This window comes from Emticicia sp. CRIBPO (assembly GCF_009905725.1).
Classification (GTDB): domain Bacteria; phylum Bacteroidota; class Bacteroidia; order Cytophagales; family Spirosomataceae; genus Leadbetterella.
Genome location: NZ_JAAAKV010000010.1, coordinates 115343 through 173013, shown reverse-complemented (window position 1 = coordinate 173013; position 57671 = coordinate 115343). Strand labels below are relative to the sequence as shown.

General features: G+C 43.3%; 48 protein-coding genes (2 of these 48 running past the window's edge). 21 read left to right on the top strand and 27 right to left on the bottom strand.

Annotated elements, in window-relative coordinates:
* Positions 1-1095 carry the 5' portion of a PLP-dependent aminotransferase family protein gene (locus GVN16_RS20635; RefSeq protein WP_166565837.1) on the bottom strand. Its footprint begins 300 nt before the window's first position, so only the first 1095 of its 1395 coding nucleotides appear in the window; the start codon lies at positions 1093-1095; the stop codon falls past the left edge of the window.
* A gap of 246 nt (positions 1096-1341) precedes the next feature.
* Here GVN16_RS20635 and GVN16_RS20630 point away from each other — a divergent pair, with 246 nt between their 5' ends.
* From GVN16_RS20630 to GVN16_RS20600, 7 genes are all read left to right on the top strand, one after another.
* A complete protein-coding gene (locus GVN16_RS20630; protein ID WP_166565836.1) occupies positions 1342-1806 on the top strand; it encodes a cupin domain-containing protein in 465 nt (154 codons plus the stop codon).
* A gap of 44 nt (positions 1807-1850) precedes the next feature.
* The gene (locus GVN16_RS20625) at positions 1851-2150 is read left to right on the top strand and encodes a DUF6804 family protein (protein WP_166565835.1); all 300 of its coding nucleotides are present in this window, start codon (positions 1851-1853) and stop codon (positions 2148-2150) included.
* 116 nt (positions 2151-2266) lie between these two features.
* Positions 2267-3100, top strand: coding sequence for a S1 RNA-binding domain-containing protein (locus GVN16_RS20620; RefSeq protein WP_166565834.1), 834 nt, complete (start codon positions 2267-2269; stop codon positions 3098-3100).
* Positions 3101-3104: 4 nt separating this feature from the next.
* Entirely contained in the window at positions 3105-4202 is a 1098-nt protein-coding gene (locus GVN16_RS20615; RefSeq protein ID WP_166565833.1) for a Nif3-like dinuclear metal center hexameric protein, read from the top strand.
* A gap of 58 nt (positions 4203-4260) precedes the next feature.
* Positions 4261-5007, top strand: coding sequence for a zinc ribbon domain-containing protein (locus GVN16_RS20610; RefSeq protein WP_166565832.1), 747 nt, complete (start codon positions 4261-4263; stop codon positions 5005-5007).
* A gap of 195 nt (positions 5008-5202) precedes the next feature.
* On the top strand, positions 5203-6285 hold the full coding sequence (locus GVN16_RS20605; protein WP_166565831.1) for an aminotransferase class V-fold PLP-dependent enzyme: 1083 nt from the start codon (positions 5203-5205) through the stop codon (positions 6283-6285).
* Positions 6286-6376: 91 nt separating this feature from the next.
* Positions 6377-6625, top strand: a complete 249-nt coding sequence (locus tag GVN16_RS20600) for a type B 50S ribosomal protein L31 (RefSeq protein WP_166565830.1) — start codon at positions 6377-6379, stop codon at positions 6623-6625.
* A gap of 41 nt (positions 6626-6666) precedes the next feature.
* Here the strand turns inward: GVN16_RS20600 and GVN16_RS20595 are convergent, their stop codons facing one another.
* The 5 genes from GVN16_RS20595 to GVN16_RS20575 all read right to left on the bottom strand — a co-directional run bounded on the left by GVN16_RS20595 (position 6667) and on the right by GVN16_RS20575 (position 13167).
* Positions 6667-7548: a DMT family transporter gene (locus GVN16_RS20595; RefSeq protein WP_166565829.1), complete on the bottom strand. Its 882-nt coding sequence runs from the start codon at positions 7546-7548 to the stop codon at positions 6667-6669.
* 85 nt (positions 7549-7633) lie between these two features.
* A complete protein-coding gene (locus tag GVN16_RS20590; protein ID WP_166565828.1) occupies positions 7634-8374 on the bottom strand; it encodes a GNAT family N-acetyltransferase in 741 nt (246 codons plus the stop codon).
* A 313-nt stretch (positions 8375-8687) separates the two neighbouring features.
* Entirely contained in the window at positions 8688-9620 is a 933-nt protein-coding gene (gene rsgA, locus GVN16_RS20585) for a ribosome small subunit-dependent GTPase A (protein WP_166565827.1), read from the bottom strand.
* Positions 9621-10105: 485 nt separating this feature from the next.
* A complete protein-coding gene (locus tag GVN16_RS20580) occupies positions 10106-11185 on the bottom strand; it encodes an NAD-dependent epimerase/dehydratase family protein (RefSeq protein ID WP_166565826.1) in 1080 nt (359 codons plus the stop codon).
* Between the two features lie 38 nt (positions 11186-11223).
* On the bottom strand, positions 11224-13167 hold the full coding sequence (locus GVN16_RS20575; RefSeq protein ID WP_166565825.1) for a KUP/HAK/KT family potassium transporter: 1944 nt from the start codon (positions 13165-13167) through the stop codon (positions 11224-11226).
* 231 nt (positions 13168-13398) lie between these two features.
* Here GVN16_RS20575 and GVN16_RS20570 point away from each other — a divergent pair, with 231 nt between their 5' ends.
* Both GVN16_RS20570 and GVN16_RS20565 read left to right on the top strand, forming a co-directional pair.
* A complete protein-coding gene (locus GVN16_RS20570) occupies positions 13399-14181 on the top strand; it encodes an enoyl-CoA hydratase/isomerase family protein (RefSeq protein WP_166565824.1) in 783 nt (260 codons plus the stop codon).
* Between the two features lie 279 nt (positions 14182-14460).
* Positions 14461-15534, top strand: a complete 1074-nt coding sequence (locus GVN16_RS20565) for a DUF4056 domain-containing protein (RefSeq protein WP_166565823.1) — start codon at positions 14461-14463, stop codon at positions 15532-15534.
* On the opposite strand, the gene GVN16_RS20560 is transcribed toward GVN16_RS20565, so the two are convergent.
* From GVN16_RS20560 to GVN16_RS20540, 5 genes are all read right to left on the bottom strand, one after another.
* On the bottom strand, positions 15519-15842 hold the full coding sequence (locus GVN16_RS20560; RefSeq protein ID WP_166565822.1) for a hypothetical protein: 324 nt from the start codon (positions 15840-15842) through the stop codon (positions 15519-15521). The two genes, GVN16_RS20565 and GVN16_RS20560, sit on opposite strands and share 16 nt — an antisense overlap.
* Before the next feature lie 141 nt (positions 15843-15983).
* A complete protein-coding gene (locus tag GVN16_RS20555; protein WP_166565821.1) occupies positions 15984-17288 on the bottom strand; it encodes a dienelactone hydrolase in 1305 nt (434 codons plus the stop codon).
* A gap of 127 nt (positions 17289-17415) precedes the next feature.
* Positions 17416-19101, bottom strand: coding sequence for a RagB/SusD family nutrient uptake outer membrane protein (locus GVN16_RS20550; protein WP_166565820.1), 1686 nt, complete (start codon positions 19099-19101; stop codon positions 17416-17418).
* A gap of 13 nt (positions 19102-19114) precedes the next feature.
* Positions 19115-22075, bottom strand: a complete 2961-nt coding sequence (locus tag GVN16_RS20545) for a TonB-dependent receptor (RefSeq protein ID WP_166565884.1) — start codon at positions 22073-22075, stop codon at positions 19115-19117.
* Between the two features lie 887 nt (positions 22076-22962).
* Entirely contained in the window at positions 22963-24450 is a 1488-nt protein-coding gene (locus tag GVN16_RS20540; RefSeq protein ID WP_166565819.1) for a hypothetical protein, read from the bottom strand.
* 443 nt (positions 24451-24893) lie between these two features.
* Here GVN16_RS20540 and panD point away from each other — a divergent pair, with 443 nt between their 5' ends.
* The 3 genes from panD to GVN16_RS20525 all read left to right on the top strand — a co-directional run bounded on the left by panD (position 24894) and on the right by GVN16_RS20525 (position 27052).
* Positions 24894-25244, top strand: a complete 351-nt coding sequence (panD, locus tag GVN16_RS20535) for an aspartate 1-decarboxylase (RefSeq protein WP_166565883.1) — start codon at positions 24894-24896, stop codon at positions 25242-25244.
* Positions 25245-25267: 23 nt separating this feature from the next.
* Positions 25268-26269 (top strand): lysylphosphatidylglycerol synthase transmembrane domain-containing protein, encoded by a 1002-nt coding sequence (locus GVN16_RS20530; protein WP_166565818.1) that lies wholly within the window; start codon positions 25268-25270, stop codon positions 26267-26269.
* A 75-nt stretch (positions 26270-26344) separates the two neighbouring features.
* Positions 26345-27052, top strand: a complete 708-nt coding sequence (locus GVN16_RS20525; RefSeq protein WP_166565817.1) for a zinc metallopeptidase — start codon at positions 26345-26347, stop codon at positions 27050-27052.
* A 70-nt stretch (positions 27053-27122) separates the two neighbouring features.
* Here GVN16_RS20525 and GVN16_RS20520 read toward each other — a convergent pair whose 3' ends face one another.
* The 5 genes from GVN16_RS20520 to GVN16_RS20500 all read right to left on the bottom strand — a co-directional run bounded on the left by GVN16_RS20520 (position 27123) and on the right by GVN16_RS20500 (position 33568).
* Positions 27123-27986: an inositol oxygenase family protein gene (locus GVN16_RS20520; RefSeq protein ID WP_166565882.1), complete on the bottom strand. Its 864-nt coding sequence runs from the start codon at positions 27984-27986 to the stop codon at positions 27123-27125.
* Positions 27987-28228: 242 nt separating this feature from the next.
* Positions 28229-29851 carry a sodium/sugar symporter gene (locus GVN16_RS20515; RefSeq protein WP_166565816.1) on the bottom strand — a complete coding sequence of 541 codons (1623 nt, stop codon included), beginning with the start codon at positions 29849-29851 and terminating at the stop codon, positions 28229-28231.
* A gap of 210 nt (positions 29852-30061) precedes the next feature.
* Positions 30062-30658 (bottom strand): OmpH family outer membrane protein, encoded by a 597-nt coding sequence (locus tag GVN16_RS20510; protein ID WP_166565815.1) that lies wholly within the window; start codon positions 30656-30658, stop codon positions 30062-30064.
* Positions 30659-30733: 75 nt separating this feature from the next.
* Positions 30734-31093 (bottom strand): hypothetical protein, encoded by a 360-nt coding sequence (locus GVN16_RS20505; protein WP_166565814.1) that lies wholly within the window; start codon positions 31091-31093, stop codon positions 30734-30736.
* A gap of 21 nt (positions 31094-31114) precedes the next feature.
* On the bottom strand, positions 31115-33568 hold the full coding sequence (locus GVN16_RS20500; RefSeq protein ID WP_166565813.1) for a penicillin acylase family protein: 2454 nt from the start codon (positions 33566-33568) through the stop codon (positions 31115-31117).
* Positions 33569-33842: 274 nt separating this feature from the next.
* Between GVN16_RS20500 and GVN16_RS20495 the strand changes: the two genes are divergently transcribed.
* Positions 33843-34454 carry a methyltransferase gene (locus GVN16_RS20495; protein ID WP_166565812.1) on the top strand — a complete coding sequence of 204 codons (612 nt, stop codon included), beginning with the start codon at positions 33843-33845 and terminating at the stop codon, positions 34452-34454.
* Between the two features lie 11 nt (positions 34455-34465).
* Here GVN16_RS20495 and GVN16_RS20490 read toward each other — a convergent pair whose 3' ends face one another.
* Together GVN16_RS20490 and GVN16_RS20485 are read right to left on the bottom strand one after the other, a co-directional pair.
* The gene (locus GVN16_RS20490) at positions 34466-35155 is read right to left on the bottom strand and encodes a hypothetical protein (protein WP_166565811.1); all 690 of its coding nucleotides are present in this window, start codon (positions 35153-35155) and stop codon (positions 34466-34468) included.
* 110 nt (positions 35156-35265) lie between these two features.
* Complete coding sequence (locus tag GVN16_RS20485) at positions 35266-35958, bottom strand: hypothetical protein (protein WP_166565810.1); 693 nt, start codon at positions 35956-35958, stop codon at positions 35266-35268.
* A 79-nt stretch (positions 35959-36037) separates the two neighbouring features.
* Here GVN16_RS20485 and GVN16_RS20480 point away from each other — a divergent pair, with 79 nt between their 5' ends.
* The 3 genes from GVN16_RS20480 (at position 36038) to GVN16_RS20470 (ending at position 39301) form a co-directional block, all read left to right on the top strand.
* On the top strand, positions 36038-36667 hold the full coding sequence (locus GVN16_RS20480) for an LON peptidase substrate-binding domain-containing protein (protein WP_205748933.1): 630 nt from the start codon (positions 36038-36040) through the stop codon (positions 36665-36667).
* A 43-nt stretch (positions 36668-36710) separates the two neighbouring features.
* Positions 36711-37157, top strand: a complete 447-nt coding sequence (locus tag GVN16_RS20475) for a peptidylprolyl isomerase (RefSeq protein ID WP_166565809.1) — start codon at positions 36711-36713, stop codon at positions 37155-37157.
* A gap of 137 nt (positions 37158-37294) precedes the next feature.
* Complete coding sequence (locus GVN16_RS20470) at positions 37295-39301, top strand: cytochrome c biogenesis protein CcdA (RefSeq protein WP_166565808.1); 2007 nt, start codon at positions 37295-37297, stop codon at positions 39299-39301.
* A gap of 86 nt (positions 39302-39387) precedes the next feature.
* Here GVN16_RS20470 and GVN16_RS20465 read toward each other — a convergent pair whose 3' ends face one another.
* Positions 39388-41814, bottom strand: coding sequence for a glutaminase family protein (locus tag GVN16_RS20465; protein WP_166565807.1), 2427 nt, complete (start codon positions 41812-41814; stop codon positions 39388-39390).
* Positions 41815-42029: 215 nt separating this feature from the next.
* Between GVN16_RS20465 and GVN16_RS20460 the strand changes: the two genes are divergently transcribed.
* Positions 42030-42431: a hypothetical protein gene (locus tag GVN16_RS20460; protein ID WP_166565806.1), complete on the top strand. Its 402-nt coding sequence runs from the start codon at positions 42030-42032 to the stop codon at positions 42429-42431.
* A gap of 19 nt (positions 42432-42450) precedes the next feature.
* On the opposite strand, the gene GVN16_RS20455 is transcribed toward GVN16_RS20460, so the two are convergent.
* Positions 42451-43992 (bottom strand): YifB family Mg chelatase-like AAA ATPase, encoded by a 1542-nt coding sequence (locus tag GVN16_RS20455; protein ID WP_166565805.1) that lies wholly within the window; start codon positions 43990-43992, stop codon positions 42451-42453.
* 37 nt (positions 43993-44029) lie between these two features.
* Positions 44030-45508 carry a M20/M25/M40 family metallo-hydrolase gene (locus tag GVN16_RS20450; RefSeq protein WP_166565804.1) on the bottom strand — a complete coding sequence of 493 codons (1479 nt, stop codon included), beginning with the start codon at positions 45506-45508 and terminating at the stop codon, positions 44030-44032.
* Between the two features lie 215 nt (positions 45509-45723).
* Here GVN16_RS20450 and GVN16_RS20445 point away from each other — a divergent pair, with 215 nt between their 5' ends.
* The 3 genes from GVN16_RS20445 (at position 45724) to cysS (ending at position 51296) form a co-directional block, all read left to right on the top strand.
* Complete coding sequence (locus tag GVN16_RS20445) at positions 45724-47793, top strand: S9 family peptidase (RefSeq protein ID WP_166565880.1); 2070 nt, start codon at positions 45724-45726, stop codon at positions 47791-47793.
* Between the two features lie 149 nt (positions 47794-47942).
* Entirely contained in the window at positions 47943-49649 is a 1707-nt protein-coding gene (locus GVN16_RS20440) for a DUF6089 family protein (protein WP_166565803.1), read from the top strand.
* 159 nt (positions 49650-49808) lie between these two features.
* Positions 49809-51296, top strand: a complete 1488-nt coding sequence (gene cysS, locus GVN16_RS20435; RefSeq protein ID WP_166565802.1) for a cysteine--tRNA ligase — start codon at positions 49809-49811, stop codon at positions 51294-51296.
* On the opposite strand, the gene GVN16_RS20430 is transcribed toward cysS, so the two are convergent.
* A complete protein-coding gene (locus GVN16_RS20430; RefSeq protein ID WP_166565801.1) occupies positions 51297-52142 on the bottom strand; it encodes an N-acetylmuramoyl-L-alanine amidase in 846 nt (281 codons plus the stop codon).
* Between the two features lie 166 nt (positions 52143-52308).
* On the opposite strand from GVN16_RS20430, the gene GVN16_RS20425 reads away from it, so the two are divergent.
* Positions 52309-53325 (top strand): M28 family peptidase, encoded by a 1017-nt coding sequence (locus tag GVN16_RS20425; RefSeq protein ID WP_166565800.1) that lies wholly within the window; start codon positions 52309-52311, stop codon positions 53323-53325.
* A 357-nt stretch (positions 53326-53682) separates the two neighbouring features.
* Here the strand turns inward: GVN16_RS20425 and GVN16_RS20420 are convergent, their stop codons facing one another.
* The 5 genes from GVN16_RS20420 to pepT all read right to left on the bottom strand — a co-directional run.
* A complete protein-coding gene (locus GVN16_RS20420; protein WP_229244270.1) occupies positions 53683-54768 on the bottom strand; it encodes a Gfo/Idh/MocA family protein in 1086 nt (361 codons plus the stop codon).
* Between the two features lie 31 nt (positions 54769-54799).
* Positions 54800-55285, bottom strand: coding sequence for a phosphoglycerate mutase family protein (locus GVN16_RS20415; RefSeq protein WP_166565799.1), 486 nt, complete (start codon positions 55283-55285; stop codon positions 54800-54802).
* 58 nt (positions 55286-55343) lie between these two features.
* Entirely contained in the window at positions 55344-56282 is a 939-nt protein-coding gene (locus tag GVN16_RS20410) for a hydroxypyruvate isomerase family protein (protein ID WP_409013192.1), read from the bottom strand.
* A gap of 193 nt (positions 56283-56475) precedes the next feature.
* Entirely contained in the window at positions 56476-57144 is a 669-nt protein-coding gene (locus tag GVN16_RS20405; protein WP_166565797.1) for a YggS family pyridoxal phosphate-dependent enzyme, read from the bottom strand.
* A 26-nt stretch (positions 57145-57170) separates the two neighbouring features.
* Positions 57171-57671 carry the final stretch of a peptidase T gene (pepT, locus tag GVN16_RS20400; protein WP_166565796.1) on the bottom strand. Its footprint extends 768 nt past the window's final position, so only the last 501 of its 1269 coding nucleotides appear in the window; the start codon falls outside the window, past its right edge; it ends in the stop codon at positions 57171-57173.

Sequence of the window (57671 nt, the reverse complement as noted above, 5' to 3'; positions counted from 1 at the left end):
CATGTGCCGCCTTATTTCACCCGATTTGATCAGTTGCAGTATGGCCTGCTCCATAATGCTGTCTCCCTGCACATCGATGATCTTACGGAGAGAACCGGTTTTTTTAACAAACTCGGCGTCACTCACCAAAAAACCCATCCTCAGCACCGGGGCCACCATTTTACTCAGGGTCCCGATATAAATGTATTTATGGGCATTTTCAAAACTGGAGACCGGCAAGAAGGCTCTCTGATCAAACTGGAATTCGTTGTCATAATCATCTTCTATAATCGTAAAACCGAATTGATTGGATAATTCAATCAGTTTGATCCTGCGTGACGTAGACAAAGTCACAGTGGTCGGGAATTGGTGATGCGGAGTCAGATATACTGCCTTGATATTAGGGGTTTTGTAGAGCAGCTGTTCCAGCTCGTCCACGTCAATGCCCTCTTCATCAACACGCACAGGAACCAGTTCTGCACCGGCATGTGAAAATGCCCGCCAGGCAGGTTTGTAACCTGGATTTTCCACAAAAACCACGTCGCCCTCTTCAATAAGACACTGGGCCGAAAGGAACATGGCCATCTGGCTTCCCCGTGTAATGCAGATCTGGGAAGACGACACATTCATTCCCCTGTTAAAGTTCAGCATCTGAGCCGCCGCTTCTCTGAATTCCTCATCTCCAAGTCCGGAATTATACCCCAGCATCTGCCACCTGGCATTCCTGTTCAGCAGTTGCCGGTAGACACGTGAAAGTTCTTTCATAGGGGCCAGCCGGGCGTCGGGCAGGCCATCATCAAAATAGATGTGGGCCGTCGTGGGTTTCACCGGAAGAAGTTTGGCTTGTTCTGAAAGCCTGAATTTTTCTGAAACAAAAGTCCCTTTCCGCTCTCTTGAAATGAGCCAGCCCTCGGCGATTAAAATCTCCAGGGCTTCAATGACAGTATTCCTGTTTACTTTCAGATTTTCGGCCAGCCGCCTTCCTCCCGGCAGGGCGTCTCCGCTTCTCAGTTTCCCTGATTTGATTGCTTCAATTACCGCATCAGCAATCTGTAGATACACAGCTTTGTTAGCGGTTCTGCTGATTTCGATATTCAACCTCCATGGTCTAAGCATCTGGATTTTACGTTTTTAATTTTTCACTCCCCAGTGGATGGGACAAGGCCGTTGATTACCTTGAATACACAATCATACTAAAATAAAATTGCTTAAAAAAGTAAAAACAGGTAAAAAACAAGCTTCTTTTTTAAAGTAAAAAAAGCTGCCCTGGACCAGTAATTTATATCATTTCTGTACCATTCAAGCTAAGAAATAAACATTTAATTTTGTGGCGTTTTTCTTACAACTGCTATACTAATACCTATGAAACTTAACGAAACTCTGACACTGGAAGGAGACCCACATCAAGCCAATACACGTCCAAAATATAAGAAGCCCGAAAGGTTTATTCAGAAAGAAATCGGGAAAACAGCCTCCCCCGCTACTCCACCATTTACACCTGTTAACCTCCCGTCCAAAAACATCAGTATGACCCTGGTTGTATTAGAGCCGGGGCAGCTGACCGAACTCGTCAGGCATACTTATGAAGTTATTTTGTATATCCTTGAAGGAAAAGGATATACGGAGATTGAAGGGGAAGAAGTAGAGTGGCAAAGCGGTGATGCCCTGTATATTCCCAACTGGGCCTGGCATTGTCATCAAAACCTTGACATGAATCACACCGCAAAGTTCATAGCGTGCGATAACTACCTCCAGCTTCATCAGCTGGGCTTAGCCCTTAAAGAAGTGGAAGGAAAAAACACCATGCATTTTACAGGAATACCGTAGTTTTTTTGCAGTGTAAGCTGTAGAGTCATTACTTTTAAGCTGAAATGAAAACTAATATAACTACAACACTCAAGATTGCAGTGGCAATTTTATTGTTAATCTGTCTTTTCAACCTGCCTTATTTACAGGAAAAAATTCTGAACATTATCATATTTTCGGTATTCATTTTCCTGGTCTTTATGTGCTATGGGAACAAAAAAGAAATGCCGGTTTTCGTGCTGCTGGCGATTACCTTCCAACCTTTTTTCATACTGGATCTCGGACAGCAGACATGGAAGATGATCCGGATTATCGTATCTACTTACCTCATCCTGGATTTCTTCAAGGAAACGGAGTGTCAATGAGCACGCCTGCCGGTAGCGGGACAACTAAAAATTATTATTTCCGCCAGGGCCTCACCAATAAATTAGCCTGTAATCTTGGAAAATGACTAACTTTATGCCTTAATATCATTTTTAGCATGAAAGTAGGTCAATACAACACTCTGAAAATCCTCAGAGGCACCAGTGTCGGAATGTACCTGGGAGACGAAGAAGGAAACGATGTTTTACTTCCCCACAAGTATATTCCGGAAAATTCAGAAGTCGGACAGGACATTGAGGTTTTTATTTACCGCGATTCTGAAGACAGGGTGATTGCCACTACACTGAAGCCGCTGATCGAACTCAATAAGTTTGCCTGTCTGGAGGTTGTCGGAGTAAGCCAGTTCGGAGCTTTCGTGGACTGGGGCCTTGAAAAAGATCTTTTCATTCCTTTCAGAGAGCAAAATAAAAAACTGGAACATGGCGACTGGACAGTCGTTTATCTCTATCTTGACGAACAAACCGACCGCCTCGTCGGCTCATGCAAAGTTCATAAGTTTTTTAAAAACAATATCTCCGTCGGCCTCGAGCCGGGGGAAGAAGTCGACCTGCTGGTCTTCGAAAAAACGGACCTCGGCATGAACGTCATCATCAACCACCTTTACAAAGGTTTGATTTATGAGAATGAGATATTTCAACGGATAGCCTGGGGTGATACCCTGAAAGGATACATTAAGAACATCAGGGAAGACGGCAAAATAGACGTTACCCTTCAGAAACAAGGTTTTTTACAGGTCATTGAGCCCAATTCCCAAAAAATCCTCGACTACCTTAAAGCCAATGGCGGTATTTTGCCTTTATCTGATAAATCCGATTCCATCGAGATCATGGAGCTCCTGGAAATGAGCAAAAAGAATTTCAAAAAAGCAGCGGGTAACTTATACAAACAAAAGCTGATCGTCATTGAAGATCAGCAGATCAGATTATTGTAAAACAATGACCATAAGAGACTTAACCACTTACCTGGAGCAGATAGCCCCTCCTTCTTTCCAGGAGAGCTACGACAACTCCGGTCTTTTGACCGGTGATTCCTCAGCTTTGATTTCGGGAGTTCTGGTTTCACTGGACTGCACGGAAGAGGTAATAGAAGAAGCCATTCAAAAAAACTGCAACGTGGTGGTAGCCCACCACCCGGTTATTTTCAAAGGCCTGAAAAAGCTCACCGGTAAAAATTACGTCGAAAGAACCATTATCAAGGCCATCAAAAACGATATCGCCATCTATGGCATCCATACCAACCTTGACAATGTGGCCGGAGGTGTAAATTTCAGAATTGCCGAGGTGCTGGGTTTAAAAAATGTCCGCATACTGGCTCCAAAACCCAACACTCTGATGAAACTGACCGTTTTTGTCCCGGTCGAAGACTCAGGACAGCTGCTTGACGCCCTCTACCTGGCCGGAGCCGGGCAGATCGGCAACTACAGCCAGTGCAGTTTCAGGGTGGAAGGTAAAGGCACATTTACCCCGAACCAGGCGTCCAATCCGGTGATCGGCAAAAGAGGTGAGCCTGAGCAGGTAGATGAAAACCGGGTGGAAGTTATATTTCCCGCCTACCTCAAAAACCAGGTCCTTCAGGGCATGAGAAAAGGTCACAAGTACGAGGAAATTGCCTACTACCTTTCTGTGCTGGAGAATGAAAACCAGGAGGTGGGTTCAGGTGCTGTCGGAGAACTGGGCAGTCCGCTTGCCCATGAAGATTTCCTGGCTCTTCTGAAAGAAAAAATGAAGCTGAAAATCATCAGGCATACTGCATTTACAGGAGAAAAAATAAGCCGGGTTGCGGTCTGCGGAGGCGTGGGCAGCTTCCTTCTGCCCAATGCTATCGGAGCAGGTGCAGATGTTTTCGTAACCGCTGATTATAAGTATCATGAGTTTTTTGATGCCGAAAATAAAATCATGATTGCCGATATCGGACATTATGAAAGCGAACAATATACAAAAGATCTTTTGGTTGAAAAAATATCAAAAAAATTTACTAATTTTGCGACCTGTTTATCACAGACAGATACAAATCCGGTTAGATATTATTACTAAAAGGCCTTAGCTTGTTGATAAATAACAATTTAAGTCCTTTTTCAGATTACATAAGTATATGGAAATAACAATTGCAGACAAACTGGCAAGCCTTCTTGAGTTACAAGACATCGATTCAAAACTAGATGAATTGAGAAAGTTACGTGGCGATTTGCCCGAAGAAGTAAAAGATTTGGAAGATGAAGTGATCGGAATTGAAACCCGTATCTCTAAATTTCAAAAGGAAATAGAGACGGTTGAAGAGGAGATCAACAAGCACAAACTGAATAAAAAAGACTCAGAGAAACTGATCGTTAAGTATAAAGATCAGCAGATGAATGTCCGCAATAACCGCGAATATGATGCTATCTCTAAAGAACTTGAACTTCAGGAGCTTGAAATTCAGCTTTCTGAAAAAAGAATCCGTGAGGCTGAATACAGAATCAAAACCAAGCAACAGGAAATTGATGACACTGAAACATCTTTGAATTCAAGAAAAGCTGTTTTGGAGCAAAAACGCAAAGAGCTTGACAAACTGATCAACGAAAGCCACGAGGAAGAAGAAAAACTACTTAAGCAGAGTGAAAAACAAAGCAAAAAAGTAGAAGACAGACTTTTGAAAGCTTACACGCGTATCAGATCAGGTGCTAAAAACGGCCTTGCCGTTGTAGCGGTTGACAGAGGAGCTTGTGGTGGTTGTTTCAACGTGGTTCCGCCTCAACGTCAGGCTGATATCATGGACAAACAGAAAATCATCATCTGTGAACACTGCGGAAGGATCCTGGCTGATGCCGACATGATCCAGGTACACAGAAAACGTAAATAATCGTATCCGATCTTATAGAGAAGAGGCCTTAACGGGCCTCTTTTTTTGTTTATTAAATTAACAAAACCAGGGCTACCATTAACCCGCCTTCATTACGGCAGAATTTAATGGCTAAAATCTCCATAATATTTAAACTGTAACTCTTCAAAACCTGTTTATTTGCTTAATTTTGCATTTCAATTTCAAAATAAACGGATGGCACGTCAGAACATATTTTTCACTGCAGGTCCTGCAGAATTATATCCTAAATTCGAAACGTTTTTACAGGAAGCTGTTGATCTTCAATTGGGGTCAATCTCTCACAGAAGCGGCCAGTTTAAGAAAATTTACCAGCATACAGACGAGCAGCTGAGGGCCTTAATGAACATCCCGGCAGACCGGGCCATTATGTTTACGGGCTCGGCCTCGGAAATCTGGGAAAAAATTGTTCTGAGTTGTGTCGAGCACGAGTCATTCCACCTCGTCAACGGCTCTTTTTCTGAAAAGTTTTACAAATACGCCTTAAGTCTTAATAAGCACGCCCAGAAAATGGCGAAGCCGCTGGGAGAAGGATTCAGCTACCAGGAAACCGAAGTGCCTGAGTATGCCGAACTGGTTTGTATCACCCAAAACGAAACCAGCACCGGGGTGCAGATGAGAGAACCTGACATTCATAAATTGAAAAGAAGTCACGGATCTAAATTGTTTGCGGTTGATATGGTTTCCTCTGCTCCAAATCCTGAACTCGATTTCTCGCTGATTGACACAGCCTTTTTCTCCGTCCAGAAGGCCTTTGGACTGCCCGCCGGACTTGGTGTCTGGATCGCCAACGAAGCCTGTCTTGAAAAGGCCGTTTCGCTGAAAGAAAAAGGCATTTCCATAGGAGCTCATCATGATTTGCCCACCCTCTGGAAAGAAAGCAGGAATTATCAGAACCCGGCCACCCCGAATGTATTCGGCATCTACCTTCTCGGAAAAGTAGCCGAAGACATGAACAAAACAGGGATTGCCAGAATCAGGAAAGAAACCGAAGAAAAAGCTAAAAGGATCTATAAGTTTTTCGAGAAACAGGAAGGATACGCTGTTTCGGTAACCAACCCGGACCACCGCTCAAAAACCGTAGCCGTCATCAATACTGAAGGACCATCTTCTGAAATCATCGGAAAACTTAAAGAAAAAAACCTGATCATAGGCTCCGGATATGGCCCTAAAAAGGACACCCAGATCAGAATCTCAAATTTCCCGGCCAACACCCCGGAACAAATTGAAACCCTGATCAATACGATCGAAAATATTTAACTTAATTTGCAAATATTTTTGGCTTCTGAAAAATAATTTTTAACTTTGCAGCCCGATTGAAAAGATAAAGAGGAATTAATACGATAAAAAAATGAAACAAGACATTCATCCGAATTACAGACAAGTTGTATTCTGGGATTTAACTTCAGATTATAAATTTTTAAGCCGCTCTTGCGTTGAGACCAAAGAAAATATTGTTTGGGAAGATGGCAAAGAATATCCGGTGTGTAAAGTTGAGGTTAGCTCACAATCACATCCTTTCTATACAGGTAAAAATGTATTGTTAGATACTGCAGGACGTGTTGACAAGTTCAACAAACGTTACGGTGTAAGAAAATAATCTTTTCCCTGAAAAGACATGAAAGAATCCTTCTGATGACCTCAGGAGGATTTTTTATTGAGGAACGGATGCAAAACCAGTGACAGGATGATCAATCCGCCACCCAGATAAAACCCCACAGACATTTTTTCTTTTTCTCCGAAAATCAGCCAGGCCAGCAGGATACCGTAAATCGGCTCCATGTTGATACTCAGGTTCACCGTAAAGACAGACATCTTACGGAACAGATCGATCAGCTCAAGGTAAGGAAACACCGTACAGGCCACTCCCAGCACAAACAACCAGAAGACATCACTGCCCGAAGGAAGAAGATCGGGAACAGAAAGCTCAAAAAGCGGTATAAAAACCGGCAACAATAAAAGTATAGTCAGAAAAGCTCCGCCCAATTCATAGAAATTGATCACCCTGGAATCCATCTCACCGGCAATCCGCCCGTTTAATATAGAATAAAAAGAAGATAAAACCGCTGCCACAAGCCCTATCGCAATACCCGACAAGTAATGGAATTCAAATTTGAATACAAAATAGATGCCGACCACCACTAACAAGCCCAGGAAAACCTCAGAGATCTTCACCTTTTTCCGGTTAATCAGGGGATCAAGCCAGCTTGTAAAAAATGAGGTAGTAGAAAAAGTAACCAGGCTGATGGAGATCGTTGATAACCGGGCCGAGCCGAAGAAGCATAACCAGTGGATCGCCATAATTATGCCTATTCCCAATAAATAAAACAGCCTTTTTCTTTCAATGGCAAAACTGATCTTCCTCAGCTTCAGTATCAGTCCGAGGCCGATACTGGCTATCAGGGTCCGGTAAAAAACCACCCCGACGGACGAAACCTGGATCAACTGCCCCAGAATGGCGGTAAATCCGAAAATTAAAACGATAAAATGCAGCTTGAGATAGTCTTTGGCCAGAGAATTCATTCAGTTCTGATAAAAAAAGGTCCGTCTGGCGAAAGCCAGACGGACCTCAGATATGTAAATTAGTCGATACGACCTTTGATTACTTTTATGATTCCGTCAATTGAGCTTTGTTTTCCTTCTGACTCAGAAGGCCGGCTTTTTTTTTTCTGCTTTCCTCTCTCCCGAAAAGAATCCTTTGCTTCACACTCATCCAGTGCTCATAAAGCTTGGACTCCTTAAGAAAGTCCCAGATCAATGGCTTCTTGCCCTCATCGGCTCTCTCAGCCACCTCCGCAGGATCAAACTTCATTCCGGTACACAGACAGTGCGAACGGTTGGTCCTGGTCAGGATATCGTAGTTAACGCAGCTTGAACAGCCCTTCCAGAAGTCGTCCTCCTTAGGCAACTCTGAAAAAGGAACCGGGATATAGCCTAATTCCGAATTGATCTTCATGACGGCCATGCTGGTGGTCAGCCCGATAATCTTGGCATCAGGATATTTGGTCCTGGACAATTTAAAAGCTTTGGCTTTGATGGCTGTAGCAATACCGCTCTTCCTGTGGCTGGGGTGTACAATCAAACCTGAATTGGCCACGAATTTGCCGTGATCCCAGGTTTCGATATAACAGAACCCTACCCACTCTCCGGTATCTGTAGTAGCTATAACGGCTTTCCCCTCCTTCATCTTTTCCAAAAGATACAAAGGAGACCTTTTGGCGATACCTGTCCCCCGTGCCTTCGCACTGGATTCCATCTCTGCACAAATGGTTTCGGCCAAACCTGCATGTTCAATAGTTGCTACCTGAACAATATAGTTATCAATAACAGTCTTTTCTAATATATTCATCGTCGTTTGTGAGGGCTAACCTCTGGAAGGAGACGCTGTATCCGTGATTGTAAAATGGTAAATAAGAATAAAGAAGAGGAACAAAGATATTCGCCTTAAGGCAAACGTCTTTTTCATTGGGTCCTTGCGGACCTAAGTCGTCGAAATGGCGTTATGGCAAGATTTTGCTTTTTCATTGTTTTCAAAAAACGATACAAATATATCACTATTAACAATTAGCGAGCAAGTTTTTAATACTATTTTTTGTTAAGGAAATGTTACAGCTGAGCCTGTATACTACAAACAACTCATAATGAAGCCGTTACAATCCGTCTTACTTTCTGTTGTCTTCCCCTGAAAACATACTCAGATAACTAACATATCTGCTCTCTGCAATAGTTCCCTCCTCTACCCCGGCTTTTACAGCACATTTGGGTTCGTTGATATGCAGGCAGTTATGAAACTTGCATTCTCCGATCAGGTCCCGCATTTCAGGAAAGTAATGCCCCAGCTCTTCTTTCTCAATATCTACCAGCCCGAGCTCTTTAATACCCGGAGTATCGATAAGGTAAGTATCCTCAAAAATTTCAAACATCTCAGCAAAGGTAGTCGTGTGTACGCCCTTGTTGGCAAAAGTGGATATCTCTGAAGTACGCAGGTCAAGATCAGGTTCCAGCTGATTAACAAGACTGGATTTGCCGACACCCGAGTGTCCGGAAATCAAAGTCACCTTGTTCATGATTTTTTCTTTCAGCAGCTCTATCCCTACTCCTTCAGTAGCAGAAGTAGAGATACAGTCATACCCCAGGCCTTTATACAAGCTCTCAAGCTCTTCCTGGTAGGCTACAGCCTCTTCAGACAAAAGGTCAAGTTTATTAAATACAAGAAGAACGGGAATCCGGAACGCCTCAGCAGTAACCAGGAATCTGTCGATAAACCCCAGCGAGGTTCTTGGAAAAGTCAGTGTTACAATCAGTACAGCCTGATCAATGTTGGCTGCAATCAAATGTCCGTGTGAAGCTTTGTGAACCGACTGCCTGATGATATAATTCACCCTGGGTTTTATTTCGAAGATAATGCCGGTTTGTTCCTCCACATCCTCAATCTCAAAACACACCCTGTCTCCTACCGCAATAGGATTGGTTACTTTCAGTTCCTTGATCTTAAACTTGCCTTTCAAACGGCATTTGAAGAAGGTAGACTCCTCGTCCCTGACTTCATACCAACTTCCTGTAGATCTGAAAACTATGCCTTCTTTTTGGACCAAAATTTGTAATAATTTAATTTTTCTAAGTTCAACTTAATATTTTCTTAAAACAAAATTTAAACCATTTAATAAAATTCAAGTCTAATAAGTGGTCTAAAAATTGATTTTCGACAACAAAACGACTTATTTTGTCTTAAGCATTTAAAAAAAATACCGTTAAATAATATTTTAAGGTAATTTTAAGCTGTTGTTGTAACAAATTAATATAAAATGCTGTTAATACAACTAAGGAACAAAAATACATTTAAAAATTTACAATTATGAAAAAGGGAGTATTATTCGGATTGGCTGCTTTGGCAGTAGGCGTGGTTGTTTATAGCTTGGGAGGCAAGAAAACCAAACCTTCAGCTACGACATACCGTCCGTCATATAAATAATTTTGGGAAATTGTTGTAAACAAATATTACCAGACTTATTGGTCTATTCCGGGCCAGAAACACACTCGGCTTCCACCCCGGAACGTCAGACTAAAACCGCGTGCCTTTTCACTTCAGGATGGGCTCCAGGATTTCTTTGTTTTCTCTCAGCCATTCAGTGATTTCCCGTACGATCTGATCCATTCCGATCTCAGGCTTCCAGCCTGTCATCCGGGTTACCTTTGAGTTGTCAGTCACATACAATCTGATATCAGCGGGTCTGTTTTCTGTTACTTTCTGAATAGGGATGGTATTGCCTGTATGCCTGATGCATAATTCTGTCAGTTCCTGCAATGAAGCACTGACCTCTACCCCGCCACCGGCGTTGAAGATTTCACCGTTTATTTTATCAATGTTCTGTATCTGCCAGTCTACGAGCCTGTAGAGGTCTTTAACGTGCAGCATGTCGCGGGTTTGCTTGCCGCTGCCGCCATATCCGATATAAGAAAGCTGCTGATTAAAAAAGTGGCGGGCTACCCAAAGTACCATCACTCCCTGGTCTATCTTACCCATTTGCCAGGGACCGGTCAGTACACCACAACGGTTAATGACCGTTTTAAGGCCGTAAAACTCCTGGTACTCCTGGATGATGAGCTCGGAGGCCAGCTTGGTGGTTCCGTAAAGTGAACGGGCTCCGTTCAGCGGGAAATCTTCCGCAAGTCCTTTAGATGAAACTCCGGGTATCTTCTGGTCATCCGATAAGGCAAACCTGGTTTCCTCTTCCACAAAATCGAGGGTTTCGATGTTTTTGATCGGATAAATCCGGCTGGTGGAAAGGAAGATAAACTCCGCCTTGCATTTGACAGCATAATTGAGGCAATTAACAGTACCAAAAAGATTGGTATTCATCAGGTAGTCAGGCGAAGAGCCGTTGATTCCTGCCAGAACAGATGGTTCGGCAGAAGCCTCAATGATGGTATCAGCTACGGGCAAAGCATCAAAGTCTTCTTTATTTCTGATATCCCCGTGCACAAAATGAATTCCGGCCTTGGCCAGCCTGGGCAGGTTCAGCTCAGATCCTTTGCGTTTGAGGTTATCGAGACAATAAATCTCCCATGAAGGGTAATTTTGTTTAAGTTCTATGGCAAGAGCAGACCCGACAAATCCGGCACCGCCTGTAATGACAACTTTTTTTGAATTTTCAGACATTGATCTTCTTAAAAATTAAGTTTTTATGTGAATAAGATTTATTCCCAGGGTATTTGTTTCAATTCTATTTTCTCTACAGGCTTGATGACCAGCGGCACTTTCTCAACCTTTACGGCTGAACTGTCCAGACCGAACCACTTGTCTTCGGAAGTCGTAAACTCCTTGATAAAGAAATATGCCTTCATAATGACATTCTCCCAGAAAGGAAGATCGTTTTCGTAGGAAAGGAATTTCTCCAGCACAACAAACCGGAAGTCACCGATCACATTGTGTTTGTTCAGCGACTCATAACGGCTTCTGATGTCTACCTCTCCTTTTTTCACCATCTCTTCCAGCACATGCCTGAAATACAGGTGAATTTTCTGAGGCACCCTGAAACCAAGCCTGAAGGTTATTTTATAAACGTCGTCCTTTGCACAACTCTTTATTTTATATTCTAATGTGTATGGATCATCCACAGTATCGACGTGCACAAACCAGTAAACATCAGCCCTTTTCGGCCTTTTCTGGAAAATGGAATAAATGATTTTAGACTCTATCTCGGTGGCCCTTGAGGCATTACTCATGAATATGAGGTGCGTTGTATATTTCGGCACCGTAATGTCCTTGCTTAATTCTTTCAGTGATTCGGTATACTTGTCCAGCTTTTCGTATTCAGTGAGCCTGAGTTTGATATTGAAGGCTTTCAGCCATACATACATCACAAAACCCAGCATGCTGCATATCAGGACAGAGACCCAGCCACCATGCGGGAATTTATCCAGGTTGGCCACCAGGAATGATCCTTCAAGAGCAAAATAGACCAGTACGAATAAAAGGACAAGCCACAGATTACTCCGGTGTATATAAAGGAAGTAAGCCAGCAAAATAGTATCCATGAGCATGGTTACCGTAATGGCAAGACCATAGGCCGCTTCCATATTTTCAGAACGCCTGAAATATAGCACTACTGCGATACACCCGAGATAAAGAAGGCCGTTGATACTCGGAACATACAACTGGCCTTTTTCATTGGAAGGAAAATGTATTTTTACTTTGGGCCAGAAGTTTAAGCGTATGGCGGAAGAAATCAGGGTGAAAGACCCGCTGATCATCGCCTGGCTGGCAATGATGGTAGCCATGGTAGCGATGGCGATACCGGGCAATAAAAACCAGTCGGGCATCAGTTCATAAAACGGCTTAAGCTCTTTCAGGTATCCTCCCTCGAGGGTCATCAGCCAGGAAGCTTGTCCGAAATAATTCAGCAAAAGACAGGTTTTGACATAAATCCAGCTGATGCGGATATTTCCCCTGCCGCAGTGTCCAAGGTCCGAATAAAGGGCCTCTGCTCCTGTAGTACACAGAAAAACCGCCCCCAAAAGCCAGAATCCCTGCGGGTGCTCAAATAACAGCTGATACGCATAATACGGGTTAACCGCCTTTAATACTTCAGGATGAGATGTCAGGGCAAGTACCCCCAGAAAACCGAGCATACTGAACCAAACCGCCATAATTGGCCCGAAGGCTATACCTACCACATTGGTACCGAAAATCTGAACCAGGAACAGTCCGGTCAGGATGGCTATAACAATAGGTATGGTTTGTATCTCCGGATAAAGTATTTCCAAACCTTCAATGGCCGAAGAAACTGAAATGGGCGGGGCTATTATGCCGTCAGCGAGAAGGGCTGCTCCACCGATCATGGTCGGAATGGTGAGCCATTTGGCATGCCTTCTGACAAGGGCAAAAAGAGCCAGTGTACCTCCTTCTCCCTTATTGTCGGCACGAAGGATCATGATCACGTACTTGATAGTCGTCTGAAGCGTCAATGTCCAGAAAACGCAGGAAACAGCCCCGTAAACAATCTTTTCAGTGATTTTCTCTTCACCTACAATTGCTTTCATTACATAAAGGGGGGAGGTTCCGATATCACCGTAAATAATACCCATGGCCACGAGCAGGCCGGATACGGTAACCTTATCAAGATTATTTTTTGCGTTCATTTATAACATAGTACTGTTTAAAAAAGCTCACAAATATAGGTTGTTGGTTTAAATTGTATCCCAAAGAATTCAAAATGTTTTTAAAACCACAAAAATATTCTATCTTTCAGTATACATTTAGCAATGTATGTATACCCTATTTTTGATTTTTTATAGCCAAAACAGGCTTATAAACGCGGAAATACGGGTTTTATCAACCTAAAATTAACACTTCATTAAAAAAAACGGATAATGTTCGAAACCATATTATTCTCCAAAGAAAACCATATCGGCAGGATCATCATCAATCGCCCTGAGGTATTTAATGCCCTCAATGCCAAACTTTTAACTGAACTTACAGAAGCCATCAGGGATTGTCATGAAGATAAAGACGTCAGGGTTGTATTGCTGACTGGTGGCGGTGAAAAAGCGTTTTGCTCAGGAGCAGATCTTAAGGCAGGACTTTCGGGTGGTAATACTGAACTCGGGGCTACACTCCGGGCTACCTATAACCCTCTGATCCTGGCGATAAGAAATATTCCGAAACCTGTGATTTGCTGCCTTAACGGTATCGCAGCAGGAGCCGGGATGTCGCTTGCCCTGGCCTGCGACCTGATCATTGCCCGCGATGACACCTATATGACTGAACTTTTCGTGGGCATAGGCCTGATGCCGGATGCAGGCTCCATGTTTTTCCTTCCTCGTATTGTAGGAATGCAAAGGGCTTTTGAACTGTTCAGCTCCGGCCGGAAGATATATATGACAGAAGCTCTTTCATTGGGACTGGTGAGCAAAAGTGTTCCTGTAGAGAACCTGGCCGGGGAAGTTGAAAAATTACTCGCCTATTATACCCAGGCACCGACCCGCTCTATCGGATTAATGAAACAAATATTAAATAAAACATACGAAAGCAGTCTTGAAGAGGTCCTCGAAATGGAGGCCGAAGCCCAGACCGCCTGCGGTTTTACCCACGATTTCGCAGAGGGTGTTATGTCTTTTCTGCAAAAAAGACCCCCTGTATTTAAAGGAGAATAAGACTCCCGAGTATCTCAAAATATTACTTTTACCAGGAAGGTTTACCGGTTTCAGGCAAACCTTTTTTGGTAAACCCTTCTGCTGACGGTATTCATATATTTCTGAGGCTGCAAAAATAATCTTCTAAGAATCAAACGTTTCTGACTTTTTTTGGGTTTAATAAAATACCATTCATAAACGATCATGCGTTTATATTGTAAATTATGTATTAAGCTAATAAAAAGAAATTGAAATCATTTACCAGACTTTCGTTCTGACTCTACACCCCGGATTAACAAAATGAAATTAAAATCACTTTACACTCAAAAGCTGGGAATTTCCGGCTTGTTGATTACATTATGCTCGCTGTCAGCATTATCAAAATCTCCGGTTCTTGACCAGAAAAACCTCAACACCCCTCCTCCGAGAATCATCAGAACATGCTGTTCGTTCGGGGCCGATGTACGGGTGAGCGGACTTCCGTTTGTCAGGGTCACAGACATCACCAATCCTGAAAAAATGGGCGACCATAAATACCTGGGAAATAAGGAAGAAGAAAACGGCATCATTTATACCCGCAACGGAGGTTTTATAGACATGGGCCACCTGAGGGATATGGCTGACTGGACAGCCTATCTGTATAATTTCATTAAATCAGCTCCGTCAAAGCAGACAGCTTCTCTTAGATTGGGTTATGAAGGAGGTTCTAAAAATCTTCATCTCAATTTACCTGAAAACATCAGTGACGAGGACGTAATTACACTGGCGGGTAAAATTGCCTATGACTTATCGGTCTGGCATGAGATATCCACCTGGTTCGGAGCTTCATATATCCCGATGGTTCCGGAGCGTTACTCCAGTTTTTCGGTAGAGGATGCTTATTCCAACCTCCTTGGTGTTCAATTGGGCATGAAAGCACTGAAAAGCGACCTTCCTTATGAAGAGGCGATGACTCTGCTTGTATCCGAAACCCTTAAAAATCTGGGAGCGGTAACTACCGACCTGGAAACCTACGAGGCCATGAATGCGGTCAAAGAAATATGGTGGTCAGAAAAGGCCAAGTTACCCAGCAGAAACGTTTTGCTGAAGAGACAATTTGAGGTATATGACGTGGTCAGTCCGCTGGTGATCAACCAGGACACCACTCAACTGAATGCAGGAGATTTTAAATTGTATGTGCCAAAACTTACTGCCTCCGGATCTTCCATCAATGATTTTTATGAACTTGACATTAAAGTAAACATGAGGTTCCCGCTCAAAAAAATCAATATTGACCCGGAGAAACGCAAAATTACGCAGCATGATTTTCCTGCACTAATCAGATATGCTGAACAACGGAGCAAAATGACGGCCCGCAATCAGGCCTCTATGTGAGGCTTCTGATCTATTCCCAGGTCACTTAAAGCGGGGTTCATAATCACTTTGGAAATTTCCAGTCTGAATATCTTTACATTTTTCAGGCTAAACTCTGCCACATACTTCCCCCGGTCTTTAATGGATCGGTAAACTGCCGTATAGTTTATTTTGTGATCATCCCACCCTCTTAAAGCTAGTATTGAGAAGATACTCTCCAAAGCGATTTTGAGATTGGAAAAATAAGAAACAACCGGCAGACTTTGCTTTATGCCTACCAGGTTGTTGATATAATTTACCTCGATTTTATAAATAAATGATTGTTTCATCAAAAGCGTGATTTATTTTGAAAAATAATGCGATAATTTTTCAAGCATGAAACTTTCCGGGCACTTTGGTCGTTTTAACTTCAACTGCCTGATTTTACATCTTCAACGTTTTTCTCTCCCAAATCATTTTATTCTTTTATCTTATGGTTTTGCATGCAGCAGCTGTAGTCCTGTTGATGACCTTGGTTTAAATCCTGTCCACGTTTTTTCGTTTGAATCCCCCTTAAGATCAAGGAATTTAGCATAATCCTTTTTGCCCAGGTGTATTCCCATGAACGCGGTCACAAAATGCTGATTGATGTTGTTGATGCGTTTCTCATTCCACGCCGGTTCGGCATAGCGATAGTATTCATCAATAGACAAACCCGACTTCAACGACTCATGAGGCGGAGGGTTTGGAGCCACATTATGACGGGCGTTCGCATAAGTCAGCAGATACCTGTCCGAATTAACGGCTCCTTCATAAATGGCCTTAATTCCGTCTTTATATCCAGAGATATCATCCTGATCACCCGCTACAAAGAAAACGGGCACTTTCAGTCCTTTTAAACCTTCTGCATCCCAGACACCCCGCTGCATACCCCACGGAGCAAACGCCACCACCGCTTTGATCCGCGGATCATTGGAAGCGTTAAATTCAGGATTACCGGTCATCCTTGTTTCAATGGCCTTGCTGCCACCGGTCATTCCGCCGAAAAGCTTTGCCATCTGGGGACTATAACCGGCACCGGAAGCGTTCAAAACACCGAAACCTCCCATTGAATAGCCGATTAAACCTGTGTTACCTGCATCAACCAAACCCTTTAAAAAACTGTCAGAAGTGGGTTTACTCAGATCCGCTATCTGATTTAGCACAAATAATATATCCTTCGACCGGTTCAGAAGTGTACTGGTGAAACCACCTGCATCACCAAAAGTAGATTCGGTATGGTCTATGGCCACTACCACATAGCCCTTGGAGGCCAGGTTTTCAGTAAGGTAGGTCAATAATAATCTGGATCCCAGGTAGCCATGTGACACAATAATCAGAGGGAACGCTCCCTGTGTTTTAAGTGCCTGTGCATTTCTGGCAGCTCTGCCGTTAAACTTAAAAGGGATCAAAGGCCGCTTAGGGTCGTTGGATGCCCCCATTACCTGGTCGTAGGCAACGATTTCATCCTGTCCCTGAGCCAGCGTTGCGGGATACCAGACTTCAAGTTTGAGGTTTCTGTCATAAACCGGCTCTACTCCCGCTTTTGATTTCAGGATATCGATCTGGCCCTTGTTCACTACAGAAATGGTCTGAACACCCACCTTAAAATCGCCGCGGGCGGCTAACTCCGGAGCGTCCGGCAACGCATCGCCAAAGATGAATTCATGACTTTGGGAGCGGGCAAAGAAACCGGAAAAAGAAAAAAGAAAAAGCAAACAAATGAGGGCTCTTTTCGGAGAAATTAGTTTTTTCATTAAGGCTGGTATTGATTAGGTTGAATAATGCTTAAAAATAACAGATAAAGTAAGTCACAGATAGTTTATAAACAAAAAAAGCTATGGAGTGTAAATACTCTCCATAGCTTTTATCAGAACGTAAAACTTAATAACCAGGGTTTTGTTTCAGATAACCCGGAAGGTTGGAAGCTCCGTCGATAGCCGTTTGCGGAATCGGGAAGATTCTTTTCTGTTTATCTGAATTGGTTTTTTCAGTCCATGTTCCTTCATATTTTCCGAAACGGATCATGTCGCTGCGTCTTAACATTTCCCAGTAGAACTCAAATCCACGCTCTCTGAAAAGAATATCCAAAGACATGGCTTTAAGGGCCGGAGGAGGTGTAGTTGCTGTCCTTGAAGCTCTTACAATATTTACATCAGCCAAAGCAGCTGCTGCATCATTGCTTTTTCTCAATTTGGCTTCAGCACGCATCATATAAATATCAGCCAGACGGATAAATACGATATCCGCTTCACCGAAGTTTCTTCCGCTTACCGATTTCTTGCTGAATTCATATTTTTCAACCCTGTAGCCTGTGCTGTAATCACTTCCTGCTACAGTAAAGTCAATTTTCTCAGTGAAAACAACCGGGCTGGTTGGTCTGTTACGGGTATCATTGAATAATTTACCCACTTTCATTCTTCCGTCCGGGCATTTCAAAAATACACCGTTTTTACGGATCAGACCGTATTGCTGACCTCTGAGAATACCTCTGTTGATATTAAAGTTTTCAGCCGCGATACAGGTATCAGCCTGGTTGCTGTAGGTAGAAAGATTTTCTTTATAGAATCTCGGATCTGCCTTAGGGTCTAGCGGAGCATATTCCTGTACCCAGGTTTGGTAGAAATCTGAAGTGATACCAGGACCATCAGTTCCGTTGGCGTTAGGATAGGCCGGTAAAGGAAACTGGTCACCTGAAAGAGAGAAATAAGCCATACGGTTGTGGCCGTTCAGGTCAGCTCTCTGGTCCATCGCAAAAATCAATTCCTTGTTGCTGTGATTGGCGTCTCCGAAAATAGAGAAGTAATCAGCAGAAAGCTGGTATTGACCAGAAGAAATAATTTTATCACAGTATTCAATCACCTTATCCATTTCTTCAGCCTTAAAGGTGAAGTTGGCTGCATATATATCGCGGTAAACGGCTGCATTCAGATACAAACGGGCCAAAAGTCCCCATGCACCACCTTTGGTAATGCGGCCAGGACCTACAGTAGTTTCCAGGTTCGGTTCAGCAGCAAGCAATTCATTTTTAATATATTGAAAAGCTTCCTCTCCCCTGATGATCTTCGATACAGCTCCGATATCTTCTTTCACAAAAGCCACACCATAAAGATCAAGGGCCAGCATGTTATAATAAGCCCTCATCGCTCTCGCTTCAGCAAGATAGGTTTTGGTACTCGGGTCGTTCAACGTAGGAAGTGTATTGATCGCAGTAATCGACCTTGAAATACCCTGAAGAATCAGGTTCCAGGTGTTTCTGAGGTTAGGATCGGTACTCTGGTAAGTATGGGCATGCATAGCCAGGTAAATACCATTATCACCCCAGTCGGTACCCCCTCTGTATGGAAGGATGGCTTCGTCGGTTGAAATCTCCTGAAGAGCGAAATAATTGGTATGGGTAAACAGATCCGGCATCCTGGCATAAACCGGGGCGATGATTCCGTCAGCGGCCTGCTTGTCTGTCAGCTTGGTAGCCTGGGTCTCATCCAGGATCTGTTCCTGAAGGTCGGTGCAACTTTCGAAAGCGAAAGTCCCGAGAATTACGGAGAAAAATATGATGGTCTTTTTCATGTTTTCAGTAAAATTAAAATGTTAGATTTAATCCAAACACTACCGAGCGAGCCTTAGGATAGCTTAAATAATCGATACCATACGAAGATATCCCGTTGACTGTTCTGTCAGTATTCACTTCCGGATCATATCCGTTATATTTAGTCGCTACGAAAAGATTCTGACCTGTGGCAGACAATCTCAATGAAGAAACCCATTTGCTGATGCCTAATGCCTGGGTGTTGAATGTATACCCCAACGCCAGGTTGTTTAATCTCAGGTACGCTCCGTCTTTCAGATATCTTGAAGAAACCGGGGCCGCATTGTTTACAGATTCTGTCGGAGAAGCAATGGCTTCCGGAGTCGTGTTGATACCTTTCGACAGACGCAGCTTGTAGAAGTTAGAGTTGGCTGTGTTATCATAGATTTTGTTACCTCTTACACCATTAAAGTTAATGATCAGATCAAAACCTTTGAATCCTGCGTTTCCGAAGAAGTTATACTGCATGGTAGGTAAAGCACTGCCTACCGCTACCCTGTCTTTGTCGCCGATAATACCGTCACCATCCACATCTCTGTATTTACTGATTCCCTTGTCGTCAAATCCTGTAAAATCTTTCAGGAAGAATGTTCCGATTGGTTCGTTGTTGATGTACCCGTTGATGGTAGCAGAAGTCAGTCCTGAACCAGAAGCACTTCCCGAAGGAATCACTGAGTAAGGAGAGTTTTTAACGACATTGTTAATAAAAGTAACATTACCGCCAACACCATAGCTGAAGCCGCTGTTTGTTTTGCGTCTGTAACTCAATTCTATTTCAAGACCTTTGTTGGTAATGGTCATATCTTTCACGTTGGTCCAGAAAGTACCGGCAGGCTGTACAGGATCTGAAGGAATTACCTCAAGCAGGATATTGTTGGAAACCTTGTTGAAGTAATCTACCGAACCTGAAAGAGCTCCGTTCAGGAATCCGAAGTCAAGTCCGATGTTGGTCTGTGTTGAAACTTCCCACTGGATATCCGGATTGGCCAGTCTTGTATAAGTAGTACCTGCAGGATAAGCTCCTTCAATAAGCGGGTAACTTGTACTTCCCGACACTACAGAAGTAAATAAGGGCTGGGTAATTTTGGAAGGAATTTCCTGGTTACCGGTTTGTCCCCAACCTGCTCTCAGTTTCAACTCACTGATGCGTGATGAAGACTTAAGGAAGTCTTCTTCAGAGATTCTCCAACCTGCAGAGAACGAAGGGAATACCCCGTACTTGTTGTTGGCACCGAATTTAGACGATCCATCTGCACGAACTGTGGCAGTGAAAAGGTACTTGTCGTCAAACTGGTAGTTTACCCTTGAGAAGAACGACTGAAGTTCGTTTTTAACCGCATATCCGCCCGGTTTGTTGTTGGCAAGCGTAAGTTCCTGACCCAAGCCCGGGTTATAGATAGGCTCGATATCAGAAATCGGGAATTTGTTGATACTTGACCAACGCTCCTGGATGAATATTTTCTGATATGAATGACCTACCAATGCAGAAATATTGTTCTTACCGAACTGCTTTCCGTAAGTCAGGTAGTTTTCGATCAGGCTGTTATTGTTGGTTTTAATATAGGTATCCAATCTACCGTCCTGAAGAGGTACCGCATTGGCTAGCGACTGAACGTCTCTTACTGAATTAGCATTGTCAATACCGAAATTCAAACGATAAACCAGGTCTTTGGTGATTTTGAATGAAGGTGAAATATTACCCATTATTCTTCCGGTCTTTGTAACTTCTTTGTTCAGTTTTAAGCTGATCAGCGGGTTCACAAGGTTCGGATAAAAAGCAGGATTACCATCTTTATCATAAGCCGGGTAAGTCGGGTTGGTAGAAATAGCATTACCGATCATACCTTCAATCGGAGGTCTTACATTTGAAACAGAAGTCACAGTAAGGTTGGCATCTACATTAAGTCTGTCGTCCAGAAACTTCTGAGTTACATTAATACGTCCGGTATATCTGTCGATATTGTTATTTTTCAGGATACCTTCCTGCTTTTGCATACCAAACGAAGCATAATAAGTCAGTTTATCAGCACCGCCACCCAAAGTCAGGTTATGATTCTGAGTATAGGCTGTTCTCATTACTTCACTCTGCCAGTCTGTATTTCCTTTCAGATCTTCAAGTGTACCACCCAGCTTTGGCACTTCAGTACGGTATTCATCTGCAGTAAACACAGGCAAAGCCCTGGCGATCTTAGAGATACCAAAACTTGTAGAATAGTTTAAAGAAGAAGTACCCGCCTTGCCTTTTTTAGTAGTGATCAATACCACACCGTTCGCTCCGCGGGAACCATAAATGGCTGTAGCAGAAGCGTCTTTCAAAACGTCAATTGATTCAATATCCTGTGGGTTCAGGAAGTTAAGAGGGTTTCCTCCTCCACCTGTACCGGAGTTATCAAGAGCCAGACCATCTACCACAAAAAGCGGAGTACTTCCTGTACGCACACCTCCAGGACCCCTTATGGTGATCCCCTGGGCTCCGCCCGGTTCACCACTGGCAGAAGTCACGTTAACACCGGCTACTTTACCCTGAAGCAACTGCTCAGGTGAGTTAATGATACCTCTGTTAAACTCATCACTTTTCACAGATTTTACTGAACCGGTAAGATCGGTCTTTTTGGAAGTTCCGTATCCTACCACCACAATTTCACTGAGTGTTTTGGCATCTGATTTTAACTGCACATTAAGTGAAGTCTGACTGCCCACTAAAACCTCCTGAGGAGTATATCCAACGTAGCTGAATACCAATACTGCTTTTGCGTCAGGCACTACCAGGCTGAAACTACCGTTTGCGTCGGTTACGGTTCCTTTGGTTCCGCCTTTAATAAGAACACTTACACCGGGAATGGCATCTCCATTTTCTGAATCAGTCACTTTTCCGGAAACATTAACATCAGCGATTTTCGCCGGCTGGTTTGCTTTGGCATAACTTACACCCAGGAAAAGGGTGGCCAAAAACATTTGGATTACCGAGGTTTTCAAAAACCTTAGCAACCCTTTTTGTAGAGTTTTTTTCATTATTCGGTTATTTTTTCTGTTAGAAATTAACTTGCGAAGTCATAAAATCCTGTCAACAGTTATTGATGAATCTGATCACTTCTGTTTTTGAGGGCACTAGGTTAATTGATACTTGATTTTTGTCATAGATGATCCGGGTTTTAATTGATTATACATATTGGTTAATAATTGCAGGCAGGAAGAGGCTTCCATACTGATGGAGCCTTCACAGAAGATTTCATTTAGTAAATTCGTGTTCATCATCCGACTCTTTCTCAAATCATTTATTCAGTACTGTGTCTGTTTCAGGGATATCCTCTCTGAGTATCCTTGCATTGTGCTAAGACTTATTTCGAGTTTTTGTCGGTAAACGTTCGGTTAACATTGGCAAATATATTATTATAATTTATAAATAAAAAATATGACAATTCCTATACTTTACCTTTCAAATAAGCCCTTCTCATCAAATCACACTCCTTGACATGGATCAATTCCGTTTTCTGACCCCCGGATTAAAAAAAACGGGCTGATGTCATGGGTCTGATCAAAAACCATAAAAAGGCTCTCAGAACACATATTTTGGCACTTTTAACAGCTAAACACTTCTTTCCGGCCTCAAATAACAGTTCCTTAAGGCCTGCAAAAGTATGGGAAGAAACACCGGAATGTGTTAAGTAAACATTAAGGGCAGGTTAAGTTATCGTTGCAACAGCCCCGAAACCACCGGAATAAGTGGACAAAATTTAGCAAAAAAACGGAGAAAAAGTATCAGTGAAAACATCCCTAAAATAGCACTATGACAAGATAAAAGCGTTGCTGCGGAATTCAGCCGGGTATTACAGTAAACAAAATCAATATCTGTAAACATTAAAACTGTCACCTGCTTTTGTCTGCTGGTTTTCATTGAACTGCAGTTTCTCAAAGTGGTGTTTTTTACACAGCGAGTCCGGGATAGTCACCCAGGTCAGAATCAGCAAATCAGAAGAGGTCTTATTTTTCAGGACATCCATTTTGGGTTTATTGTTGAGTAAAAACTCCAGCCCGTCTTCATCCCACCTGTCGGCCACACCCTTTTTCCAGGTAACATAGTTTCCGAAATCATTCTGTGTCAGATGAAAAAGGTCTTTGTCAAGGTAGCCTGAAACCGCCTCTCCCAAATAATCGGGATAAGAAACCACGGGCGTTTCAGGATACTCATCCCTGATTTTTTCAGAAATTCTTTTAGCAGAACTGAATTCATTTCTGAAGTCGTTGACATAAGCCCCCATGCCGTACATAAAAATACTGACCAGGGGCAATAAGATTAAGAACCTCTGCGTCCCACTCAGTTCAAACTCTGAATGATAAATAATCAGGCTGATCAAAAGAATAATGCAAACACTCATGGTGTGCCTGTCGGCCACCGCGGGGTAATAAGAAATGAAAATAAAAATACTGATCAATCCGAGACTTGTGATAAAAAAAATCAGGGCCGGTTTGCTCTTGCGAAGGGTAACCGCAAAAGTCAGAAGATAGGCAAAAGTCAGTCCGGTAAATAACAGCACGGAAGATAAACTCAGCACCGCAAATCTTTCAAAACCGTAGGTTATTGAATATTTTGAAAAAACCGCCCTGTTAAAGTAAACAATGAGGGCCTTAATGCCGTTTCTTACCCTGTCTTCACTAAAAACAGACCAGTTCAGGACGGAATTATGAAAGAAAAAGGAATCTGAAGGAGGTTTTACGGTGATCACGAAAAAAATAAAACCTCCAAACCATACGGCCGAAGCCAGAAAATCACTCCTTTCCATTTTCCAAAACCTGAGGCCATATTTTCTGACAAACAGCATCAACATCAGTGAAGCAGAGATTAATGTCGCAAAAAGATTAAACTGGGTTAATACAGCCAGAACAAGGGCAAGTTTCCAAAACTCCTTTTTCTGAAGGATCATTGACAAGGCACAAAGCATGATCATCAGGCCTATGCTGTAGTTCCTGGAAAGCAAGAGATATTCAAAACCCAGAATTCCCCCAAAAATAATGAGGATATTATAAATGATATTAAAAGGAGAAAGTCTTAAGATCAGATAGCTGCAGACCATACCGACTGCCAGGTGAATAAATTGCATAACATGGAAAGATAACCCGGCTTTTGCAGCTAAAAACAAAATAAGATACCACCCGAGCGGATGCCCCTCATAAGCAATGTTATGCCATAAATCTCCTAAAGTCCGGCTATGGGAGGCTATTAGCCATGAATGAAACTCGTCTGTCCAAAGTTCATGATGGAAGATTCCGGTTACGCCCCAGATAAAATACAGCGTTAAAATCAGAATCTGAATGGTTCTCTCTCCGAACATGAATAGCGGTTAAATTGGGAATGCGAAAAAAGAACCCGGCATGAAGAGGCGTCTTAAGCCGGGTAAACTCTTTTGCAATTTGCACAATTATAACGATTTTATAATAGCTTTTTCAGGTAAAAGTTTCGAATACAGGTTATATCCTCAACTGAGAAAATTATCTTTCATTCTTTTCGATACAGAACATGGCATCCGGGACATAGTTATTGCTCTGTTTCGCCCACCGCCCCGAATCAGAGATCAGGCAACATCTGAGGATGAAACCCAAAGAACTTTCAACGATCATCGAGGTCCGGCACACGGCCGACCTGACGGCCCTGGCCGGTAAAACCCAACACTCATTTCAGCTTTTCGTTTGTCTGCATAATGGAACGGCCGACCCGATGATTGTGTTTTCAAAAATGAATCGTAATTTTGTGATTCAAAAACCAGAAGATACAAAAATGTTAATCAATATTTTCAAGTCTAAAATCCACAGGGTAAAAGTAACTCAGGCCGAACTTAATTATGTAGGCAGCATTACCATTGACGAAGACCTCCTTGAAGCCGCGGGTATAAGAGAAAACGAACGCGTCCAGATTGTAAACAACAATAACGGCGAGCGGATAGAAACTTATGCGATCAAAGGCAAAAGAGGCTCGGGAATCATCTGTCTGAATGGTGCCGCTGCCAGAAAAGCTCAGCCGGGCGACATCGTGATTATTATTTCTTATGCCTGGATGACCCCGGAAGAAGCCGCAACGCACAAACCGACCGTTGTGTTTCCAGACGAGAACAACAGGGTTGTCAAATAATACATTTACTTAAAGCACCAGCATTGAAAAATAATCTGAAATACATTCTGCCGATAGCCATTGGCTTGGCCTTGTTATACTGGGTTTTCAAAGACATTGACCTGGTGTCTCTGTGGCAAAACTTCAAAGATGCCAATTATATGTGGGTTGGACTGGCTGCTATTCTGGCTCTCTTAGCACACGTACTGAGGGCATATCGCTGGAAACTGATGCTGGAGCCTATGGGCTACCAACCCTCCACGTACAACACCACGCTGGCTGTCCTGATCGGATACCTGACCAACCTGGCTTTGCCCAGAGCCGGCGAGTTTGCCCGGTCGGCCAGCCTTCAGAAACTTGAAGATATTCCGTTTGAGAAATCTTTCGGGGCGGTAATTGCCGAAAGGGTGATTGACGTCATCGTCTTGTTTGTGCTGATAGGCCTGAACCTCCTTCTTGAATTTGACAGGCTCAAAGGCCTTTTTGTTGAGATATTCGGAGATAAACTGAAAAACACCTCTACTCTTCTCACGTTGGCGGCCGGTGGACTGATATTCCTCGGACTTGTCTTTTTCCTGCTTAAGAAGAACTGGAACAAACTGGAAAATATCCCGCTGGTTCAGAAGATCATTGAAATCGGAAAAGGTCTGTGGAATGGCTTCAGCAGTGTAAAAAACCTTAAAAACCCTGCTGTTTTTGTCATCGTAACCCTGCTCATCTGGGCCTTATATTACTGGACTACCTATTTCCTTTATATTTCACTGGATGCCGACGGCACCATGAGTTTCCTGGGTATCCTCACGATCCTGGTCATGGGAAGTATCGGCATGGCTGCACCCACCATGGGAGGGATCGGCAGTTATCATTTCCTGGTTGGCAAAATTGTGATGCTATATGGCCTTACCCAACAGGAAGGTATTACCCTCGCCACTTTTCTGCATACGATGCAGGGCATTCTGTTCGTTCTGATATTCGGAGTGATATCGCTTCTGCTTAGTTTTCTGGCAGGTAATAAAGCTGCCGGGAAGGTTTCCGAACCTAGTTAATCCCAACTTTGTTTTAATCAAAGAGAACAGGTATTTTTTCTTTTAAACACAAATTATTTAAAACACGATAGTACAATGAATGGAATTATTTTAATAAGTCTTGTTTTTATGGCTGCAGGCTGGCTCGTTTCAAGGAGATTGAAAAGCAAGTTTGCCGAATATTCGAAAATTGGTTTGTCTAATGGCTTAAGCGGAGCTGAAATAGCTCAGAAAATGCTTAACGACAACGGAATATATGATGTAAAGATTACACAGGTGGAAGGACAGCTGACTGACCACTATAACCCGCTTGACAAAACGGTTAACCTCAGTGGTGATGTATATCACGGCAGAAGTGCCGCCGCCGCCGCCGTTGCAGCCCATGAGTGCGGGCACGCTGTTCAGCATGCTACGGCCTATGCAGCCCTGAAAATGCGTTCTACGCTGGTTCCGGCTGTCAACATTGCCTCGAAAGTAATGGGTATGGCCAATATGTTCCTGTTTATGGGTGGGTTTTACCTTCTTACGCAGGGCAGTGCATTAGGTAACATGCTGTTGCTGGTGCTGATCGCCGCCAATGCTGCCATTGCCGCTTTTGCTACCATTACCTTACCTGTGGAGTTTGACGCCAGTAACCGTGCCCTGAAATGGATGGAAACCCGCAATGTGGTGAGCCAGAGAGAACACGCCATGGCTAAAGATGCCTTGAAATGGGCTGCCATGACTTATGTGGTGAGTGCACTAGGGGCCATTGCCAACCTTGCATATTATGTGATGATGTTTTTAGGAAGAAGAGACGACTGATCTCCGTAATACAAAACAAAATAGCCGTCCGGGAAACCCAGACGGCTATTTTTATATATTCACTTACTTCTTAGAACTTCAGATTAGCCGGAAGATATTTCGCTACCAATGCTTTATAATAAGGCTTCAAAGCTTCGGTATCAGGTGGTACCGGAAGTTTTGAATACAAATCATAAGGATTGAATTTCTTCACCCACTCAAACATTTCACGGTCATGATCGTCTAATAAGTGATCATAAGCATGCTCTCTGTGCTGAGCATAGAATGAGTGATAACGGATCATATAAAGAGCAGGTTCAGGAAGATAATCTTTAGTCATCTGATAAAGATACTCATCATGCCCCCACGACATATCCACATTTCTGAGACCGCAATTCGGCTCATAAATACCGTATTTGGTATTGTATCTCTCGTCTCTTGAGTCCGGGTTGGCTTCAAAATACTCAGGATAAACAATAGCATCGGAATGTTTGCAACCTACCGGGAAGGTGTCGCCCACGACAGCCCACTGAGGCTCACCGAACAGACACAACACTTTACCCATGTCATGCAAAAGGCCTGTTAACACAAACCAGTCAGGATGACCATCGGCACGGATAGCTTCTGAAGTTTGCAACAGGTGCTGCCATTGATCCAGGGAAGTATCAGGATCTGAGTCATCTACAAGCGTATTAAGAAACTCGAAAGCATCCCAGATGGGCATTTCAGTTCTGTCGAATTTCAAAAACTCAGCCTGTTTTTGTTTTACGAAATCATAGGTCTGAAACTTATGATTCAAACGGTAAAACTCACGGACAGTATCTCTTTCCGGATTATCATAATTACGATATTCTTCTTTGGCCCTTGTATGCGGCTCAGGATAACGGATGATCACATCCTCTTCCCAATCTTCAATACTGGCTAACGGGGCAATTTCTTTCGGCGTAAATTCCATGCTTTCCAAACGGTCTGTTTAAATGAAATAATTCCTGTTTTAACTTCAGCTTTGTCAAAAACGTATCAAATATAGATAAATTATTGAATAAATTAAATTTTATGAGCAAAAAAACATATGAAGCTTTTCAGCCGTCTGTTTTCAGCTATCAGCCTGATATTCTCCGGGTTATGATATTCCATACTTCAGGCATACAGCTGATATCAGCAAGTGCCTGTATTTGGTATTTTTCAGCGTCTTTTTTACCAGAAAACAGTATACAAGGCCGCCAGAACACCGCAGATGAGTATGGAAATCACAATGAACGAAGGAGGTACCCGGAACATCGATTTGTCAATTTCAAAACCTTTGTTCTCCTTCTTCCTTTTTCCTTCGATGAGTGATATGATGACCATCAAAACCACCAGGATACCAAATACCCACGCCGTACGGTTCAGGAACGGTATCGGGGCTATGCCGATCATGTCCGGAAGCGACTTGAAAATCAGGGACAACGGCAAGGCCAGGGCAGCTGCGGTAATGGCTGCATTGGAAGTGGTCTTTTTCCAGAACAAGCCCAGGAAAAATAAAGCGAAAGCTCCCGGGGTAATATAATTTGAATATTCCTGGATAAACTGATAGGCCTGTTCCAGGTGCCTGAGTTGCGGGGTGATCAACAATGCAATGGCAAAAGATACCCATACGGCCCATCTGCCCACCATCACAGTTTTCTTTTCACTGGCATTTTTATTCAGAATCTTCTGGTAAATATCCAGACTGAAGATCGTCGCGATACTGTTACACTTTCCGGCCAGTGAGGCTACAATGGCCGCTGTAAGGGCCGCAAAAGCAAGGCCTTTCAAGCCTAGGGGCAGAAGGTTCATCAGTGAAGGATAAGCATGATCAGGTTTAACAATGCCGTTGATATCGGTCATTTGCTGCTGCAGCTCCCCGTTCTGAAACAATACATAAGCGGCGATGCCCGGAACCACACAGATCAACGGGATCATCAGCTTAAGAAAAGCCGCGAAAAGAATACCATTACGGGCGGTTTTTAGATCTGCCCCCAAAGCCCTTTGAATAATATACTGATTACATCCCCAATAGTTGAGGTTGTTGATCCACATCCCGCCAATCAGGATAGACAAGCCCGGAAGTTCATAATAGTATTTATCCCCTTCCGAAAAGATCATATGGAAGTGGTCGTCGGCTTTGGTTTTAAGCAAAGATAATCCGTCAAAAATACCATCTCCGCCAAATTTGTCCGAAACCATATTCAGGGCCAGATAAGTGGTGGCCAAACCACCAAGAATCAATACCACCACCTGGATCACATCTGTATAGCCAATCACTTTCATCCCACCCAAAGTGATAAAAATAGCAAAAAGAGACAGGGCAAACATACAGTAAGTAAACGGCAGGCCTGTGATGGTCTCAACTGCCAGTGAGCCAAGGTACAGAATAGAGGTCAGGTTGATAAAGACATACAGCAACAACCAGAAAACAGCCATGATAGTCGCTACCGTATCGTTGTATCTTTTGGACAACAACTGGGGCATGGTGTATATCTTATTCTTCAGATAAATCGGGATGAAGAATACCGCTACAATAATAAGCGTAGCGGCCGACATCCACTCATACGAAGAAATGGCCAGTCCCATCGCAAATCCGGAGCCCGACATGCCGATAAAATGCTCTGCAGAAATATTGGAGGCGATCAGTGATGCCCCGATGGCCCACCAGGTCAGGGAACCTTCGGCCAGGAAAAAGTCTTTGGTGTTGGTTTCTTTGGGCTTGTTCCTTTTATATACCCAATATCCGTATCCGGAAACAGCAAGAAAATAGAGAAAAAAAACTAAATAATCAGTAGGTTGTAGTTGGTTCATCGGGCTAGGTTTAGATATGATCAGGTTGAATTCACAAATCTAAAAATAAGTAAGACAAATCATAAAAAAATACCAGAATAACTTTTTTATTATTGGAGAAGGAGAAAGGAAAAGGGAGAAAGGAAAACGAAGGAAGGCAGACTGAGAAAAGGAAAAACAAAAAAGCATGGCTGCGGTGCAGCCATGCTTTTTATAGAACTCTGGATACTATTATTTCTTGGCAGTAGTGTCTGCAGAAATACTTCCTTTGTTTTTGTTATATTCTTCGTTAAGTCCTTTCAATACATCCTGGGTGATATCGAGATCTTCTTTAGCGTAAAGTACGCCACCGCCTTTCGAATATCCGATAACCATGTCATACTTATCAGACTTGTTATATTTCTTAAGGTAATCCTGGATGTTAGTCAACAACTGATCTGTTTTCTTAGCTTGTTCCTGACCAAGGTTTCCGGCAGCGTTGTCACGATACAACATGATATCCTGCTCTTTTTTCTGAAGCTGAAGCTGGGTAGTCTGAGCCTGCTCCTGGGTCATTCCGCCGGCCTGGGCACGACGTTGAAACAAAGCTACTTCATTCTGGAATGACTGACCTTTGCGTTGTAATTCGTTTTCAAGAGCAAATCTTTTGTTTTCAAATTCTTTTACAACGTCTTTGTAGTATTCATAGTTATTAAGAAGAGTATCTGTATTCACATAAACAATTCTTCCTGAAGGCTGACTTGTTCCGGTTTTACCGCTGTCTGCGGCTTTGTTACAACTCAAGATAGCGACCGATAAGCCTAAAAATAAAATGCTGATTCTTTTCATTAATGATATTTTGTTATTTTTTCTCAATTCGAACGACAAATATAGGGATAATAATATTTTATAAAAAAATCCTTTTTACGCTTTAAAAAAATTCCTGACCTGAACACCCGCCATTCCGGCAAAACCTCCGCTAAGTGCTGAGACCAAGGTTACTATCGTGATGATGATCCCTATTTTAGGAATATTCTCCAATGAAGCGGCTCCTCCGGTAAATATTCCTGCGATTTTATCAGACATATTTACTTCAGAAACGGCGTTCAGGTACAAGGAATAGCCCACCCACAAAGTAACCGCTGCCAGGGCCGAAACCCCGAAAGCAGATTTTGCCGTTTTGGCTTTCCACCAGCACAAAGCAAAACACACCGGTGCCACCACCCACCACGGGCCAAAAAACGAGGCGATACCGCCAATGATAATGATCAGAATATACAACATAATTTTTCTCTTTTAAAAGTTTCAGTTTTGAGGTTTAAGCACCATCTGCTTTTTGATTTTGTCTGATTTCTCCTCTTTGTTCTTCAGGAACAACAGGGTATTCAGTTCGCCTTTGGCCCATTTGTCTATCATGTTGTCATAATATATACTGCCGGGATTACCTGATTGACCGCCCGGATACAAACCATAACCGCGTGGCCAGGATTTGTCCAGTTCAACAATCATCCTCCACGAAGGGCCCGTAGTGGCAGTAGTGGCATTGACAATGCTTTTGCCTCCGCCATTGTCAATATCCATCCGGCTGAAAGACTGAAAAGCAGGAACAAGGTGCTTGATATCCGTACTTTTCACTTTACTCCAGGCCCATTTCTTCGGATCGATGCTGCCATTATGTTTGGTAAGGGAATCGATGGCCGCTTTAAAACTATAACCGATGATCTCATCCATTGTTTCTATCTTGTCTTTAGTATCCTGGTTGTCAAACCACCTGGCGGCAGGTTCTTTTTTGATCATCTCAAAAGTCCTGTCATCTGAAGGGTACAGCATCTTATTGTCCGGAGAAAACTCATCATTCCATATCGCACGGTTCAGCTCCTCTCTCCATCTTTCAAAAATGGTCGCCCCCACTTCACCGGCGTCATTCTTCAGATTCCAGTTTTCAATTTCTGAGAATCCGGCGTATTTGGCAATCCGGGGGTCTTTTTTCAGCGAAGCAATCAACGCCGGTAAAATTCGTCTGGCAGCCAGGTTAAAATTGTCATTCTGAACACTTCTCAGGCTGTCTGCGGTGGCCTGGGTCATGGCCTCCAGCCTTTCGTTGATCCTCATCCCTCTTTCAGAAGGGGCGAATCTCCAGCCTAAGTAATAAGGATAGGTGGGATCAGTAGAAAACTGGTTGGCAGAACTGACAAATCCCCTCGGCGGGTTTTTAACCGTCGGATTCTGGTCTTTCGGAATCCATCCCTGCCAGTCCTGAGAAGGCAGCGTCCCGTCCAGGATATATTTACCCTGATTTTTCCATTTTAACGGGAACTTGCCGTTCGGGGTAATGGCTATATCGTTCTGGTTGCTGGAGAAGACAAAATTCTGAGCCGGAGCAGTATAATACGTAAGGGCTTTGCGGTAATCATCGTAGTTTTTAGCCTTATTCAGATAATAAAAAGTGAGCAGATCGGCTCCGTCGGTTTCGTTGGTGATCCACCGCATGGCATGACCTGCAGGGGCATTCTTATTAAAATCCGTTTCTTTATTTTCTGTATAAATGATCGGTCCGTGGTGCGTAAGGTAAAGCGTGTCTGAGATGACCTTGCCGCCTTTCAGTACGAAGGTCTCAATTCTTTGCTCTGTTTTTTTCCACTGGTTATCGTGCCAGTATTCTTTCATGGTTTTATCCTTGAATTTGATTTTATAAAAATCCAGGACATCGGAACCTACATTGGTTACACCCCAGGCCACGTCTTTATTAAAACCGATCACAATACCCGGAGAACCCGGCAAGGCTACACCATATACATTCATGTTTGGAGAACTCAACTGCATCTGATACCAAATAGAAGGTAAGCTCAGACCCAGGTGAGGGTCATTGGCCAGAATGGGCAGGCCTGTAGCAGACTTTGCACCTCCCACAGCCCAGTTGTTACTGCCTATTTCCGGTCTTGGCTCAGGAATATTCAGAGCTACCTGCCCGTTGTCAGGCAGGGCCATTATCTTTTCAGGAACAGCAGGTGTCTGCAGCGGCGTAAATTCCCATTTGGTTCCCACCGGTATAATCGGAGACTCGTCAACAGGATAATCCGGGAACAAATCTTTGACAGCATCCAGTCCGTATTTGGATACGACATTGGTTAAACGATAATCATTACTTCCGCCGCTGAGTGTGTTCCTCATGTTCATCAGCATCAGGATGGTTTTGTAAGGTGACCACGGTTCAGGCTTATAATTCAGAATTTTATATTCTACCGGCAGGTCTTTATAACTCAACTGGGCGATGTACGCGTTCACCCCTGCTGAATAAGCTTCCAGAATACTGCTGGAAAGCGGATCTTTTTTAAGGTTTTCAGCTATTTTCTTCGCAGAATTGGCCATGCCGCTTTTACGGTTATAGCGATCATACTCAAGAGCCCTTTCTCCTACGATTTCGGTTAGCCTTCCTGAAGAAACCATAGTATAAAACTCCATCTGCCACAGACGGTCGCGGGCAATAACATATCCCTGGGCAAAAAACAAGTCGTCGTCGTTCTGTGCAAAAATATGTGGTACCGCATTGTCATCATAGCGGACACTTACTTCGCCTTTCAAGCCTTTCAAAGGCATTTCAAGGTCTCCCCCGGTGTCTTTTTGTTCGGTATTTTGTAAAAAACCCTGGAACGGGCTGAAGAGTTTTCCTAAAGGAGGGACGGTGCCCCATGACTGATTTAATAAATAGAGTAAACCTGCTGCGAGTGCAAGTCCCCAAAAATGTTTCAAAAATTTCATTCCGGTTTTTTTAGTATGTTTGATCGTGCTCAAATTTATAAAATAAACCTAATTATTTATTATTTTCTGAATATTATATAAGGAGGAAAGGAAAAAGGAGGATTGAAAAAGGAAGAAGCCCGCCCGGACGAAGGACAGACTTCCGGACAGGGTATATCTCCGGGGTGAATTCTGGATTATCCATAGAAAATGACCGGAAAATAAAATTTTAGAACACCTTGGCCGGATTGTTCGTATTATTATAAACAAAATCACATTTAAATCCCTTAACCATATGACACCTGAACCATTACTAGACGACCAATACTGGTCAGAAAGATACGCCAACCAACAAACCGGCTGGGACATCGGGACGATCTCTAATCCCCTTAAAGTTTATTTCGACCAGCTGGAAGACAAAAACATGTCCATACTGATCCCCGGCTGTGGCAATGCCCACGAGGCTGCCTATCTGCTTGAGAACGGTTTTGTCAACATTACCCTTATCGATATTTCAAAAATACTGACTGAGCGACTCAATATCAAGTTTAAGCACTTCTGCGAAGCGGGCTGCTGCCGGATTATTCATGAGGACTTTTTTCAGCATGAGGGCAGCTATGATCTCATCATCGAACAGACCTTTTTCTGTGCCCTGGACCCGTCAATGAGGGAGGAGTACGTCAGAAAAATGTCCGGTTTGCTTAAGCCCGGAGGAAAACTGAGTGGCTTGTTGTTTAATCACCCTTTCCCTGAAGGGCCTCCTTTCGGCGGAGATAAAGAAGAATATCAGCAGTTGTTCAGGCCTTATTTTAACCTTAAAACTCTCGAAACCTGTCACAATTCCATTTATCAGCGATTCGGAGCGGAGTTTTTTATCAATTTTGAGAGAAAAGAGACCGGCTCCTGACCGGGTTTCATTCAGTAGAAAGCTCCTGTAACCGACAGTACAGCCAAGCCAATACCAGCCCCCAGCAAGACCAAAAATATCTTTAAATACGTCAGCCATTCCTTCCTTGTACCTGCCTTTGTGCGTTCAGACCGCTTTACAAAAGGCTTTTTCCTGAAAGCCCTGAATAAGAAATACAGCACCCCCGAAAAAGAAGCAATACCCAGGATGGCAAACAATATAAACCAGAAAGCACTGCCAAAAATGGAGGCGATGGTGAGATAGAAAAACCCGTAGGTGACAATAAACATCAGAAAAGCCAGCAAAACGGATATTATTCCTGGCTTGATTTTACTTTCTTCCTTAACCTCTTTTTTCCTGGTTACTTTCTGATGAACCTGATTTGCCTGGATAAGTGAATCCAGTTTTTTTGTACTCAGGGTAGTCTCAGAAGACCTGGCCCAGAGCGAAGCTTCAATTTCCGGATGCATATCCCGCCTCACCGGCATTCCTGCGGATACACCAAGCAGAATCATCAGAACTGCTTTCGAAAACTGCGGGTATTTTTTGAAATTTCTGAGCAAGTACAAAACCGTTACAAGGACCAGAAGAAAGAGGAACTTTACCTCTTCAAAAGTATAAGTAAACAAAGGCAAGGCAAATCCGGGCAAAAAAAACAAAAGATGCCGGAGGTTGAAAGGTGTGTTTTTAAAAAAATTCATGGCCGGATGTGGTAAGTGCTTTTGAAATAACAGGTTTAGCAGACCGAGGTTTTATCTCAGCCACAATCTGAAAACCAAGTATCCAAAGTTAAAACAAAATATCAACAAACCTAGTAAAAAAACAGTCCGCCTAAAGCTAAGAGTCCCACAATCAATATAAACAACAGGGTCATTTTTACGATTTTAAAGTAAATCTTGCTCTCCCTTTTATTATCGGCCTTTGTCCGTTCAAGGCGTTTCTTGAAAGGTTCTTTCCTGAAAATTCTGTGCAGAAAATATACGGCCCCGGCCAGGGCAAAAATCCCGAGAGCCAGGAAGAAGAAAAACATAACGACGCTGACCATCGTAGCCACAGCCGTCATATAGATTGACCCAAGCCCAACGAGAGACAATAAAAGGAAAAGAATAGAAGCTGTCACCTTAGGATTAATTTCCTTCTTACCCTCCATCGCTTTTCCTGTTTGCTGACGGGATTTTATCAACGAATCCACCTTCGCCTGCGTTAAGGTTGTTTCCGTCGATCTGGCCCACAAAGAGGGTCTTGGTTCTGCATCGTTAAAAGAAAAAGAAGTAAACAGCCCGAGCAAAATCATGATAAAAATCTTCGAAAACCTGGACCTTTCTTTAAAATCCCGCAAAACAAAAAACGCTGTCCCTGCGAAAAGAATGAACATGAATTTAACATCTTCAAAACTGAAACTAAAGTCTGTCATCAGTCCTGAAATCATTCCTGTGAAAAAGAGAAAACAAAGCCGGCTGGTGTTCAGGTGGACGCTGAACTTAAGGATATTTTTATAATTCATGTTTGACAGAGTTTGCGAAACGATTGATTTCAAAGTTAATAAAATTTCTTAACTTTGGATAAACTTGAATAGTCAGATTATGTTACTGCTTCCACTTTTTCCTCTGAATATCGTGGCCTTCCCTCATGAAGACCTGAATCTGAAAATTTTTGAGCCCCGGTACAAGCAACTGATCAATGAGTGCATTGAACAAAACTCCACTTTTGGAATCCCTTCTTATTTTAACAATAAGCTGCAGGGATACGGAACAGAAATGACGGTAACGCAGCTTGTCCGGACTTACCCAAACGGTGAAATGGACATCCGCACCAAGGGCCTCAGGATTTTCAGGATCATCGACTTTCATAATCCGGTGGAAGGGAAATTATACGCCGGCGGGGAAATCAGTTATGTCAACCACGAAGAAATCAGCGAGGAAATTTCTCATGAATTATTGAATCTTGTGGAGAAATTCTATCTCACCATCAACACCCCCGTGAATTATCTGAGCAGTACACATCAACCTTTCAGTTTCAGGATTGCCCACAAAATAGGCCTGTCGCTGGAAGAGGAATATAAGCTCCTGATAACCAAAACCGAACAGGAAAGACAGAAAATGCTCATCGTTCATCTGGAAAAAATCATTCCGATCATGCAGAACATTGAGAAAACGAAAGCCAGAATTGCCCTGAATGGTCATTTCAAAGAAACTGATTTCTTAAATTTCTGATATTTTTGACTAAATTTGCCGCAAATTAAAACAAAGAACAACTATGCGTAAAGCAGAAATGATAACAGACAAAGGCACGATGCTGATCGAATTCTATCACGAAGATGCTCCTTTGGCCGTTGAAAACTTTATCAAACTTTCAAAAGAAGGATTCTACGATGGCGTAACTTTCCACCGTGTGATCCCTAACTTCATGATTCAGGGTGGCGACCCGACCGGAACCGGTGCAGGTGGTCCGGGATATACCATTCCATGTGAACTGAACGGAGGTAACCAATACCACGACCGCGGCGTGTTGTCGATGGCTCACCGTGGCAGAAACACCGGAGGATCTCAGTTCTTCATCTGTCACAGCCGTGCCAATACCGCTCACCTTGACCGTAACCATACTTGTTTTGGTAAGGTCGTTGAGGGGGTGGATATCGTTGATGAAATCCGTCAGGGAGATAAAATTCAGAAGATCAACATCATCGAAAGCGAAGAAGCTTAATCTCAGCTTTTGAGGCTTTCAGATAATTTAACAAGAAAGCTATCCGGAATGGAATATTTTCGGATAGCTTTTTGTTTTGATAAAATACATCCTTTTTAAGCCTGATTACGTTAATAATTGTACAAAAACCAATTGATATGTTTAATAAACTGAGTTATATATTCGTCTTTTTGTTTTCCTTCCTGTTTTTTCAGACTTACGCCCAGATCGAAAAACCCGCCACATGGTCTTTCAAAGCTGCCAATGAAAATCCCAAAGTCGGTGAAACCATAGAACTTCAGTTTATTGCCACTATCGACAAAAAATGGTATCTGTACTCTTCAGACTTTGATCCGGACTTAGGCCCGATCGTTACTACCATGACTTTTACTCCAAATGATTCCTATCAGTTATTGGGTAAAATCAAGGCGGTGCATCCGAAAAAGAAATTTGATGAAATATGGCAGGGCGATGTCACTTATTTCAAAGAGAAAGGCTTATTCACACAAAAAGTAAAGATATTAAAAGAGAATGCCGTTATTTCCGGCAATATTGAGTTTCAGACCTGTACAGAAGCCGACGGAAAATGTATCAACGGCAAAGAAAAATTCAGTTTTAACATTCAGGCCAAAGCTGCAGAAGCTGGCCCGGTTAAAACAGATGAACCTGTTGTTTCTGAAGATACTTCCAAAGCTGTAACCGACGGCACAGCTGTCGCAGCAGACACCATCACCGCTGAAAAAGCAACGGATACTCAAATCTCAACTACTGAATCAGAAAAACCTGTGGAAGAAACTCAAAGTTTATGGCAGTTCCTGCTGCTTGCCTTCGGAGCGGGTATCGCTTCTATTTTCATGCCGTGCATTTACCCGATCATGCCGATGACCGTCAGTTTCTTTACTAAACAGTCGAATGGCAGGTCTAAAGCCGTTTTTTACGGATTATCCATCATGGCTATTTTTGGTGTGATGGGTTTGATTACCATGGCTTTCGGGGCTCCGTTCCTGAATTTCATCAGCACCCACTGGATACCGAATCTTATATTCTTTCTCATATTCATATTATTCGGAATTTCCCTGCTCGGGGCTTTTGAGATCGTATTGCCACACGAAGCTGTCAATAAAATAGACCGTATGTCAGACAAAGGTGGTCTGATCGGTATCTTCTTTATGGCTTTGACGCTCGTAGTAGTTTCTTTCAGTTGTACCGTTCCTTTTGTAGGCTCACTCTTGATCCTTGCCGCACAGGGTGAGGTCTGGAGACCACTATATGGTATGCTGGCATTCGGATTGCCGTTTGCGATCATCTTCACAGCTCTGGCCATGTTTCCTCAGTTCCTTAAAAACCTGCCGAAATCAGGTGGCTGGTTGAACGAATTGAAAGTAGTTTTCGGGTTCCTGGAATTTGCACTGGCCCTTAAATTCTTAAGCAACATTGACCTGGCCTATCACTGGAACCTGATCCACCGTAACATCTTCCTGGTCATCTGGATCCTGATAGCCTTTTTGGTGGGATTATATATTCTTGGATTTATCAGGCTTTCGAAAGACAGTAAAGTTGAGAAGTATGGCTGGCAGAGGATTTTCTTCTCGCTGATATTTTTCGGACTCTCATTTTATATGCTTACCGGGGTAACCGGTAAACCGCTGGCACTTCTATCGGGTATTTTGCCTCCGATCCCGACCACAGAAGTTTCTGCCGCTGCAGATGGACCTAAAAACGACAAAATGAGGCCTATACCTCACGGTTTATCAGGTTTCTCTGAATTTGAAGATGCCCTGGCTTATTCAAAAGAAGTAGGCAAACCGGTGTTGATCGATTTTACAGGTTATGCCTGTGCCAACTGCCGTAAAATGGAGGAGAATGTCTGGTCGAAACCTGAGGTATTACAAAGACTCAAAGAAGATTTTGTGATCGCATCTCTGTATGTAGACGATAAGAAAGAATTACCGAAAGAAAAACACTATAAATCGACCTACGATGATGAAATGAAAACCACCATCGGCGACAAGAACATGGATCTGGAAATCACAAAATTCAATAATAATGCTCAGCCCTATTATGTGATCGTAGACTCAGAAGGCAAGACAATCGTACCGCCGCTTGGGTATTCAAGCACTGAAGATTTTATCAAATTCCTGGATAAGGGAAAAGGCAAGAAGTAACAAATTCGTTTTTATACAAGAAAACACCGGCTCAGGAAAACTGGCCGGTGTTTTTGTTTTGTCATATCAATATTTCCGGAGAAATGTCACTTCATTTTCATCTCCAGAACCTTCATAAAATACCCTCCTACTACGCTTCTTGCCTGAAAACCACTCATAACCCCTGTTTTCGTTTCATGCCAGTCGCTGATAGGCACGCGTGAGGTCGTCTCAAGGGCATAAGTGTAAATGGGATTGATAAAGGCTTCAAAATCCTTCTTGTTATCTGCCAACACTGAGGTCCATACGATCCAGTCGGACTTGGTATAGTCCCTGCGGCTATCCAGTGGCAGGCCGTATCTGTTTTGCCTGGTCAGATAATATTTAACTTCCGTCTCCAGTACCGGTTTCGGAAAATAATTCATTTTCAGCACCTTATCCCACACCAGGTTATATTTCTGACTCCAGGTGCCTTTTTTATCGAAAGTCAGTGCATAATGGTCTCCGTCTTTTGCCATTTCCATCCAGTTTTTGACGAAGCCTTTGGTCATGTTTTCATATTTGTCTGCGGCAGCTGTCTCTCCGATTTTCCTGGCCATTTCAGTGTACGCACCCAGGGCCACGATGGCTTTAACGGAAAGGTTGGCATTACGGGCCAGGTGACCTGCAAAGTCGTCCGTACATAATTGATTTTCAGGATCAAAACCGTATTTACTCAGGTAATCAGCCCAGATCGTAAGGGTGTTCCAATGCTTTTTGGCATAACTTGCGTTATTTTCAACCTTACTGATTGCCCCGGCCAGGATGATCATGTTACCACATTCTTCCACAGGCATGTCTTCTCCGTAGGTTTGTCCGTTGGCCAAAGGGTAAGTCCCCAGGTCATGTGCAGCAAAGGGCTTAGCCCATTTACCGCTTTCGCTGTAGTAAAATATACCGTTAAGCATGCCTTTCAGCAAATCGGGATTGTAAATCAAAAACAAAGGAGCAGAAGGGTAAGTCACATCCACAGTATTGATGGAGCCGTTGCTGAAGTTTTCTTTGGATAAAAACAGGATTTCGCCTTCAGGGCTTTTCACCAGCTTATGTGCGGCAATACTCTGACGATAGGCCAACTCACAGAGTCTGGCATATGTTACACCCCCGGCTTTTAAAGCATCGTTATAAATAGTTTGATTTATTTGTTTACACTTAGCAATAATCTGAGGATAGCCTTTTGCTGCCTTACTAAGTTCACTTTCGATCGTTGACCCCTTTTCTTTCCACCATGGTAATAAGTTTTTACCAAAATACTGAACAGAGTACAAATCATCATAGCCGAGCAAAAACACCTGTTCTTTGGCTGTGCTGCCTACAGCACCCAGATTTGCGTCTGTCTTTAAACCTAAGCTTTTACCGGTAATTTCCAGCTGATCATTTCCCTCACCCTTTTGAACAAAGCTCTGTTTTACGTTAGCTGAAGCTGCTGTTGCCAGGTACATATAACCCCAGTCAATACGCAGATCATCCCCCTTTTTCTTTAACACTGCCTGTTCGATAGTACCGGCTTTTAAAATTTTCAATCCATCCTGCTCATATTTAATAGCTTTGATCTGCTGGGAAGGGGTATTTGAAGCAATATCCGTAGAAGCGGTAAGACTTACTTTCACCTGGTGGGTTTTACCGTCAACAGACTTCACTTTAGTTGATATATAAGAAACAGGACGAGCCATAATATCCAGATCATTGATAAGCAAAGGAGACGTGAATGTCAGTTCCAGGTTCACTTTACCACAGGTAAATTCATAAATCGTCTGGGTAGCGTTTAACTTTACTGATTTCTGAACAGCCACTAACTGGTTCGCGTCCACCACCGGTTTAACCTTCTTCACAATACCAATATCCAGCAATGCTCCGCCACCTGTGTTGATGACGTGAATGGCAAAGAGGTTCTTTCCTTTCTTTAATTTTGATTTTATTGATGGGGTCAATGGCAAAAGCTTGTATTTACCCGCACAACAATTAGCATTGTAAATCAGCTCGCCATTCAGGTAAACCTCCACATCATCATCATATTGCAGCTTTAGCAAAGCCTCGTCAAGGTTGATATCGTTCAATGTAAATGTTCTCCTCATCCAGATATTGCGGCTTTCCCAGCGGGTTTTGGATACGCCATCAATATTGCCGAAAGGGGCGGCTCCGGTTTTCCATTGGCTATCGTCAAATGCCACCGCACTCCAGTCTTTACCGGGCTCGTTTTCGGTATATTTCGCCTGGTAATTTTCGACGTCCCCGGCAGGCAGTATACTATCGTAATCATCCGACTTACCCCCAAGAAATCTGTAGTTTTTACCGTCTACTTCGGCATAGCCCAGCAGTGAATGCTCGGTGCCTGTCCAGTGCCTGGTGGGTGAACCTGTGAGTTGGTCTGTATTAGACCAGATGCTGAAATAAGGATCGTGGGTGATAAGCGGATAAGCAGGGGCCTTTCTACTCTGGGCTGTACCTGTTAAGACGTAAACATAAATAAGAAAAAAGCTGAATAAGTGTTTCATGCTAACTGTTAATGGTTGAATTTCTTTATACGATTAAATGTCAAATTTATAAAAATAGGTCCATGAAAATACGGATCAGCTTCTAAAACTAAAAAATAGTATGTTCTCGCAAACGGCACATGGATTTATTAACTAAAGTTAAGGAGATTCTATTTTCTGAAATTGACCTTTGCATAACAAAACAACTCCGTGAAAATCGGTTAAAAAATCAGGTTATGAACAGAAAAGCAATCCTTAGAATAGTCAGTATTTTGGTCCTGGGTTTTATGGCCTGCGGCTGCACAGACGATGCTCCTGCGGGCAATACCCATCAGATAACATATGAAGTAACAGGTAATTTCAGCGGCAAACTTTCGGCAGTCTACACCAGTCCCAACGGAAACACACTGGTTGATGAACCCGCTACGCCGCTTCCCTGGGCAAAACAAGTCACCTATGACACTAAAGTGCAGGGTGCTGGAATAAGTATTGTCTCCTCTGAACCGGCATTTTTGGGCTCAGCGGGACAAACCATTACTTTAAAGATTTCCGCTGGCAACAAGGTGCTCCATAACCAATCCTACACAGCAACTGCTATGGGCATTATCAATATTCCGACGGTGGCGTTTGTGTTTTAAAATGCTCATACCGACTTAATCACCCCGCCCAGTTCTCCCTGTCCAGGCTCCTGTATTGAATGGCTTCGGCCAGGTGTTCTATGCGGATTTCTTCTGAGGCGGCCAGGTCGGCGATCGTCCGGGAAACTTTCAGGATGCGGTCATAGGCCCTGGCGGATAAACCGAGGCGTTCCATCGCTTTTTTGAGCAGGGTTCTGCCGGGATCACCGATCTCGCATACATGCTTAACCATCTCGGCGGGCATCATGGCATTGGAGTGTATTTCTTCAAAGTCTTTAAATCTTTCGATCTGCCTCTCTCTCGCTTTAACCACACGCTCCCTGATCTCAGCAGAGGTCTCACTTTTCCGGTTGGAAGAGATCTGGTCGAAACTCACCGGCGTCACTTCCACATGAAGGTCGATACGGTCCAGCAACGGCCCTGAGATTTTGTTCAGATATTTTTCTACTGTGCCGGGAGGGCAGGTGCATTCCCTGTCGGGATGGTTATAATATCCGCAGGGGCACGGATTCATACTCGCAATCAACATGAAACTGGACGGAAACTCTACTGCCAGTCTTGTCCTTGAAATCACCACTTTGCGTTCTTCCAGGGGCTGCCGCATGACTTCAAGTACCGTCCTTTTAAATTCGGGAAGCTCGTCAAGAAAAAGGACACCATTATGTGCCAAGGAGATTTCACCTGGTTGAGGGAAGCTCCCGCCACCTACCAAGGCAGCGTCCGAAATCGTATGATGCGGGTTACGGAAAGGTCTGCGGGCTATCAGCGTTGCAGATGTTCCCAGCTTTCCGGCTACCGAATGTATCTTGGTAGTTTCCAAAGCCTCAATCAAAGTCATCGGAGGCAATATAGAGGGTAAGCGTTTCGCCAGCATGGTTTTGCCGGCTCCGGGAGGGCCGATCATGATGGCATTATGTCCGCCCGCAGCAGCAATCTCTAAAGCACGTTTGATATTTTCCTGGCCCTGAACATGAGAAAAGTCAGCCTCGTATTCAGTAATGGTATGATAAAAGATATCGCGGGTATCTGTAACGGTCGGTTTAATATCAATAGTGCCCGCCAGAAAATCCACGGCTTCCTGCAGTGTTTCCACCCCGATAACTTCCAGATTATTAACAATAGAGGCCTCGCTGGCATTTTCTTTTGGCAAAATAAATCCTTTCAGCTTATTGGCCCTGGCTTCTATCGCGATGGGCAAAACACCTTTGATGGGTCTCAGTTTGCCGTCAAGAGACAATTCGCCCAGGATCACATAATCTGAAAAATTCCTTTCAAATTCTACTTTCCCCGAACAGGCGATGAGACACAGAGCAATCGGCAGATCATAGGAAGAGCCTTCTTTACGGATATCGGCAGGAGCCAGATTGATGATGGTCTTATAACGGCTCTGTTCATAACCGCCGTTTTTCAGGGCTGCATCAATACGTTGCAAACTTTCTTTCACTGCAACGTCCGGCAAACCCACAACATTAAGACCGATTCCTTTAATGACACTGACTTCTACAGTAATTAAGGCTGCATTTACACCGTAAACCGCAGCTCCAAAAGTGGTGGACAACATGATAGATTTATATATTAATTAAATATCTCTGTTAAAATCAAGGCTCCCAACGCCAGTCTTTGCCAATAATCAATTCGTTTTTAAGGTTTTGTTTGATTAAAAACTCCTTGGTTTCTTCATCGTTGAATTTCTTCGACGGCAATTTTTCGAGGTTGGCCATTGCATACAACATCATGGCCGTATAGCGTACATTGTTATTTAGCTGGTCTTTATTAATCAGGTCAAACCTGTCACAGTTAGCATGATAGCAGTTGTAAGCCTTCACAGGGAAACTTCCGGACGGCGAACTTACCGGCACACCCTGGATCATAAATGGCTGGTGATCGCTGTGCAATCCGGCTCCGTTGCGGTTGGCGTTTTGATAAGTATTGTCAATTTTCTTGATGATTTCCCCTATTTCGTCAAAAGAAGCCTTCAGTTCCGGTCTTCCCGAAGCATTAAAGCCCTGGGCGTTATTCACCATATCGAGGTTGATCATCAGCTTCACCTGGTCTATCTTGCCTTCTTCCTTATATTTCTTAACCATGTGTCTTGAACCCAGCAAGCCCTGCTCCTCTCCCATAAACATCACAAACTCGATGGTTCTTTTGGTTTTCAGATTGAGGCTTTTAAAGACTCTGGCCACATCAATCACCGAAAAAGAGCCGATACCGTTGTCCATCGCTCCTGTAGCCAGATCCCATGAATCCAGGTGTCCGCCGATCACTATTTTTTCATCTTTCAATTTCTTCGAGGTACCCGGCAAGGTAGCGATTACATTCCTCGCATTGATCGGACGGCTGAAGTTACGCATATCAATCACCGCAAGTATATCTTTTTCATCCCTGATCCACTTGCGTATAGCTTTACCGGATTCTACGGATACGCAAACCGCCGGAATAGGAATCAGTTCTCCTGTTACAGAAGCCGTTCCCGTCAATAAAACGCCACCCTGAACTGCATTGGCAATGATCACACCCGCGGCACCATATTTAATCGCCAGGGCTGTTTTTTCAGACCTGTGCAGGTTTTTCTTTCCTTTATTGCTTTCTGACTGGATATTGATATTAAAAAGGGCGATTTTACCCTTCACCTGCTCCTTTACTTTTTCAAAATCATCATCAAGGCCATCACCACAGTCTACCACGGGAGCAGAAAGATGGCTCGAAACCGGGGAATGGGCTAATGCGACCACTTCCACATCTCTGAAATTATCACTTTTCTCAGGTACAATAGCCAGGCTCACTGTATCTCTTGACCACGACTCCACCACAAACGGCTGATAGCTTACATTGGAATAACCGTAGCTTTTCAAAAGATTGAAAGCATATTCTTCGGCTTTTTTACCATTGGTACTTCCCGTCAGACGGTGTCCTATTGTTTTGGTAGCCTCCTCCAGCCTCTCATAGGCCTGTCCTTTTTTCAGGACATCTTCATTAATTTTTTTGAAAACCGTTTCAAAGTCGGTAGGCTTGGCAAAAAAGGCGGTAAGGCCAAAAACAGTCAAAAGCAGTAATGCGAAGAAATTCTTTTTCATTTACAGTTTAAGTAAACAGGTTATTTTAAAATTATGACGTAAAATAATATTGAAGTTTCAATAAATATGGCACACTATCCAATAATAATTGAATTTCAACCCCTAAATATAGATTATTTTCTATTTATTTGAATGTATATTTATTTCAATGCATGAAAAAAAACATTTTACTCATATCAATTTTAGTTATCTCAGAAATGACGTTCGGACAATTAATGAAAAAAGAAGGGATCAGCATCCCGGCAGCCAGCAAAAAACCACACCCGCTTACCATCCATGGTCATACCCGTACCGACAATTATTATTGGATCAATGAAAGGGAAAGCCCGGAGGTACTGGATTACCTGAACTCGGAAAACAATTACCTGAGCAAGGTAATGGCCCCTGTGAAACCCTTCGAAGACCGCCTGTTTGAAGAAATGAAAGGGAGGATCAAAGAGGCGGACCAATCGGTTCCATATAAAGACGGTCAATATTATTACTATTCCAGATTTATCCAGGGAGGAGAATATCCTGTTTATTGCCGTAAAAAAGGCTCTCTGGAAGGAGCAGAAGAAATACTCCTGGATGGCAACAAACTGGCCGAGGGCCAGTCTTACTTTAATATCGGCGGATTTGAAATATCTGACAACGAACAGATCATGGCCTTCGGGATCGACACCATCAGCCGGAGAAATTATACCCTGAGATTCAAAGACCTCAAAACCGGGAAGCTGCTTGATGATGTCATTGAACTGACCGAAGGCGGCAATTATGCCTGGGGAGCTGATAACAAAACAATATTTTATGTCACCCGTGATCAGCAAACCTTACTGGGAGATAAAGTGTACAGGCATATATTAGGTACCGATGTTAAACGTGACGAGCTGGTTTACGAAGAGAAAGACAACCAGTATTACATGGGCATCTACAGGACCAAATCTAAAAAATACATCTCGATTTACAGTGGTCAGAACGGGGTAGCTACCGAATTTTTCCTGCTGGAAGCTTCAAACCCATCGGGCAAATTCGAATCGTTTCTTCCCCGCAAAAAAGGGCACGAGTATTTTATTGACCATTATCAGGATAAATTTTATGTAAGGACCAACCTCGACAATGCCGTCAATTTTAAACTGATGGAAGTGAAAGAAGGCAAAACAGCCGACCTGACCGCCTGGAAAGAAGTGATCCCGCACCGCCCCGAAGTACTTCTCGAAGGCATAGAGGTTTTTAAAAATCATATGGTGGTCCAGGAAAGAAAAGAAGGGCTGATCAATCTCAAAATCATCAACCAATCTACCAAAAACGAGTATTTTCTTGATTTCGGAGAACCTGCCTACGATGCTTACATCGGCACCAATCCCGAGTTTGATACCCAGACGCTGCGTTTCGGGTACAACTCCATGACTACCCCCTCTTCTACCTTTGATTATAATATGGATACAAAATCCAAAGTATTAATGAAAGAACAGGAGATATTGGGAGGCTTTGACAAAAATAATTATAAGACCGAACGGATTTTCGTAACCGCCCGCGACGGAGCCAAAGTACCTGTTTCAATCGTCTATCACAAAGACACCAAAATTGACGGTACCGCACCATTGCTGCAGTATGCGTATGGTTCTTACGGGGCTTCCATGGACGCATCCTTCAGTTCCAACCGGTTGAGCTTGCTGAACCGTGGTTTTGTCTATGCCCTTTGTCACATCAGGGGCGGCCAGGAAATGGGCAGAAACTGGTATGACGACGGCAAGATGTTTAAGAAGAAAAACACTTTCAATGACTTTGCGGATTGCTCAAAATTCCTCATTTCTCATCATTTTGCTCATAAGGAGAAACTTTTTGCCATGGGCGGAAGTGCCGGCGGACTACTGATGGGAGCTGTGATCAACCAGGCTCCGGAATTGTATAAAGGTGTTGTAGCCGCTGTGCCATTTGTGGATGTGGTGACTACCATGCTTGACGAAACCATCCCGCTGACCACCGGGGAATTCGAAGAATGGGGTAATCCAAAAAACAAAGATTCGTATGACTATATGCTTTCCTACTCTCCGTATGACAATGTAGAGGCAAAAAGCTACCCGAACATGCTGGTGACCACCGGATTACATGACAGTCAGGTGCAATATTGGGAGCCTGCCAAATGGGTTTTAAAATTACGGGAAATGAAGAAAGACAACAACCTGCTGCTCATGCATACGAACATGACGGCCGGGCATGGTGGAGCCTCCGGCAGGTTTTCACAGCTGAGGGAAATAGCCATGGAATATGTTTTTTTATTAGATTTAGCCGGGATAAAACAATGATCTGATTTGAAGAATAAATTTAAATATTTGCCAAATTATTTTTATTCAATTCATTTTATTATATTTTTGCACTTATTATCATTAAATTATTACATAATTTTTATTAGCCAGGTTAATGGTATTTTTTCTATAAAACAAACAAAAATAACATGAAGAAGGTCGCAATTTTATTTGTAGCAATCTTGTCTTTTGTATCCACTACGACTCAAGCACAAGATTCTTGTACAGTATGTAAACCGTATCCTTGGGAGGTCGGAGCCTTGTTAGGCGTAAACCAGTACTTCGGGGATATGCACTGCAGCAAACCCTACGCATCTCAGAACAGCCTTGTAGGGGGCGTATTTTTAAGAAGACATATCAGTGATTACATTGCTGTACGTCCTCAGGTTCTTTTCGGAAGACTTGCGGGAAATGATCTTGACAACCCTGACAAAAGATGGGATTACAGAAGATTGAAGTTTACCTCTCCCTTAGTTGAAGCAGCACTCCTTGCAGAAATCTATCCCTTTAAAGAAAGAAAATTTCTTTGTGAAGGCTTTACAAAGAAAACCTTATCTCCTTACATATTCGCCGGTATAGGTGTCACTTACACCAATCCGACCATTACTCAGCAGCCGGGGGCTACTTTCCCGGTTATACCACGTGATTTACAAGCCGACAGAGACAATCTGAAAAAATTCGGTGCTGTGATTCCATTTGGTTTAGGTTTAAAATACAACGCTTCCGAAAGATGGACCATCGGAGTGGAAGCGGGTTACCGTTATGCTCTTTCAGATTATCTTGATGGTCTGAGTATAGCTGGTAACGATGGAAGAAACGACGGTTACTTCCTTGCCAACATCCTGGGTTCTTACAGGTTTGGCGACAAAGATTCTGATAAAGACGGCGTGGTTGACAAGTGTGACCTTTGCCCTAACGAACCGGGTCTTCGTAAATTCCAGGGATGTCCTGACACCGATGGTGACGGCGTGCCTGACAAAGATGATGCTTGTCCGACCCTTGCAGGTCCTCTTGGCCTGAAAGGATGTCCTGATACAGATGGTGACGGTATCGCTGATAAAGATGACGCTTGTCCGACTTTAGTAGGAACTGCTGCTCTTAACGGCTGTCCTGATAAAGACAATGACGGCGTAGCTGACAAAGACGATGCATGTCCTGATGTTCCTGGTGTTAAAGAACTGAGAGGATGTCCTGATACAGACGGTGACGGTATCACTGATAAAGAAGATGCCTGTCCTAACGTAGCCGGTCCGGCTTCATTGAACGGTTGTCCTGACAGTGACGGTGACGGTGTTGCCGACAAAGATGACGACTGTCTGAATGTTCAGGGTGCCAGCAGTGCCAAAGGATGTCCTGACAGCGATGGTGACGGCGTGCCTGATAACAAAGACCTTTGTCCTTCAATTCCGGGATTGGTTTCAAATCAGGGATGTCCTGAAGGTTATGTAAATGGTGTGGCTCCGGCTCTTGGTTACAAAACCAAAAGCGGCTGTCTGATCACTACTGCTGAATTGGATGAATTGGGCTTCGCTGCTCAGGGAATCGAATTCTACGCAGGTACAAACAAACTTAAACCATCTTCATACAAATCACTTCAAAGGGTTTGTAAAGTGTTGACAAGATGTCCGGATGCGGTTTTAGGTATCAATACCTACAACGACGGCGGAAAATCTGCAGCAGACGTAAGATTAGCTAAATTGAGAGCTTGTGCAGTGTATACTTATTTCCTTAAAAAGAAATGTATCTCTAAATCAAGAATGACATATGACGGATTCGGAGATGAAGATCCTAAAACATTCTATCTGACTCCGGACGGCAAAAAAGCCGGCTCAAGAACTGAATTTGTTCTTAAATAAGAATATTTAAGACAACGAATAAAAAGAGCGGCCTGCGGTCGCTCTTTTTATTTTACCGGCAGTTAAGAAAACCCCGAATATTAATTCCGGAAAACAGGCATGAGAATTGCGTATTAAGCGTTAGATTTGTGTTAAAAACCAAAAAATATTTTGAACAGGATGCAGCCTTTGAAAGTTTACAATACCCTCACACGACAAAAAGAAATATTTGAACCTATCATTCCCGGCCACGTAGGCCTGTATGTTTGCGGCCCGACCGTCTATAATTACGTGCATTTGGGTAACATCCGGTCTTTTCTGACCTTTGATGTGCTTTACAGGTACCTGATGCAGACCGGCTATAAAGTAAGATACGTCCGGAATATCACCGATGTGGGACACCTGGTCGGAGACGGAGAAGAAGGCGAAGACAAAATCGGTAAAATGGCCAAGCTCGAAAAACTGGAGCCTATGGAGATCGTGCAACGCTATACCAATGATTTCCATAAAGTGCTTGATCAGTTTAATTTCCTACCTCCTAGCATTGAGCCTTCTGCTACGGGGCATATGGTAGAGCAGATTGAGGCCGTCAAGTCCCTGATCGAAAAAGGGCTGGCTTATGAATCCAACGGTTCTGTTTATTTCGACATCAATAAATACAATGAAGCAGGAAACGACTACGGAAAATTGTCCGGCCGGATCCTGGAAGATTTATTAAACGAAACCCGTGAGCTGGACGGGCAGGCTGAGAAAAGAAACCCGCTTGATTTTGCCATCTGGAAAAAAGCCGCTCCCGAGCACATCATGCAATGGCCGAGTCCATGGGGCATGGGATTCCCGGGCTGGCACCTTGAATGTACCTGCATGAGCACCAAATACCTGGGTAAACAATTCGATATTCACGGCGGTGGAATGGACCTGAAATTCCCTCACCACGAATGTGAAATTGCCCAGGGCAAAGCCCTCACCGGTGAAGAGCCCGTGAGATACTGGATGCACTCCAATATGCTGACGGTCAACGGACAGAAGATGTCCAAATCACTGGGCAACAGTTTTTTACCAGCAGAATTATTCTCAGGATCACATCCCTCACTGGATCAGGCATACAGCCCGATGACGGTCAGGTTTTTCATGCTGCAGTCGCAATACAGAAGTACTCTTGATTTCTCTAACGACGCACTGAAAGGATCGCAGAAAGCTTACAGAAGACTTATCAATGGTCTCAGGATCGTCAAGACCCTTGAATTTGAAGCTTCTGAAACACCTGTTGACGAGAAAAAGAAATCTGAAATAGACAAAGCTATCACGGCATTCTATGATGCCATCAATGACGACCTGAACACAGCAGTGGCCATAGCTCAGTTGTTTACCTTATTGAAATACATCAACATGATCTATATGAACCAGCTGGCCCCTTCTGCTTTGGGACAGGAGACTTTCGATGCATTGAAGTCAAACTTCGTCCTGTTCTTTGAAGATATCCTCGGGCTCAAAGAAGAAAAGCTGGGAAATGACGAATCGGTGATCAACGGTATGCTGACTTTGTATAAAGAATATAAGGCCAACCAGCAATACGACAAAGTGGATCAGGTGCGTGCTTACTTTAAAGGCAATAACATGACCATTAAAGACATGAAACACCGCATAGACTGGGCCTGGGAGGAGTAATCAGAGTTTGATATCCTCCTCGCTGTGTTTTTCTATTCCGGCTGCAAACCAGTTGGCGATAGCCTGGCGGTTGTTAGGAAGCAAAAGCCGCTTGCGGTCAAACTCATTGGTAATATTGCCCAGTTCAATAAAGACAACGGGAGGTTTCGAAGCCTGGATCATCCATAATTCCCTGGACTTCACTTCACCGGAATATCCCCTGCCCTTCTGAGCAGAATCATATTTGTCCCTGATGGTGTCGTACATTTTATGGGCCAGCTGCTGGCTTTCGGGTTTACTGTCGTTATAATAGAAAAATATATCCACTTTATGGTCCACATAGCGTGAATCAACGTGGGTTTCGATCACCCGCTGTACCTGGTATCCTTTTTGAGCATTTTCCTCATACAGTTTATTGATGATCGTTGTCCGCTGTCTTAATCTCGCTATCTGCCCTCCTGGAATTTTCTGATCCATCCAGACGGTTTCGTCGTTATCCATTTCCAGGTATTCATCATCCCTGATCCCATCATTTTCGTCCCTTACGATCATGTAAACCTTGGCTCCGTGGCTGATCAGGTTCCTGGCCAGTCTCAGGCTGATGTCATAGGCATATTCGTCCTCAGAAATGCATTTTTTATCGGTTTTGCAGACAGCTCCGGGATCAGGACCACCATGACCGCTGACTACATAGTAAACATGATTGGCCAGCTTGGAGTCTATGATAGGCGTTACGGCGTATTTGGAACCGAATATGGAATAATTAACAACTTTGACCGGTTTTGATTCAGAAGGTTTTCTTTCGACGAACGAAAAACAAAGTATAGCCAAGGCCAAAGAGGAGAAAGCGTATAAACGTTTTTTCATCACAAATGTCATTTTTTATTAGAAAAGCGAACATGAATTTTACCTCATGTGTTGTTGCCGGGTAGTATTCAGATACAATCCGGAGAAACAAAATACGTTAATTTAGCAATAAAACCCTAATTTTGCGGAGTCAAATTCCGAAAATCTTATTAAAACTACCCTTTTGATGAAAAAAACCGGTCTATTTCTTGTTGTTTCCCTGATCATTTTTGCGGGTTGCAGATCAAACGAAAAAGCAGAAACCACTACTGAGGAACAGGCAGTAGTCAGTGTACCAGCACCTGCGTTTTCAAGCGATTCTGCCTTTCATTTCCTTGAAAAACAGCTGGCTTTCGGCCCGAGAGTTCCCAACACTCCGGCACATGTAAAAACAGCGGCGTGGCTCATCCAGAAATTTAAATCATATGGCTTTGAAGTAACAGAGCAGAATTTCAAGCCTGTCAATTATGAAGGCAAAGCACTCAACGCCAAAAACATCATTGCTTCCACTAACCCGGCAGCCGCAAAGAGGGTGCTTTTAGCCGCTCACTGGGATACCCGCCCGATTGCCGACAAAGACGACGAACGTCAGACTCAGCCGATTCCAGGGGCCAATGACGGTGCCAGTGGCGTAGCAGTACTGCTGGAGATCGCAAGAATCATCCACGAGGCTCCCAAAAAACCTGAGGTAGGCATAGACATCATTCTTTTTGATGCGGAAGACTGGGGCGAAGCCATTGATTATAAGAAAGATTCCGGATTACAATACGGAGGATATCTTTTAGGATCAGACTACTGGTCAAAAAACCTTCATAAACCTAATTACACTGCTTTCTATGGTATTCTTCTGGATATGGTCGGGGCTAAAAACGCGACATTCAGATATGATGAGACCTCTATGCAGGCCGCTCCTTCCATTGTAAAAAATGTATGGAATACCGCGTCTCAGCTTGGGTTTAGCCAGTACTTTTTAAATGAAAGCGGTGGAAGTATCTACGACGACCACGTGCCGGTGATAGCCAATGCTAAAATTCCGATGATTGATATCATTGATCTGAAAACTTCTTTCGGAAGTAGCGGTGCAGATTTTTTCAAAGCTCATCATACCCATGATGATGATATATCTGCTATTGACAAAAACACTTTAAAGGCCGTGGGTCAAACCGTTCTCCAGGTATTGTATAATGAAGGTAGTGTTCAATAATGCTGTCCTGACTTCATAAAAACAAAAAAGACTGGCCAACACCAGTCTTTTTTGTTGAAAATATATCAACAATAAGCTAAATCTCTATAATTAATTCCCTTATTTTTTCTTAGGACATTTTTTACATTGCTTGCCACCCTTATCTTTATAAGACTTACAGCATTTTTTCAGCACACAGCACTCGTTATCAAAAGGCATGCACATAAAACCCTTGGTCGAAAATGTAGAAATAGTATGATCCTGTTCCTCTAAGCCGTACTCCATCACAAATATTTTAGAAAAAGAAAATGCAAATATAAGCATATTTAGACTTAATCTTAATAAGTTCTGCTATTTTTTTCTGAAATAAATTTATTCTTAGTAGCTGACTTTTACCTTTTTACCTGTGTCAGCCGCTTTTTTTATGGCTTCAATGATCTTCAGATCGGTCATTCCTTCTTCTCCGGATGCTTCTGATTTCCGGTTGTTGAGGATACAATCGGCAAAGTCGTCCATCTGGCGGGTCTGCTGGTAAGGATTGGTCTGGAAACTGATTTTCCCCTCTGACGAATTACCGGAAGCACCAGTCCCATTATAAGAAGGCTCCAGGCTGAACCATTTATATCCGGTGGTGGCATAGAGTCTGTCGATATAAGAGGTGTAAGTGGTAGTCGAGTTGGAAATGGCTCCGCCCGGAAACTCCATCTGGAACATCACCATCTCGTAAATGCCCTTGAAAACATTATGATCACGCACGAAACCCTGTGCAGTAACGGCTTCGGGAAGTTCTCCTATCGTCCTTCTGGCTCCCTGGATACAATAAACCCCGAGATCCATGATGGCCCCGCCTCCGCCAAGGGCCTTATTGAGCCGCCATACTTTCGGATCTGCCATCGAAAAACCAAGGCTGCTTTCTATCATCTTAACCCCGCCATGGATCTTTTGAGTGCCTAATCTCCTCATCTCCAGGTGATGCGGCTCAAAATACAAACGGTAACCGACAGACAGATGAACTTTAGCTTCATCACAGGCTTTTATCATAGCTTTGCATTCAGCCACATTGAGGGCCATCGGTTTTTCACAGATAACATGCTTACCGGCTCTGGCTGCCCTGATGGTATATTCAGCGTGCATTGAATTAGGCAAAACCACATAGACAATATCAATATCCGGATTGTCTTTGATCTGGTCAAAATTCTGATAGTTATAGATATTCTTTTTAGGAATGTTGTACTGAGCCGACCACTTCTCTGCCTTCTCAGGTGTCCCCGTGACAATACCCGTTAGTTTACACAGTTTTGAATCCTGCAAAGCAGGAGCCAGTTGAAATGTAGCATAACTGCCCAATCCAACCAGAGCAATGCCCAGTTTCTTATCTTCCCTTCCAAAACTTCTGGCATGCGAAGATAGCAACAACCCACCTGCGGTCATTCCTGCTTTATTGATAAAATCTCTTCTGTTCATTTGAAATGCTTTTTTTGAAATGATCTTTTTATCAGTATTTCCCAGCCTTAACAGTAGCCTTCCCCGACTTCGACCGTTTGATCACGTAAATATTGTCATATTCGCTTTCGTCGAGGTCTTTTGCGAGCACTTCTTTACCGGCCAGTCCGTTCAGCACCTGTTTGATGGTATTGCTGTGAGCTACCACCAGTGTGTTATCACGCGATGACTTAAGTTTTTCAATAAAAGGGAGCTGATCCAAAGGATTATATACCTCGATCTGAACACCCAAAACATCTGCCAAAGGCTGGGCGGTCATCTTAGTCCGCTGGGTGTTACTCGAATATATTTTCTTTATGCCTTTATCTTTCAATTGAGCTTTAAGCTTCTGAGCTCTGGCCATACCGGTCTCAGAAAGCACAGGATCTTTAGGCGGTGCAGTGGTTTTCTCTCCATGCCTCACGACATAATAACTTGTGGTACAGGAAGTTAAAAAGCCGGAAATGGCTAAGAAGAGAACAAAGAGGGTCTTTTTCATAGGTTTATTTTAAAGATAAAGCCGGAAAGTAAACTTCCCGGCTTTGATATGCGTCTGATTAAAAATTATCGCTCCACTGGTAAGCTTCAATGAGCTTTTGCTCGCCTTCTTTTCCTTTGAAGAAGTTGCCGTGCTCCATCCCCAGGATAAACTCCTGGTTGTTGGCCTTGGCTTTGTCATAAATGTGTTTGAACAGGAATTTATAGTTGACTTCGCCGGTAGTAGGTTCATTACGACCCGGATCATCTCCGATCTGGAAATAGCCGATCTCGTCCCAAACCAGGTCCATGTTCCTGGTCATCTGTCCTTCGTTACGTTGCATGTGCCACATGTCAAAGAGGATTTTACAGGCAGAGCTGTTCACGGCCTTGCATATCAGATATGACTGATCTGAGTGTCTCAGGAACAGCTCAGGTGTATCGCTCAGAGGCTCCATTACCATCGTCAGGTTATGAGGCTCAAATATATCGCTGGCACGTCTGAAAGCATCAATCACATTGGCCGTCTGGATACCTTCAGGCAATCTGCGTTCAAAAAAGCCCGGTACAATGGTCATCCATTTGGCGTTGGTTCTTTTGGCTACCTCAACGGCCTCACGGCATGTTTTCAGAAATTTCTCTTTAAATTCGGCTTTTCCGGTGGTCAATGAAATCTTCCAGTTGTCTCCACCGTCGATGACGAAAACGCCCATTTTCATACCTAATTTGGCCATGGTCTCACCCAGTTTCTTCTGAGTTTCCACAGTACGTCCCATCATACCGTTGTCTTCCAGGGCCATAAAGCCGTTATCAGCCATAAATTTCAGCTGATCGAAAAGGTCTTTCCCCGCAGAGTTCTCGAACATCCCGAAGTGCGGGGCATACAGAAGTTTATATTTATGAGGTGCGTTGCTGATCTGAGAAGTAATTCCGGACGGCCCTGCCAGCACATCTGCTGCTCCAAGGCTCGTTGCGGCTACTGTACCCACTGCTTTAGTTAAAAAATTTCTGCGATTGATCATTGTTTTACTGGTTGATAATGAAAGGTTTATAAATAAATGAATTCTTTTCCTTTAACTTCTTATATTTTTTCCCGTAAATGTACTATATTTGTATCACTATTCAACCCAGCCAAAAACAATCAACCTTAACCTTAGACTTTACACCTTCTTTTTCTAAAGGAGGTTTTTTTTATTTTCCGGGAATCCTGTTTCAGCGGCTTCCAAATATAGCACTGCCTACGCGGACCATGGTACTTCCTTCTTCAATGGCCAGCGGCCAGTCACCACTCATGCCCATTGAAATCTCATTCATGGAGAAATTGTCCGACGTTTTTCCCATGGATTTTACATCGTCAAAAATCTTTTTAAGCGACTTAAATTCCCTCCTTACCTGATACAGGTCGTCCGTAAAAGTACTCATGCCCATCAGGCCCAGAATACGGACATTTTTAAGGGATTTAAGCTGATCGGCATTTATGATTTCAAGTAATTCCTCTTCGGACATCCCTGTTTTAGTGTCTTCCTCGGCAATATGGACTTGTAGCAGACAATCTATCACCCGGTCGTTTTTGGCAGCTTGCTTATTGATTTCAACCAGCAATTTAAAGCTGTCTACCGAATGGATCATGCTCACAAAAGGAGCGATGTATTTGACTTTATTGGACTGCAGATGGCCGATCATATGCCACTCAATGTCCTTTGGCATGTTTTCAAACTTTCCGGACAACTCCTGGACATAATTCTCACCAAACCTCCTGAAACCACCTTCGTAAGCCTGCATGAGGGTTTCAACCGGCTTAAGCTTGGAAACTGCTACGAGCTTAACCCCTGCAGGCAGTTTTGCTTCAATCTCTTTTATTTTTTCGGTGATATGATTCATCGGCTTTTTTGAATTCTAAATATACATTATGTTCCCTGTTCCTCCCAGATTCCCGCCAGATTTATGATTACTTCGGTGGCTTTTTGCATATCCTGGACAGATACCCATTCCAATCTTGAATGGAAAGCATGCTCACCCGCAAAAATATTAGGGCAGGGAAGGCCCATAAAAGAAAGCCTTGAACCGTCGGTGCCTCCCCTGATGCTCTGAAGCTTGGGATCAAGTCCGGATCTTTTTATAGCTTCCAGGGCATTGTTGATGACGGCCGGATGTTGGTCCAATATCTCTTTCATGTTCCGGTATTGCTCAGTAACCCTGACCTCCGCCTTGGAATTCGGATAGCTTTCCAGGACTTTCCCCGTAATGTTTTTCAAAAGGTCTTCTTTTTCTTCCAGTCCTTTGACCGTAAAATCACGGATGATAAATTCAAGGGTGGCTTCTTCCTGGATACCTGAAAAACCTACGGGGTGGATAAATCCTTCCATGCCGGAAGTGGTTTCCGGCGACAAGCCTTCTTTCGGAAGCCC

Coding starts and splice junctions, on each gene's coding strand:
- GVN16_RS20570 (WP_166565824.1), top strand. CDS start 13,399: ATGTTCGAAACCATATTATTCTCCAAAGAAAACCATATCGGCAGGATC.
- GVN16_RS20445 (WP_166565880.1), top strand. CDS start 45,724: ATGAAAAAAGAAGGGATCAGCATCCCGGCAGCCAGCAAAAAACCACAC.
- GVN16_RS20525 (WP_166565817.1), top strand. CDS start 26,345: ATGAATGGAATTATTTTAATAAGTCTTGTTTTTATGGCTGCAGGCTGG.
- GVN16_RS20595 (WP_166565829.1), bottom strand. CDS start 7,548: ATGAATTCTCTGGCCAAAGACTATCTCAAGCTGCATTTTATCGTTTTA.
- GVN16_RS20550 (WP_166565820.1), bottom strand. CDS start 19,101: ATGAAAAAGACCATCATATTTTTCTCCGTAATTCTCGGGACTTTCGCT.
- GVN16_RS20460 (WP_166565806.1), top strand. CDS start 42,030: ATGAACAGAAAAGCAATCCTTAGAATAGTCAGTATTTTGGTCCTGGGT.
- GVN16_RS20415 (WP_166565799.1), bottom strand. CDS start 55,285: ATGAAAAAGACCCTCTTTGTTCTCTTCTTAGCCATTTCCGGCTTTTTA.
- GVN16_RS20405 (WP_166565797.1), bottom strand. CDS start 57,144: ATGAATCATATCACCGAAAAAATAAAAGAGATTGAAGCAAAACTGCCT.
- GVN16_RS20495 (WP_166565812.1), top strand. CDS start 33,843: ATGACACCTGAACCATTACTAGACGACCAATACTGGTCAGAAAGATAC.
- GVN16_RS20510 (WP_166565815.1), bottom strand. CDS start 30,658: ATGAAAAGAATCAGCATTTTATTTTTAGGCTTATCGGTCGCTATCTTG.
- GVN16_RS20540 (WP_166565819.1), bottom strand. CDS start 24,450: ATGTTCGGAGAGAGAACCATTCAGATTCTGATTTTAACGCTGTATTTT.
- GVN16_RS20625 (WP_166565835.1), top strand. CDS start 1,851: ATGAAAACTAATATAACTACAACACTCAAGATTGCAGTGGCAATTTTA.
- GVN16_RS20450 (WP_166565804.1), bottom strand. CDS start 45,508: ATGAAAAAGAATTTCTTCGCATTACTGCTTTTGACTGTTTTTGGCCTT.
- GVN16_RS20475 (WP_166565809.1), top strand. CDS start 36,711: ATGCGTAAAGCAGAAATGATAACAGACAAAGGCACGATGCTGATCGAA.
- GVN16_RS20580 (WP_166565826.1), bottom strand. CDS start 11,185: ATGTCTGAAAATTCAAAAAAAGTTGTCATTACAGGCGGTGCCGGATTT.
- GVN16_RS20520 (WP_166565882.1), bottom strand. CDS start 27,986: ATGGAATTTACGCCGAAAGAAATTGCCCCGTTAGCCAGTATTGAAGAT.
- GVN16_RS20480 (WP_205748933.1), top strand. CDS start 36,038: ATGTTACTGCTTCCACTTTTTCCTCTGAATATCGTGGCCTTCCCTCAT.
- GVN16_RS20610 (WP_166565832.1), top strand. CDS start 4,261: ATGGAAATAACAATTGCAGACAAACTGGCAAGCCTTCTTGAGTTACAA.
- GVN16_RS20420 (WP_229244270.1), bottom strand. CDS start 54,768: ATGAACAGAAGAGATTTTATCAATAAAGCAGGAATGACCGCAGGTGGG.
- GVN16_RS20555 (WP_166565821.1), bottom strand. CDS start 17,288: ATGAAAAAACTAATTTCTCCGAAAAGAGCCCTCATTTGTTTGCTTTTT.
- GVN16_RS20565 (WP_166565823.1), top strand. CDS start 14,461: ATGAAATTAAAATCACTTTACACTCAAAAGCTGGGAATTTCCGGCTTG.
- GVN16_RS20630 (WP_166565836.1), top strand. CDS start 1,342: ATGAAACTTAACGAAACTCTGACACTGGAAGGAGACCCACATCAAGCC.
- GVN16_RS20605 (WP_166565831.1), top strand. CDS start 5,203: ATGGCACGTCAGAACATATTTTTCACTGCAGGTCCTGCAGAATTATAT.
- GVN16_RS20515 (WP_166565816.1), bottom strand. CDS start 29,851: ATGAACCAACTACAACCTACTGATTATTTAGTTTTTTTTCTCTATTTT.
- panD (WP_166565883.1), top strand. CDS start 24,894: ATGTTAATCAATATTTTCAAGTCTAAAATCCACAGGGTAAAAGTAACT.
- GVN16_RS20600 (WP_166565830.1), top strand. CDS start 6,377: ATGAAACAAGACATTCATCCGAATTACAGACAAGTTGTATTCTGGGAT.
- GVN16_RS20465 (WP_166565807.1), bottom strand. CDS start 41,814: ATGAAACACTTATTCAGCTTTTTTCTTATTTATGTTTACGTCTTAACA.
- GVN16_RS20455 (WP_166565805.1), bottom strand. CDS start 43,992: ATGTTGTCCACCACTTTTGGAGCTGCGGTTTACGGTGTAAATGCAGCC.
- GVN16_RS20545 (WP_166565884.1), bottom strand. CDS start 22,075: ATGTTTTTGGCCACCCTTTTCCTGGGTGTAAGTTATGCCAAAGCAAAC.
- GVN16_RS20620 (WP_166565834.1), top strand. CDS start 2,267: ATGAAAGTAGGTCAATACAACACTCTGAAAATCCTCAGAGGCACCAGT.
- GVN16_RS20425 (WP_166565800.1), top strand. CDS start 52,309: ATGAAAAAAACCGGTCTATTTCTTGTTGTTTCCCTGATCATTTTTGCG.
- GVN16_RS20490 (WP_166565811.1), bottom strand. CDS start 35,155: ATGAATTTTTTTAAAAACACACCTTTCAACCTCCGGCATCTTTTGTTT.
- GVN16_RS20500 (WP_166565813.1), bottom strand. CDS start 33,568: ATGAAATTTTTGAAACATTTTTGGGGACTTGCACTCGCAGCAGGTTTA.
- GVN16_RS20575 (WP_166565825.1), bottom strand. CDS start 13,167: ATGAACGCAAAAAATAATCTTGATAAGGTTACCGTATCCGGCCTGCTC.
- GVN16_RS20470 (WP_166565808.1), top strand. CDS start 37,295: ATGTTTAATAAACTGAGTTATATATTCGTCTTTTTGTTTTCCTTCCTG.
- GVN16_RS20440 (WP_166565803.1), top strand. CDS start 47,943: ATGAAGAAGGTCGCAATTTTATTTGTAGCAATCTTGTCTTTTGTATCC.
- GVN16_RS20430 (WP_166565801.1), bottom strand. CDS start 52,142: ATGAAAAAACGTTTATACGCTTTCTCCTCTTTGGCCTTGGCTATACTT.
- GVN16_RS20590 (WP_166565828.1), bottom strand. CDS start 8,374: ATGAATATATTAGAAAAGACTGTTATTGATAACTATATTGTTCAGGTA.
- GVN16_RS20560 (WP_166565822.1), bottom strand. CDS start 15,842: ATGAAACAATCATTTATTTATAAAATCGAGGTAAATTATATCAACAAC.
- GVN16_RS20505 (WP_166565814.1), bottom strand. CDS start 31,093: ATGTTGTATATTCTGATCATTATCATTGGCGGTATCGCCTCGTTTTTT.
- GVN16_RS20615 (WP_166565833.1), top strand. CDS start 3,105: ATGACCATAAGAGACTTAACCACTTACCTGGAGCAGATAGCCCCTCCT.
- GVN16_RS20485 (WP_166565810.1), bottom strand. CDS start 35,958: ATGAATTATAAAAATATCCTTAAGTTCAGCGTCCACCTGAACACCAGC.
- cysS (WP_166565802.1), top strand. CDS start 49,809: ATGCAGCCTTTGAAAGTTTACAATACCCTCACACGACAAAAAGAAATA.